This window comes from Burkholderia sp. TSV86, assembly GCF_001522865.1.
In the GTDB taxonomy this organism is placed as follows: Bacteria; Pseudomonadota; Gammaproteobacteria; order Burkholderiales; family Burkholderiaceae; genus Burkholderia.
The window spans coordinates 1-57,671 of sequence record NZ_LOWB01000075.1; the positions used below are offsets into that span (position 1 = coordinate 1).

52 protein-coding genes and 1 pseudogene (1 of these 53 running past the window's edge) are annotated in these 57,671 nt (G+C 63.8%); 32 read left to right on the forward strand and 21 right to left on the reverse strand.

What is annotated here, in order from left to right:
- A pseudogene (locus tag WS68_RS27625) lies at window positions 1–183 on the reverse strand (efflux transporter periplasmic adaptor subunit); the annotation flags it as partial.
- 60 nt (window positions 184–243) lie between these two features.
- The gene (locus WS68_RS12165) at window positions 244–1,098 is read right to left on the reverse strand and encodes an alpha/beta hydrolase (RefSeq protein WP_059571239.1); all 855 of its coding nucleotides are present in this window, start codon (window positions 1,096–1,098) and stop codon (window positions 244–246) included.
- A 181-nt stretch (window positions 1,099–1,279) separates the two neighbouring features.
- On the opposite strand from WS68_RS12165, the gene WS68_RS12170 reads away from it, so the two are divergent.
- Both WS68_RS12170 and WS68_RS12175 read left to right on the forward strand, forming a co-directional pair.
- Window positions 1,280–2,284 carry a LysR family transcriptional regulator gene (locus WS68_RS12170; RefSeq protein ID WP_059512826.1) on the forward strand — a complete coding sequence of 335 codons (1,005 nt, stop codon included), beginning with the start codon at window positions 1,280–1,282 and terminating at the stop codon, window positions 2,282–2,284.
- Between the two features lie 528 nt (window positions 2,285–2,812).
- Window positions 2,813–3,115 carry a DUF4148 domain-containing protein gene (locus WS68_RS12175; protein ID WP_059571053.1) on the forward strand — a complete coding sequence of 101 codons (303 nt, stop codon included), beginning with the start codon at window positions 2,813–2,815 and terminating at the stop codon, window positions 3,113–3,115.
- A gap of 205 nt (window positions 3,116–3,320) precedes the next feature.
- On the opposite strand, the gene WS68_RS12180 is transcribed toward WS68_RS12175, so the two are convergent.
- From WS68_RS12180 to pdxR, 3 genes are all read right to left on the reverse strand, one after another.
- A complete protein-coding gene (locus WS68_RS12180; protein WP_059571054.1) occupies window positions 3,321–4,382 on the reverse strand; it encodes a purine-nucleoside phosphorylase in 1,062 nt (353 codons plus the stop codon).
- A 235-nt stretch (window positions 4,383–4,617) separates the two neighbouring features.
- Window positions 4,618–5,685 carry a selenide, water dikinase SelD gene (gene selD, locus WS68_RS12185; protein WP_059571055.1) on the reverse strand — a complete coding sequence of 356 codons (1,068 nt, stop codon included), beginning with the start codon at window positions 5,683–5,685 and terminating at the stop codon, window positions 4,618–4,620.
- Window positions 5,686–5,826: 141 nt separating this feature from the next.
- A complete protein-coding gene (pdxR, locus tag WS68_RS12190) occupies window positions 5,827–7,365 on the reverse strand; it encodes a MocR-like pyridoxine biosynthesis transcription factor PdxR (protein ID WP_059571056.1) in 1,539 nt (512 codons plus the stop codon).
- A gap of 142 nt (window positions 7,366–7,507) precedes the next feature.
- Between pdxR and WS68_RS12195 the strand changes: the two genes are divergently transcribed.
- The 3 genes from WS68_RS12195 (at window position 7,508) to WS68_RS12205 (ending at window position 11,070) form a co-directional block, all read left to right on the forward strand.
- On the forward strand, window positions 7,508–8,791 hold the full coding sequence (locus WS68_RS12195) for a 4-aminobutyrate--2-oxoglutarate transaminase (RefSeq protein ID WP_059571057.1): 1,284 nt from the start codon (window positions 7,508–7,510) through the stop codon (window positions 8,789–8,791).
- 179 nt (window positions 8,792–8,970) lie between these two features.
- On the forward strand, window positions 8,971–10,440 hold the full coding sequence (locus WS68_RS12200) for an NAD-dependent succinate-semialdehyde dehydrogenase (RefSeq protein ID WP_059571058.1): 1,470 nt from the start codon (window positions 8,971–8,973) through the stop codon (window positions 10,438–10,440).
- 168 nt (window positions 10,441–10,608) lie between these two features.
- Window positions 10,609–11,070 carry a hypothetical protein gene (locus WS68_RS12205; RefSeq protein ID WP_156429482.1) on the forward strand — a complete coding sequence of 154 codons (462 nt, stop codon included), beginning with the start codon at window positions 10,609–10,611 and terminating at the stop codon, window positions 11,068–11,070.
- A gap of 160 nt (window positions 11,071–11,230) precedes the next feature.
- On the opposite strand, the gene WS68_RS12210 is transcribed toward WS68_RS12205, so the two are convergent.
- Together WS68_RS12210 and pcaF are read right to left on the reverse strand one after the other, a co-directional pair.
- The gene (locus tag WS68_RS12210) at window positions 11,231–12,703 is read right to left on the reverse strand and encodes a methyl-accepting chemotaxis protein (RefSeq protein ID WP_059571060.1); all 1,473 of its coding nucleotides are present in this window, start codon (window positions 12,701–12,703) and stop codon (window positions 11,231–11,233) included.
- A 363-nt stretch (window positions 12,704–13,066) separates the two neighbouring features.
- Complete coding sequence (pcaF, locus tag WS68_RS12215; protein WP_059571061.1) at window positions 13,067–14,278, reverse strand: 3-oxoadipyl-CoA thiolase; 1,212 nt, start codon at window positions 14,276–14,278, stop codon at window positions 13,067–13,069.
- A gap of 463 nt (window positions 14,279–14,741) precedes the next feature.
- On the opposite strand from pcaF, the gene WS68_RS12220 reads away from it, so the two are divergent.
- Entirely contained in the window at window positions 14,742–14,945 is a 204-nt protein-coding gene (locus WS68_RS12220) for a hypothetical protein (protein WP_059571062.1), read from the forward strand.
- Window positions 14,946–15,357: 412 nt separating this feature from the next.
- Window positions 15,358–16,143: an IclR family transcriptional regulator gene (locus tag WS68_RS12225; RefSeq protein ID WP_059571063.1), complete on the forward strand. Its 786-nt coding sequence runs from the start codon at window positions 15,358–15,360 to the stop codon at window positions 16,141–16,143.
- 24 nt (window positions 16,144–16,167) lie between these two features.
- Here the strand turns inward: WS68_RS12225 and hydA are convergent, their stop codons facing one another.
- From hydA to WS68_RS12250, 5 genes are all read right to left on the reverse strand, one after another.
- A complete protein-coding gene (gene hydA / locus WS68_RS12230; protein WP_059571064.1) occupies window positions 16,168–17,619 on the reverse strand; it encodes a dihydropyrimidinase in 1,452 nt (483 codons plus the stop codon).
- A 67-nt stretch (window positions 17,620–17,686) separates the two neighbouring features.
- On the reverse strand, window positions 17,687–19,180 hold the full coding sequence (locus tag WS68_RS12235; RefSeq protein WP_059571065.1) for an NCS1 family nucleobase:cation symporter-1: 1,494 nt from the start codon (window positions 19,178–19,180) through the stop codon (window positions 17,687–17,689).
- Window positions 19,181–19,239: 59 nt separating this feature from the next.
- On the reverse strand, window positions 19,240–20,502 hold the full coding sequence (gene preA / locus WS68_RS12240) for an NAD-dependent dihydropyrimidine dehydrogenase subunit PreA (RefSeq protein ID WP_059571240.1): 1,263 nt from the start codon (window positions 20,500–20,502) through the stop codon (window positions 19,240–19,242).
- Window positions 20,503–20,560: 58 nt separating this feature from the next.
- Window positions 20,561–21,919, reverse strand: coding sequence for an NAD(P)-dependent oxidoreductase (locus WS68_RS12245; RefSeq protein WP_059571066.1), 1,359 nt, complete (start codon window positions 21,917–21,919; stop codon window positions 20,561–20,563).
- A gap of 117 nt (window positions 21,920–22,036) precedes the next feature.
- On the reverse strand, window positions 22,037–23,302 hold the full coding sequence (locus WS68_RS12250; protein ID WP_059571067.1) for a Zn-dependent hydrolase: 1,266 nt from the start codon (window positions 23,300–23,302) through the stop codon (window positions 22,037–22,039).
- A 551-nt stretch (window positions 23,303–23,853) separates the two neighbouring features.
- Between WS68_RS12250 and WS68_RS27630 the strand changes: the two genes are divergently transcribed.
- The 5 genes from WS68_RS27630 (at window position 23,854) to WS68_RS12280 (ending at window position 30,205) form a co-directional block, all read left to right on the forward strand.
- Window positions 23,854–24,900, forward strand: a complete 1,047-nt coding sequence (locus WS68_RS27630) for a hypothetical protein (RefSeq protein ID WP_156429483.1) — start codon at window positions 23,854–23,856, stop codon at window positions 24,898–24,900.
- Between the two features lie 451 nt (window positions 24,901–25,351).
- Window positions 25,352–26,098 carry a TetR/AcrR family transcriptional regulator gene (locus WS68_RS12265; RefSeq protein WP_059571070.1) on the forward strand — a complete coding sequence of 249 codons (747 nt, stop codon included), beginning with the start codon at window positions 25,352–25,354 and terminating at the stop codon, window positions 26,096–26,098.
- Window positions 26,099–26,491: 393 nt separating this feature from the next.
- A complete protein-coding gene (locus WS68_RS12270) occupies window positions 26,492–27,259 on the forward strand; it encodes an ABC transporter substrate-binding protein (protein ID WP_059571071.1) in 768 nt (255 codons plus the stop codon).
- Window positions 27,260–27,892: 633 nt separating this feature from the next.
- Window positions 27,893–28,816, forward strand: a complete 924-nt coding sequence (locus tag WS68_RS12275; protein WP_082709989.1) for a lysine exporter LysO family protein — start codon at window positions 27,893–27,895, stop codon at window positions 28,814–28,816.
- Window positions 28,817–29,089: 273 nt separating this feature from the next.
- Entirely contained in the window at window positions 29,090–30,205 is a 1,116-nt protein-coding gene (locus WS68_RS12280; RefSeq protein ID WP_059571072.1) for a succinylglutamate desuccinylase/aspartoacylase family protein, read from the forward strand.
- A gap of 57 nt (window positions 30,206–30,262) precedes the next feature.
- Here WS68_RS12280 and WS68_RS12285 read toward each other — a convergent pair whose 3' ends face one another.
- Complete coding sequence (locus WS68_RS12285; RefSeq protein WP_059571073.1) at window positions 30,263–31,063, reverse strand: MetQ/NlpA family ABC transporter substrate-binding protein; 801 nt, start codon at window positions 31,061–31,063, stop codon at window positions 30,263–30,265.
- A 307-nt stretch (window positions 31,064–31,370) separates the two neighbouring features.
- Here WS68_RS12285 and WS68_RS12290 point away from each other — a divergent pair, with 307 nt between their 5' ends.
- The 4 genes from WS68_RS12290 to aac(6') all read left to right on the forward strand — a co-directional run bounded on the left by WS68_RS12290 (window position 31,371) and on the right by aac(6') (window position 34,041).
- Window positions 31,371–32,525, forward strand: a complete 1,155-nt coding sequence (locus tag WS68_RS12290; RefSeq protein ID WP_059571074.1) for a porin — start codon at window positions 31,371–31,373, stop codon at window positions 32,523–32,525.
- A gap of 196 nt (window positions 32,526–32,721) precedes the next feature.
- The gene (locus WS68_RS12295) at window positions 32,722–32,982 is read left to right on the forward strand and encodes a DUF2866 domain-containing protein (protein WP_059512766.1); all 261 of its coding nucleotides are present in this window, start codon (window positions 32,722–32,724) and stop codon (window positions 32,980–32,982) included.
- Between the two features lie 205 nt (window positions 32,983–33,187).
- Window positions 33,188–33,574, forward strand: coding sequence for a DUF6232 family protein (locus WS68_RS12300; RefSeq protein ID WP_059571075.1), 387 nt, complete (start codon window positions 33,188–33,190; stop codon window positions 33,572–33,574).
- A complete protein-coding gene (gene aac(6') / locus WS68_RS12305) occupies window positions 33,574–34,041 on the forward strand; it encodes an aminoglycoside 6'-N-acetyltransferase (RefSeq protein ID WP_059571076.1) in 468 nt (155 codons plus the stop codon). Before WS68_RS12300 ends, aac(6') begins: the two co-directional genes overlap by 1 nt.
- A 353-nt stretch (window positions 34,042–34,394) precedes the next feature.
- Here the strand turns inward: aac(6') and WS68_RS12310 are convergent, their stop codons facing one another.
- Window positions 34,395–35,420 (reverse strand): alpha/beta hydrolase family protein, encoded by a 1,026-nt coding sequence (locus tag WS68_RS12310; protein ID WP_059571242.1) that lies wholly within the window; start codon window positions 35,418–35,420, stop codon window positions 34,395–34,397.
- 159 nt (window positions 35,421–35,579) lie between these two features.
- Between WS68_RS12310 and WS68_RS12315 the strand changes: the two genes are divergently transcribed.
- From WS68_RS12315 to WS68_RS12330, 6 genes are all read left to right on the forward strand, one after another.
- Window positions 35,580–36,500 (forward strand): LysR substrate-binding domain-containing protein, encoded by a 921-nt coding sequence (locus tag WS68_RS12315; protein WP_059571077.1) that lies wholly within the window; start codon window positions 35,580–35,582, stop codon window positions 36,498–36,500.
- 470 nt (window positions 36,501–36,970) lie between these two features.
- Window positions 36,971–38,137 (forward strand): MFS transporter, encoded by a 1,167-nt coding sequence (locus WS68_RS12320; RefSeq protein WP_082710015.1) that lies wholly within the window; start codon window positions 36,971–36,973, stop codon window positions 38,135–38,137.
- A gap of 1,112 nt (window positions 38,138–39,249) precedes the next feature.
- A complete protein-coding gene (gene infA / locus WS68_RS26135) occupies window positions 39,250–39,516 on the forward strand; it encodes a translation initiation factor IF-1 (protein ID WP_082709991.1) in 267 nt (88 codons plus the stop codon).
- Window positions 39,517–39,829: 313 nt separating this feature from the next.
- Window positions 39,830–40,120, forward strand: a complete 291-nt coding sequence (locus WS68_RS26140) for a hypothetical protein (RefSeq protein ID WP_082709992.1) — start codon at window positions 39,830–39,832, stop codon at window positions 40,118–40,120.
- Between the two features lie 75 nt (window positions 40,121–40,195).
- A complete protein-coding gene (locus tag WS68_RS12325) occupies window positions 40,196–40,435 on the forward strand; it encodes a hypothetical protein (protein WP_059571079.1) in 240 nt (79 codons plus the stop codon).
- A 69-nt stretch (window positions 40,436–40,504) separates the two neighbouring features.
- Window positions 40,505–40,720 (forward strand): hypothetical protein, encoded by a 216-nt coding sequence (locus WS68_RS12330; RefSeq protein WP_059571080.1) that lies wholly within the window; start codon window positions 40,505–40,507, stop codon window positions 40,718–40,720.
- Between the two features lie 61 nt (window positions 40,721–40,781).
- Here WS68_RS12330 and WS68_RS28915 read toward each other — a convergent pair whose 3' ends face one another.
- Together WS68_RS28915 and WS68_RS12340 are read right to left on the reverse strand one after the other, a co-directional pair.
- Window positions 40,782–41,006 (reverse strand): hypothetical protein, encoded by a 225-nt coding sequence (locus WS68_RS28915; protein ID WP_059571081.1) that lies wholly within the window; start codon window positions 41,004–41,006, stop codon window positions 40,782–40,784.
- Between the two features lie 151 nt (window positions 41,007–41,157).
- Window positions 41,158–41,361 carry a cold-shock protein gene (locus tag WS68_RS12340; protein ID WP_059571082.1) on the reverse strand — a complete coding sequence of 68 codons (204 nt, stop codon included), beginning with the start codon at window positions 41,359–41,361 and terminating at the stop codon, window positions 41,158–41,160.
- 450 nt (window positions 41,362–41,811) lie between these two features.
- Between WS68_RS12340 and WS68_RS28345 the strand changes: the two genes are divergently transcribed.
- From WS68_RS28345 to WS68_RS12355, 3 genes are all read left to right on the forward strand, one after another.
- On the forward strand, window positions 41,812–42,126 hold the full coding sequence (locus WS68_RS28345) for a hypothetical protein (protein WP_059571083.1): 315 nt from the start codon (window positions 41,812–41,814) through the stop codon (window positions 42,124–42,126).
- On the forward strand, window positions 42,053–42,442 hold the full coding sequence (locus tag WS68_RS26145; protein ID WP_197419592.1) for a LysR substrate-binding domain-containing protein: 390 nt from the start codon (window positions 42,053–42,055) through the stop codon (window positions 42,440–42,442). The genes WS68_RS28345 and WS68_RS26145 overlap by 74 nt, the downstream gene beginning before the upstream one ends.
- A gap of 161 nt (window positions 42,443–42,603) precedes the next feature.
- Window positions 42,604–42,831 (forward strand): hypothetical protein, encoded by a 228-nt coding sequence (locus WS68_RS12355; protein ID WP_059571085.1) that lies wholly within the window; start codon window positions 42,604–42,606, stop codon window positions 42,829–42,831.
- A gap of 171 nt (window positions 42,832–43,002) precedes the next feature.
- Here the strand turns inward: WS68_RS12355 and WS68_RS12360 are convergent, their stop codons facing one another.
- Window positions 43,003–44,487, reverse strand: a complete 1,485-nt coding sequence (locus WS68_RS12360) for a M81 family metallopeptidase (RefSeq protein WP_059571086.1) — start codon at window positions 44,485–44,487, stop codon at window positions 43,003–43,005.
- On the reverse strand, window positions 44,484–45,797 hold the full coding sequence (locus WS68_RS12365; protein WP_059571087.1) for an MFS transporter: 1,314 nt from the start codon (window positions 45,795–45,797) through the stop codon (window positions 44,484–44,486). Before WS68_RS12365 ends, WS68_RS12360 begins: the two co-directional genes overlap by 4 nt.
- A gap of 961 nt (window positions 45,798–46,758) precedes the next feature.
- Between WS68_RS12365 and WS68_RS12375 the strand changes: the two genes are divergently transcribed.
- The 5 genes from WS68_RS12375 (at window position 46,759) to WS68_RS12395 (ending at window position 53,609) form a co-directional block, all read left to right on the forward strand.
- Window positions 46,759–49,128, forward strand: a complete 2,370-nt coding sequence (locus WS68_RS12375; RefSeq protein WP_059571089.1) for a TonB-dependent hemoglobin/transferrin/lactoferrin family receptor — start codon at window positions 46,759–46,761, stop codon at window positions 49,126–49,128.
- 46 nt (window positions 49,129–49,174) lie between these two features.
- On the forward strand, window positions 49,175–50,323 hold the full coding sequence (locus tag WS68_RS12380; protein WP_059571090.1) for a hemin-degrading factor: 1,149 nt from the start codon (window positions 49,175–49,177) through the stop codon (window positions 50,321–50,323).
- The gene (locus WS68_RS12385; RefSeq protein WP_059571091.1) at window positions 50,320–51,249 is read left to right on the forward strand and encodes a heme/hemin ABC transporter substrate-binding protein; all 930 of its coding nucleotides are present in this window, start codon (window positions 50,320–50,322) and stop codon (window positions 51,247–51,249) included. The genes WS68_RS12380 and WS68_RS12385 overlap by 4 nt, the downstream gene beginning before the upstream one ends.
- A gap of 394 nt (window positions 51,250–51,643) precedes the next feature.
- Complete coding sequence (locus WS68_RS12390; protein ID WP_059571092.1) at window positions 51,644–52,774, forward strand: FecCD family ABC transporter permease; 1,131 nt, start codon at window positions 51,644–51,646, stop codon at window positions 52,772–52,774.
- Between the two features lie 16 nt (window positions 52,775–52,790).
- Window positions 52,791–53,609 carry a heme ABC transporter ATP-binding protein gene (locus tag WS68_RS12395; RefSeq protein ID WP_059571093.1) on the forward strand — a complete coding sequence of 273 codons (819 nt, stop codon included), beginning with the start codon at window positions 52,791–52,793 and terminating at the stop codon, window positions 53,607–53,609.
- A 366-nt stretch (window positions 53,610–53,975) separates the two neighbouring features.
- On the opposite strand, the gene WS68_RS12400 is transcribed toward WS68_RS12395, so the two are convergent.
- Window positions 53,976–54,584 (reverse strand): trimeric intracellular cation channel family protein, encoded by a 609-nt coding sequence (locus WS68_RS12400; RefSeq protein ID WP_059571094.1) that lies wholly within the window; start codon window positions 54,582–54,584, stop codon window positions 53,976–53,978.
- Between the two features lie 12 nt (window positions 54,585–54,596).
- On the reverse strand, window positions 54,597–54,824 hold the full coding sequence (locus tag WS68_RS12405) for a hypothetical protein (protein WP_059571095.1): 228 nt from the start codon (window positions 54,822–54,824) through the stop codon (window positions 54,597–54,599).
- A gap of 235 nt (window positions 54,825–55,059) precedes the next feature.
- On the opposite strand from WS68_RS12405, the gene WS68_RS12410 reads away from it, so the two are divergent.
- Window positions 55,060–56,004 carry an HTH-type transcriptional regulator ArgP gene (locus tag WS68_RS12410; protein WP_059571096.1) on the forward strand — a complete coding sequence of 315 codons (945 nt, stop codon included), beginning with the start codon at window positions 55,060–55,062 and terminating at the stop codon, window positions 56,002–56,004.
- On the opposite strand, the gene ltaE is transcribed toward WS68_RS12410, so the two are convergent.
- Window positions 55,973–56,986, reverse strand: coding sequence for a low-specificity L-threonine aldolase (gene ltaE, locus WS68_RS12415; RefSeq protein ID WP_059571097.1), 1,014 nt, complete (start codon window positions 56,984–56,986; stop codon window positions 55,973–55,975). The genes WS68_RS12410 and ltaE overlap by 32 nt on opposite strands.
- A 452-nt stretch (window positions 56,987–57,438) precedes the next feature.
- On the opposite strand from ltaE, the gene WS68_RS12420 reads away from it, so the two are divergent.
- Window positions 57,439–57,671, forward strand: the 5' end (the start) of a protein-coding gene (locus WS68_RS12420; protein ID WP_059571098.1) for a cytochrome ubiquinol oxidase subunit I. It continues 1,177 nt past the right edge of the window; only the first 233 of its 1,410 coding nucleotides appear in the window; the start codon lies at window positions 57,439–57,441; its stop codon lies off the right edge, out of view.

Genomic DNA, 57,671 nt, shown 5'->3' on the forward strand with positions numbered 1-57,671 from the left:
GCTCTGCCAATCCGTTACCGTCTTCGACAGCACGCCGGCCACGTCCACTTCCGTCAGCGGCGCCTGCGCCTTGTCGGCACTGCTCGCGTTCACGCGGATCGCGCCGAACGCACCAAGCCCGGCCGCAACGACGACAAGCACCGCAGCGGCGATCCGCGAATGAGGAGTACGCAAAATAGCCATGAAAAAAATCTCCAAGTTGTTCGGTTGGTTGCTCGAATTCGAATGAAACGCCGGCAAACGTCAGCCCGGCACGCCTGCGCCAAAACGGCAGTGGAGAAACCGGGCCGCCTCCTGCAACGCAGGCGCGTGATCGGCGAGCGCCGCATGCGAGACGTCGCGATAGCGGATTACCTGCGTCAGCACGCCGGCCTCGATCAGACAACTCGCGTACTTCTCCGCCTCGACGTGCAACACGTCGTTTTGCGCGGTTGCAACGAGTGTTGGCGGCAGCCCGGCAAGGCGCGCCGACTCGAGCGGCGCCGCATACGGATGCATCCGCTGCGCGGGCTGCGGCAGATACGCGCGATAGCACGCCGCACATTCCCGCGCAGTAATGTCAGACGATAAGCGCGTTGCATCGGCGAGCCGCGTCATGCTTGGGTCCAGCATCGGCCCAAACAGCGCCTGCGCGGCGATGTGAATTTCGCCGCGATCGCGCGCAATGAATGACAGACAGTTCGCCAAATGGCCGCCCGCGTCGTGCCCGGCGACGGCGATCTTGCGCGGATTGCCGCCGAATGCGCGGGCACGGGCGTCGGCCCAGCGCGCCGCGCAGTACGCATCCTCCGGCGCGGCCGGAAACGGATGGCGCGGCGCAAGCGAGTAATCGACCGATACGACGAGCGCCGGCACCTGCTCGGCGAGGTAGCGCGCGGCACGATCGGCGTCGTCGAGCGAGCCGCGCACGAAACCGCCGCCATGAAAATAAAGCACTACTGGCATTAAGGACTTATCGGGACGCCGGTATAAACGCAAGCTGATGTCCTGCGCATAGCCTGCGATCACAATCTCCGATACCGCAAGTGCCGGGCGCGCGAGCGTCTTGTCGGCGCTCGCGCGGGCGGGGCTCAGGCGGCGAAAGTCGAATGCGTCCATAGTGAGCGTGCGCGGCATCGCGCATCCATTTCAAGATGGATCGCATTCTCGGTCCGGCAAACATCCGGATAAATGCCTATAATCCGGCAACACAATTCACTTCCCTTGAACAATTGTTGGCTGCGTCACTCGCATGGTGTCGCGGCCTTTGGTCGTTAGGGGGTCAATCGCGGAGGTAGTGATGGATCGGCTGCAGGCCATGCAGGTATTTACGCGCGTCGTCGATACGAACAGCTTCACCAAGGCAGCCGAGACGCTCGGGCTGCCGCGCGCGTCGGTGACAACGATCATCCAGAATCTGGAATCCTTCCTGGGCGTGCGGCTGATGCACCGCACGACGCGCCGCCTGTCGCTTACGCCCGACGGCGCCGCTTATTACGAGCGCTGCGTGCGCATTCTCGCGGATGTCGAGGAGACCGAAGCAAGTTTTCAGGTCAACAACCGTAAGCCGCACGGCAAACTGCGAGTCGATATGCCCGGCTCGATCGGACGCCTGATCGTGATCCCCGCGCTGTGCGAATTCCACACGCGCTACCCGGATATCGACCTGCAACTGGGGCTTACCGACAGGCCCGTCGATCTTCTGCAGGAGGGAGTGGATTGCGTGATCCGCGTCGGCGCGCTGCAGGATTCGTCGCTCGTCGCACGGCGCGTCGGGCTGTTCGAGGGAACGACGGTCGCGTCGCCCGAGTATCTCGAGAAGTATGGCGAGCCGCGCACCATCGACGAACTTGCCGGACACAAAGCCGTCAACTATTTTTCGAGCCGCACCGGGCGCAACATCGATTGGGCGTTCCTGATCGACGGCAAGGAAGTTGAGGTGAAGATGAACGGGCTCGTGTCGGTCAACGACGCGGACGCTTACGTGACCTGCGGCGTCGAGGGCTTCGGGCTGATTCAGCCACCGCTCTTCATGGTGCTGCCGCAGTTGCGCGACGGCACGCTGAAGGAGGTGCTGACCGGCTACCGGCCGCTGCCGATGCCGATCTCGGTCGTCTATCCTCACAGCCGTCATCTGTCACCGAAGGTGCGCGTATTCGTCGACTGGGTCGCCGAGATCTTCGATCGCTGCCCGTTGTTGAGCGGACGCAAGGGGCTCGATGCCGCTTGCAGCAAGCGCACGTTCGAGGAAGCCGAGCGCGCGCCGTCTCTCGATACGCCGGTGCTGAACGAGTGGGTGGCGTGAATCGCACAGACATAATGCGAACGTGCCGGCAGGCAGGCGTTCGAGCGCGCGGCGGGTGGCGTGTGGAGAACGGCCTGCGGTGATGACCATCATGACGACAGCACAGCATTCGGCGCGCGACGCGCGCAAAACAATCGAGTTGCGTGCGCACATGCCGGTGCATGCGCGAAGCGGGGCTGCCGTGTGCTGCCCCTTCGGCATATCCATCGGGCGCGGCCGCCGCGCAAGCGCTTGCGCGTGCCGCCGATCGAGCGGCTTGATTGAGCGGCTAACCGAGTAGCTGACTGAGCGACAGCCCCCTCGCGTGCGCCGCGAGAGCCGCGGTGACGGCTAAAACGTGACGGTCTGCACCGGCGCACGCCTCTCGCAGCCGTACCCCTACCACCGCCAACGGCATCGATTGTTCGATTCTCGCGACAAATCAATTCGCGACAATGCCATTTATCACTCACGCAACTAGTCCTAAATTACAACCTGTCGCGCACCGCACCATTTCGAACGTGCGCATCGAATCGACAGGAGTTGCACATGAAACGCAGCAGTCTGCTTGCCATCGCCGCGGTCGCGCTTGCCGCCACCGCGCCGGCCTTCGCCACCGATAACGTTACCGGCCACGCAGGCGATTACATCAATGCGTCGCGCGACGAACCAGGCCCGCGCACACGCGCCGACGTGCAAGCCGAACTCGAGCGCGCACAGCGCGACGGCACACTGGCCGCGCTACGCAAATCGATGTCATACGCGCCTCCCGGCGCGCCCGGCATCGAACTCGCGCAACGCGCATACCGGCCTGATCCGAACGCTAATCAGCTTGCCGGCGCAGGCCGGTAAACGCATGACGCCGCGCATCGAAACCGATGCGCGGCGCCATGTCCATCAGATACCGTTCACTGCATTGGCCAGCGTCAGATCACGATCATGAACGAACCGATTCCGTCGCCACTCGATCATTGGGACGACAACACGCCCATCTGGAAACCGTTCCGCTCAAGCGCACCCGCCGCTGATCAGCGCGCATCGATGCGCGCGGCAAGCGTCAACGGGCCGGCACGCCGTTCTTCCAGTCGCCCCAGTGCTTGACAATATCCTGCACGAGCGGATTGCCCGCGAGATACAAGTTCTGCGTGGCGAGCGTGAAGCCGCCCTGATCCGCGTAATTCAATAGATTGTCGACGTCTGTCTGCCCCGGATATGGGCGGTCGAAATCCGAGCCGGTGCGCAACACCGCGACGCGCGACGTGTCGACACGGCCCACGCTCTCCGCGCGCTTGAGCGCCTCGAACGACGAGTTGTCCTCCTGCGCCGTCATGCAGTACGCACCCTTGTTGTCGGTGAGGATCTTCGCCCACTGTTCGGCGCGCTCGCCGAGCCTCGTGCCGGAGAACCACGTGTTGCCGGATAGCGTGTCGCAACGCGTCACCATGGGCACCTGATTCGCAGGCGCGTAGTTAAATTTCGCGCGCGCCGCTTGCGCTTGCGCGCTGTCCGCGAGCACCGCATTGCGCGACAACGCATAAGCGGCATCCGTCAGCTTGCCGTTCAGTTGGAACACTTCGGTGCGATAGTCGAGCGGCGGCTTGTCGTTCGGGCTCTTCGTGTTGATGCCGAGATAGCCGCTGTTCCAGGTCGACGGAATATCGCGCGCATCGATTTCCCACTGCAAGCCGAAATCGACCAGATATCTCGACCATGCGGCAGTGCCGAGCGTGCCTTGCTTCGGATTCACGCCTGCAATGCCCGAGATCAGGAAGTACGTCTTGCGCAAATCGAAGCGGTTCGAGAACGTCAGTGCCATGATCGTCGACGCGGCGTTCGCGTAACCCATGCCCGTCGTGACGACGCACACGTCGTCCTTGTTGCAATGGACAGCCGGATAGTCCGGCGACAAACCGGCCACCTTGATGTCCTTCCACGGCCCAAGCTTGTCGAGCCAAGCCTGCCCTTCAGGGCCGAACATCGTGACGATCATCACCTTCACCGGATAGCCGTGCGCGCGGGCATCGGCTGACGCGTCGTCGCTATCGTGCGCGATGGACGGCGCCGTCGCGCACGCAGCGAGCGAGAAGACAGCTGCGGAAAGTATCGAGCGAGTCAACATGAACGTTCCTTGATTTGAGTAAGTTGGATAAGAACGGAGTTCGGCAACTGCGTGCGCAGTATAGGGCTTCAATATCGATGCGTGAACGGCGCAGGGCAGTGCCGGGGGCCCGGGCTCGCCACGAGGAGCCGGTACGATGGCGTCTTGCCGGTGGAATCCGGGCGCCCGCGCGCGCGGCTCACGCGCACGTGCCGGCCCGCACGTGCCAGTGCCCACGCCGGTTAGGCAAACGGCATCACTGCACGTCAACGCATGCCGGCCCGTCGATCATCTCGCCGATCACCACGGCGCGATCGAAACCGTCGTCGTGAAAACATGCGAGCACGTCGTCGACCGATTCCGGTGCACACGCAACGAGCAAGCCGCCCGAGGTCTGCGGATCGGTAAGCAGCACCTGCGCGACAGCGGGCAAGCCGGCGCCGAGCCCGACGTCGCGGCCATAGGCTGCCCAATTGCGTCCGGACGCGCCCGTGAACATACCAGCCGCCGCGAACCGTTCGACGCCCGCCAGCCACGGCAGCGCGCCGTAACGCACGCGCGCGGTCAACCCCGCGCCGCGTGCGAGTTCGAGCGCATGGCCAAGCAGGCCGAAGCCCGTCACGTCGGTCAGCGCATGCACGCCCGGCAGGGCGGCGAGCGCCGTGCCGGGGCGGTTGAGCTTCGTCGTCGCGGCGATCATCTGCGCGTAGCCGTCGGCGTCGAGCTGGTCTTTTTTCAGCGCGGCCGACAGCACGCCGACGCCCAGCGGTTTGCCGAGCACGAGCACGTCGCCCGCGCGCGCGGCCGCGTTGCGCTTCACGCGCTGCGGATGCACGATGCCGAGCGCCGCGAGCCCGTAGATCGGCTCAACCGAATCGATCGAGTGCCCGCCCGCGATCGGAATACCCGCTTGCGCGCACACCGCCTCGCCGCCCTTCAACACTTCGGCGATCGTCTCGTGCGGCAGCACGTTGATCGGCATGCCAACGAGCGCGAGCGCGAGAATCGGCTTGCCGCCCATCGCATAAACGTCGGACAGCGCATTGGTGGCGGCGATCCGGCCAAAATCGAACGGATCGTCAACGATCGGCATGAAAAAATCGGTCGTCGCAACAATTGCCTGCTCGTCGTTCAAGCGATAGACGGCCGCGTCGTCGGACGTCTCGATGCCGACGAGCAGATCGGGAAACAACGCGGGCGCGGTATTGCGCTTGAGCAATTCGGACAGCACGCCGGGCGCGATCTTGCAGCCGCAGCCGCCGCCGTGAGAAAGGCTCGTGAGGCGCGGCGCGGCGGCCGCATCGGATCGGTTGGAATCGGTCATCGCAGGATTGGGAGACGGGCGAAGCGCTCTATTATCGGCAATTTGGCGTCGGCCGTCTCGGCGCGCATTGGCACGCGATCGCGCCGGGCCGATCGCGGCGCCCCGCCCGCACGCGACAGCAAGCCGCGCGGCCCGCGACGCTCAAGCCGCCGTGCACCCACGCCCAAGCACCGTCTCGTCGATCGCATACGACAGCATATCGAACGCCCGCGCGATCTCGTCCTCCGGCACGCACGCATAGCCGAGCAACAATCCGGCAGCCGCGCGCCGCGCATTCGCGTAATAGCCTGACAGCGCGCGCACAACGATGTCGCGCTCGAGCGCCGCGCGCGCGAGCGCGCGATCGTCGGCGCCGTCGGGCAGACGCATCACGAGATGCAGCCCGGCGTCGCCGCCCACCGCGGGCAGCTCGTCGCCGTAGCGGCGCGCGAGCGCGTCGAGCAACGTTTGCCTGCGTTGCCCGTACAGCGTGCGCATCTTGCGGATATGCGAGACGAAATGGCCTTCGGCGATGAATTCGGCAAGCACCGCCTGTTGCAAAAGCTGCCCTTCGCGATACAGCTCGGCGCTCGCGGTGGCAAAACTTTCCGCGAGCGGCTCCGGCACCACCAGATAGCCCACCCGCAGCCCCGGAAACAGGGTCTTGCTGAAGCTGCCGACGTAAATCACCTGCCCCGCCGTATCGAGCCCTTGCAGCGACGCGAGCGGGCGGCTGCCATACCGGAATTCGCTGTCGTAATCGTCCTCGATGATCCATGCGCGATGCTGGCGCGCGTACTCGAGCAGCATTCGCCGCCGCGCGAGGCTCATCACCATCCCGAGCGGATACTGATGCGACGGCGTGACGAGCATCAGCTTCGGCGGCGTGGCGAAATCGTCGGCCGAGGGCGCGATGCCTTCGTCGTCGACAGGAATCGGCCGCGTGGTCAGCCCCGATACGTGCAACACGCTGCGCACGCCCCAGTAGCACGGGTCCTCGGTCCAGACCGCGTCGCCCGGATCTGTCAACAAGCGCGCCGCGAGATCGATCGACTGATGGATGCCGGTTGTCACGATGATCTGCACGGGCGTGCAGCGCACCGAGCGCGACGTGCGCAAATAGTCGGCCAGCGCCTCGCGCAGCGCCGGCAGGCCGCCGCCCGGCGCGTAGGTCAGCAACTCGGGATGCAAACGCCGCCAATACTTGTTGTGCAGCCGGGTCCAAACGCGCGCCGGGAAGCGCGAGACGTCCGGCACGCCTGGCATGAACGCGCCGCCCTGCCGCTTCGACACGCCCGCGCCGCCGACGAGCCGCGCACCGCGCGCGGACAGCGAACGGGCGAATCCCGCCCCGCCGGTCTCGGCCCCGGCGGCGGCCGCGCCGGCCATGCCGGCAACGCCGGTCAGCGGCTCGCCGACGATCTCGTCGGGCGCGCTGTCCGCGACGAACGTGCCGCGCCCCGTCGCCGACGTCACGTAGCCTTCGAGCACAAGCTGCTCGTAGACTTGCGTGACGGTGTTGCGCGCAATCCCGAGTTCGGTCGCGAGCAGCCGCGACGACGGCATGCGCGCGCCCGCCGGCAGTTCGCGGGTCAGGATTGCCTGCTGCAGCAGCCGGTGCAGTTGCCGATAAATCGGCGGCTGCGCAGTGCCGCGCACGAGACGCTGCGCGAGCCAGTCCGTCAGCACGCTCACCCGCATAATTGGCTCCTTTAAATTTATCAAAATGGCTCTAATTTGCAGAGCCAAATTTGATTATAGTCACTTCAACGCGCACGCCGGCAAGACGTGCCAGCCGTCGGCCGTCGCCGGCGGCGTATTCCAGTCACCAGGAGAGACAACCGTGAAAAATGCCGAACTGCATGCCCGCAAGAACGCCGCGACGCCGCGCGGCGTCGGCGTGATGTGCGATTTTTACGCCGCGCGCGCCGAAAACGCCGAGCTGTGGGACGTCGAGGGCCGCCGCTTCATCGATTTCGCCGCGGGCATCGCCGTGCTGAACACGGGCCACCGCCATCCGAAGATCGTGAAGGCGATCGCCGAGCAGCTCGAGCAGTTCACGCACACCGCGTACCAGATCGTCCCATACGCGTCGTATGTGGAGCTTGCCGAGAAGATCAACGCACGCGCGCCGATTGCGCAGCCGAAAAAAACAGCGTTCTTCACGACAGGCGCCGAAGCCGTCGAAAACGCCGTGAAGATCGCCCGCGCACATACCGGCCGGCCGGGCGTGATCGCGTTCGCAGGCGGCTTCCACGGCCGCACGATGATGGGCATGGCGTTGACGGGCAAGGTCGCGCCGTACAAGCTCGGCTTCGGCCCGTTCCCGGGCGACGTGTTCCACGCGCCGTACCCGAACGCGCTGCGCGGCGTGACCACCGCCGATTCGCTCGCCGCGCTCGACACGCTGTTCAAGGCCGACATCGATCCGAAACGCGTCGCTGCCATCATCTTCGAGCCGGTGCAGGGCGAAGGCGGCTTCAATCCGGCGCCCGCCGATTTCGTGCGCGCGCTGCGTAAGCTGTGCGACACGCACGGTATCCTGCTGATCGCCGACGAAGTGCAAACGGGCTTTGCGCGCACCGGCAAGCTGTTCGCGATGGAGCACTACGACGTCTCTGTCGATCTGCTGACGATCGCGAAAAGCTTGGCCGGCGGGATGCCGCTGTCGGGCGTGGTCGGCCGCGCGGACGTGATGGACGCGGCGGCGCCGGGCGGCCTCGGCGGCACCTACGCGGGCAATCCGCTCGCGATCGCGGCCGCGCATGCGGTGCTCGATGTGATCGACGGCGAAAAGCTCACCGAGCGCGCGGGCGTGCTAGGCGACAGGCTGAAGGCAAAGCTCGCCGCGCTGTCGGCCGAAGTCCCGCAGATCGCCGACGTGCGCGGCCCGGGCGCGATGGTCGCGGCGGAGTTCGCCAATCCGGATACGCGCGCTCCGGACGCCGCGTTCGCCAAGCGCGTGCAGACGCTCGCGCTCGAGCGCGGCCTGCTGCTGCTGATCTGCGGTGTCGATTCAAACGTGATACGGTTCCTGTTCCCGCTCACCATCCCGGATGCCGTGTTCGACGAAGCGCTCGGCATTCTCGAGAGCGTGCTGAAGGAAACGGTGGGCGTGCCCGCCTGAGTTTTCCGCGCCGCGCACAACGGGCGGCGCGCTGCGCGCCGCGGCAACCCGGCTGCCGATGCCGCAGCGGCGCTTTCGCGCAGACGCTGCCCTGAAACCGCCGCCTGCGCGCCGCGCCTGGCCCCGCCGCGCATGTTGCGTGCGGCGGCGCCCGTTTTTTCGAATATGGTCGACATACGATGAGCACAGATCACGAAACCCTCGCACTGAAAGATCCCGCGCTGCTGCGCGAACGCGCGTTCATCGCGGGCGAATGGCAAGCCGCCGACGGCGGCCGCAGCTTCGAAGTACGCAATCCGGCAACGGGCGGACTGCTCGGCACGGTGCCCGCGATGGGCGCGGCCGAGACGCGCCGCGCGATCGACGCGGCAAACGCTGCATGGCCAGCGTGGCGCAAGCGCACCGCGAAAGAGCGTGCGGCGATCCTGCGCCGCTGGCACGACCTGATGGTCGCGCACGCCGACGATCTCGCGCTGATCCTCACCACCGAGCAAGGCAAATCGCTCACGGAAGCGAAAGGCGAGATCGTCTATGCGGCGGCGTTTCTCGAATGGTTCGCGGAGGAAGGCAAACGCGTGTACGGCGACACGATCCCGACGCCGGCCGCCGACCGCCGGATCGTCGTGACGAAGGAGCCAATCGGCGTATGCGCGGCGATCACACCGTGGAATTTCCCGGCGGCGATGATCACGCGCAAGGTCGGGCCGGCGCTCGCGGCCGGCTGCCCGATCGTCGTGAAGCCGGCCGAGGCGACGCCGTTCACGGCGCTCGCGCTCGCCGTGTTGGCCGAGCGCGCGGGCGTGCCGCCGGGCGTGTTCAGCGTCGTCACCGGCGATCCGAAGGAGATCGGCGGCGAACTGACGTCGAACCCGGTCGTGCGCAAGCTGTCGTTCACCGGCTCGACGCCGGTCGGGCGTCTGCTGATGGCGCAATGCGCGTCCACGGTCAAGAAGGTTTCGCTCGAACTCGGCGGCAATGCGCCGTTCATCGTATTCGACGACGCGGATCTCGATGCGGCAGTCGAAGGCGCGATCGCGTCGAAGTATCGCAACAGCGGGCAGACCTGCGTGTGCACGAACCGCTTTTACGTGCACGAGAAAGTCTACGACGCGTTCGCAGAAAAACTGGCCGCGGCCGCCGCGAAACTCAAGGTCGGCCCCGGCACCGAAGCGGGCGTCATGCAGGGGCCGCTCATCAACGAGGCGGCGGTCCAGAAGGTCGAATCGCACATCGCGGACGCGCTCGCCAAAGGCGCGCGCGTCACGGCGGGCGGCAAGCGCCACGCGCTCGGCCATGGCTTTTTCGAGCCGACCGTGCTGACAGGCGTCACGTCCGACATGAAGGTCGCAAAGGAAGAGACGTTCGGGCCGCTCGCGCCGCTGTTCAAGTTCTCGACCGAAGACGAAGCGATCCGCTATGCGAACGACACCGAGTTCGGCCTTGCCGCGTACTTCTACAGCCGCGACATCGGCCGCGTATGGCGCGTCTCGGAGGCACTCGAATACGGGATGGTCGGCATCAACACCGGGCTGATCTCGAACGAAGTCGCGCCGTTCGGCGGCGTCAAGCAATCGGGGCTCGGACGCGAAGGCTCGCACTATGGAATCGACGATTACGTCGTGATCAAGTACATGTGCGTTGCGATATGACGGCGTGCCGCCGCGCTCGATGAGCCGTCGCACTGAAATCCTTGCAGACAACCCCGCCGCGCTTCGCGGCCGCGCTCGGAGCAAGGCGCGGCCGCGCTGTCGACGGCATTCGGCTGGCTCGAGGCGCAACACGAGCGCAGCGCTGCCGATGCGATGCTCGCCGCTGGATTGAACAATACCGTTTCCGCGCTGCTGGACGTCGACGGTACGACACTCGAGCGCAGCGACGCGATCCAGCATGCCATCGCGCATGGCGCGCGTTTGTGCCGCGACTTGTGGCGGCGCGCGGGAACCTGGATCGACGAAGAGCGCGCGCACTATCTGTGCGCGTTCGCCCACGCCCGCTTCGGGCAGCCTCGGGAGGCGCTGGCCGCCGCCGAACGCGGACTGAAAGTCATCGAAGCTCACGGCGACGAAGAAATCAACCGTGCATTCCTGCTGCTCGAGGCCGGCCGCGCGCGGATCTCGCTCGGCGACTCAACCGAAGGGCAACGCCAGATCGATGAGGCGGCGCGGCTCGCCGCCGGTTGGAACGGCCCGTCGCTGACGAGCGAGTCCAACGGGAAGATGCGTCCATTCGCCGCGCCGCGAGCTGACTCGTCTGAAAGCACTCGCATGCTGCCTTGGTGATCGTCAGCCCGAAACATTCGGCTCACGAATTACACCGCGGTGTCGATGCGAACCACCGCGAAACGGCAAACAATGCACGCGAGCCGCCATCACGCCATCACATTCCCTAGCCGCCTAGCCTCGACAACGTTTCCCGCCGCTTCACACCCGTTGTGCGCCTTCAACGAAACACGCTGACCGCATCGGCCAGCAGCGTCGCCTGCTGCCTGAGGCTCGCCGAGGCCGCCGCACTTTGCTCGACGAGCGCCGCGTTGTGCTGCGTGACGTCGTCCAGATGAACGACCGCGTGATCGACCTGCGCGACGATGTCGTCCATTGTCCTGCCCGCGTCGTCGACCGTTTGAGCGCCCGACGCGATCTGTTCGACGCTCGCGCCGATCAACGCCTTGATCTCCTTGGCCGCACTCGCACTGCGCTGCGCGAGCGCACGCACCTCGCCCGCGACCACCGCGAAGCCCCGCCCCCGTTCGCCCGCGCGAGCCGCCTCGACGGCCGCGTTCAATGCCAGGATGTTGGTCTGAAACGCGATGCCATCGATCACGCCGGTAATCTCCGAGATCCTCCGCGCGCTCGCCGTAATCTCCCCCATCGTGCTGACCACTTCGCGCACGGCCTGCCCGCCGCGCTGCGCCGCCTCGCTCGCCGACGCCGACAGCCAGTTCGCATGCATCGCCGTTTGCGCGTTGCTCGACACCGCCGCCGTCATCTGCGTCATCGACGCGGCCGTCTGCTGAACGTTCGTCGCCGCCTGCTCGGTGCGTGTGCTCAGATCGTCGTTGCCTTGCGCGATCTCGTTGATCGCGCGCTGTACGTTCAGCACCTGCTCGCTGATATCGTCGACGAGCCATCGAAACATCAGCCCGAGCTGATTGACCGCGCGCAGCGTCATGCCGATTTCGTCGGCCCGGTTCATCTGCACGCCGTCCCGGTTCGCGCCGGTCGCGACATCGAGCGCCTGCTGGCGCAATGCGCGCAATGGCCGGACGATCTGCGCATCGAGCCACCATGCGGCCAGCGCCACGCCGCCAAGCGTCGCGCCGGCAAGCTGCGCAAGCATCGCGCTCGGCACGCCGGCCACCCACGCAGCGCCGGCAATCGTCGGCACGAGCGCCACTACCGGCAAAAGAACCCGCACGCGCACCGACATCGTCTGCAACAGCGATGTCACGCGCAGCCACCCGCCGCGCACGATCAAGCCCTTGTAAAAACGCCGGCTGCCGGCGCGCTGGTCGCGAAAGTCGCGATAAAGCTGTTCGGCGGCGGCAATCTCGTCGCGCGACGCCCTGGTGCGCACCGACATATAGCCTTGCGTCTGCCCGTACCGTATTACCGGCACCGCATTCGCGCGCACCCAGTAGTGGTCACCGTTCTTGCGGCGATTCTTGACGAGCGCGCTCCACGGCTCGCCGCCTTGCAGCGTCGACCACATATCGGCAAACGCGTTGCTCAGCATGTCAGGATGCCTGACGACGTTGTGCGGCTGACCGATAAGCTCGTCACCCGAAAAACCGCTGACTTGGACGAACATCGCATTCGCATACGCGATACGGCCGTGCGAATCAGTTGTCGACATTAGCGTCGCATCGTGCGGAAACTCGAATTCATGTTGAGTGACAGGTTGGTTGTGACGCATGCGCGCTCCGTTGTTGGAATTCCGATCGGCCTTCTTTTGGGATTTTTTGTCAATCGCTCAACAAAGGCCGTCGAAAACGGAGCAAAGGATGCGCTGAATATCACTCGCCTCCCATATCCTCCGCCGACGCCTTTGGCCGACAATTTTTGAATATTTAATGTAAACCGACCGGATTTTTCTGATTTTTATCAAATCATTCTCAACGAATTACGTGGCGATTTTAAAAATAAAATATTCACGCACTTACAGTAATTCGCTTGATTGCGGAAAACACGTCGAAATGCCGCGGCAAGCCAAAAGGAAAACGGCCCGTGCTCTTGCGAGCACGGGCCGCTTCGATAAAAACGCGATCGCCAGTGCGAATCAGACCCGCTCGATCGCGATCGCAATGCCCTGACCGACGCCGATGCACATCGTGCACAGCGCATAACGGCCCTTCGTGCGCTGCAACTGGTACGTCGCGGTCGTCACGAGCCGCGCGCCGGATGCGCCCAGCGGGTGCCCAAGCGAAATCGCGCCGCCATTGGGATTCACGCGAGGATCGTCGTCCGCGACGCCGAGCAGCCGCAATACCGCGAGCGCCTGGGATGCAAAGGCCTCGTTCAACTCGATCACGTCGAACTGGTCGAGCGTCATGCCCAGCCGTGCGAGCAGCTTCTGTGTCGCGGGCGCGGGGCCAATGCCCATCACGCGTGGCGCAACACCCGCCGTCGCAATCCCGAGCACGCGCGCGCGCGGCACGAGCCCGTGACGCCGCGCGGCGTCCTCGCTCGCGACGAGCAGCGCGCATGCGCCGTCGTTTACGCCCGACGCGTTGCCCGCGCTCACCGTGCCGTCCGCGCGCACGACGCCTTTGAGCTTCGCGAGCGCTTCGAGCGACGTCTCGCGCGGATGCTCGTCGCGCGAAACCGTGACAGGGTCGCCCTTTTTCTGCGGGATCGTTACCGGCGTGATTTCCTGCGCGAGTGTGCCGTCCTGCTGCGCGCGCAGTGCCTTCTGATGGCTGCACAGCGCGAACGCATCCTGGTCGGTGCGGCTCACGCGGTAGTCTTCGGCAACGTTTTCGCCCGTCTGCGGCATCGAATCGACGCCGTACTGCTGCTTCATCAACGGGTTGATGAAACGCCAGCCGATGGTCGTATCGAAGATTTCAGCCTGACGCGAAAACGCACTCGTCGCCTTGCCCATCACGAACGGCGCGCGGCTCATGCTTTCGACTCCGCCCGCGATCATCAAGCCAGCCTCGCCCGCCTTGATCGCGCGTGCGGCAATGCCGATCGCGTCCATGCCGGAGCCGCAGAGGCGGTTGATCGTCGCGCCCGGCACGTCTTGCGGCAAGCCGGCGAGCAACAACGACATCCGCGCGACATTGCGGTTGTCTTCGCCCGCCTGGTTCGCGCAACCGTAAATCACATCGTCCACCGCCGCCCAATCGACATCGGGGTTGCGCTCGATGAGCGTCTTGATCGGCACCGCGCCAAGGTCGTCGGCCCTGACGGCGGACAGCGAGCCGCCGTAGCGGCCGTAGCGGCCGATCGGCGTGCGAATCGCATCGCACAGGAATGCTTCGGTCATGTTCGTCTCCGGTGAAATCCGATTGCGCGAGCCAGTGCAGCGGCAATCATCGGCGCCGCTCACACCGGCATTTGTTCTTTATACGAACTTTAGATCGTTAATCGAACGTCTTTCAAGATCATAAGGACCGCTCGGGGTTCCGTCAAGCAAGGCAGCCGCGCCGCACGGCCATCATGCTTTACAAACGTATCGATCACATCGATTGCATCGGCAGACGTAACGCACGCGGGATTAGATGAAAAATTCGACTACTGCGGGAAAAACTGATATTGCGAAATAGTCGGCCGCGCTATATTAGGACTGCGCAGCGTATTCCGTATTCAATCATGGAAACTTTTACACGCTGAGCGTTTGAAACGCATTAGGCCATGGCCGCACTGCATATACGGCACGCAGCTGAGGCCGCAAGCATCGCGGCGGGGATGCCGCGCTTTTACGTTGCAATCCACGAGGGGACTTCATAATGCAAACGTTATCGATGAAACAATGCATCCAAATCAACGGCGGGGCTAACCTGATCGACGGAACGTTCAACCTGCTCGGCGGGACGTTTTCCATCAACAGTGATTCGTTGAGCACACTGCTCGACAATACGAATACGCTGGTGGTCAACGCAAACAAGTGGCTGACCAATCCGAAAGGGCAACTGTCGGCGACGAAGGGCTAACCGGGGACCTACACCCCGGGCAATGGCGAGCCGCCCCCGAAGCCCTGCCGGGCATTCGGCGGGCGGCTCGCCGCATTTGGCCAATCGGCGAAATGACAACTCCGTGACAAACGGCAGCGCGTGCGGCCGGTGAAAGGCATTCGTCAGTCGCCCCCGGAATTACAGTAAAACCCGCACCGTGCACGCTAACTCGCTCGAATCTCGAAGCGGGCTTCGCCATTTGCCTCTTCCGGCCTGCGCTCCATCTTCGTTGCCGTTGTTGCCCGCCACGCGGGTCGCATGGCATCGTCGCCCGGCCCAGCGGCCGCCTGCCGACAAATAACCGGCCAGAATCGGCACCCACCCGGCACCAAGTTGGCGCAACCCGACCCCATGCGCTAATCTTCTTGGCTGCACACCGTATCCACCCATCATGAGTACAAATCTTCCGGCCAAACCTGGCGACTCCTACGTCCAATCGTTCGCGCGTGGTCTCGCGGTGATCCGCGCGTTCGACACGGAGCATCCCGAGCAGACGCTCACCGAGGTCGCTGCCGCGACCGGCCTAACGCGCGCGGGCGCCCGGCGCATCTTGTTGACGCTGCAAACGCTCGGCTACGTCGAGGCAGATGGCCGCCTGTTCCGGCTGACGCCGAAAATCCTCGATCTCGGGTTCGCGTATCTGACTTCGATGCCGTTCTGGAATCTCGCAGAGCCGGTGATGGAGCAGCTATCGGCGCGCATCCATGAAAGCTGCTCGGCAGCCGTGCTCGATCACACCGAGATCGTCTATGTGTTGCGCGTGCCGACGCATAAGATCATGACGATCAACCTATCGATAGGCACCAGGTTGCCTGCGTATTGCACGTCGATGGGCCGCGTGCTGCTCGCCTCGCTCGATGATGCGAAGCTCGACGAAACGCTCGCGCAAAGCACGCTGCGCGCCTACACACCGCGCACGATCACCGATCCCAATGCGCTGAAGAGCGCCATCGCGCAAGTGCGCAGCCAAGGCTGGGCGCTCGTCGACCAGGAACTCGAAGTCGGCCTGATCTCGCTGTCGGCGCCGATTCGCAATCGACGCGGCCAGACGATCGCCGCGATGAACATCAGCGGCAACGCGCAACGGCATACCGCCAAGCAGATGGTGAAGGCATTCGTCGAGCCACTGCTCGAAGCTGCGCAAACGGTGTCCGCACTCGTCGCCCGACGTGGTTGACGCGCGCGCACATTCATCGCATCGCTATTGATCGACCGGCTGCGGCTCGCGCAGTCGGTTTTGCACGCGCTGCGCATCGAAATAATGCGCATTGGCTGGCCGCTTCAAATAACGTCCCGCTCCACGCTGCGCGCGCAAATCGCCATCCGTCCACACAAGCTCGCCCTGCGACAACGTATGGGTCGCCACCCCGCGCACGGTCATTCCTTCGAATACATTGAAGTCGACGTTCTGATGATGCGTTTTCGACGAGATCGTGCGCGCCGCATTCGGATCCCAGACAACGAGATCGGCGTCCGCCCCCACGGCAACCGCACCCTTGCGCGGGTACAGATTGAAAATTTGCGCGGCGTTCGTCGACGTCACACGAACGAACTCATTCGGCGTCAGGCGCCCTGTATTGACACCCTGATCCCACAGAATCGACATTCTGTCCTCCACGCCGCCGCAACCGTTCGGAATCCTGCTGAAATCGTCCCGGCCCATCGCCTTTTGCGACGCGCAGAACACGCAATGGTCTGTTGCCGTGGTTTGCAAATTGCCCGCCTGCAAGCCGCGCCATAACGCGTCGCGATGTTCTTGCGTGCGAAACGGCGGGCTCATCACATGCGCCGCCGCGCGCATCCAGTCGGAATCGCGATACACGGACTCATCGACCACGAGATGCCCGGCGAGCACTTCGCCGAACACACGCAGACCGTCGGCACGCGCGCGGGTGATCGCATCGAGTGCGTCCTTGGCCGACACGTGAACGATATAAACCGGCACGCCCAGCACCTGCGCGATCCGGATGGCGCGATGCGTGGCCTCGCCTTCAACAGCAGGCGGCCGTGACAGCGGGTGCGCTTGTGGCCCGGTGATTCCGCGAGCAAGCAGTTGTTTCTGCAACCGGAACACCAGTTCGCCGTTCTCCGCATGAACAGTCGGCAATGCGCCTAGCTCGAACGCGCGCGAGAAGCTGTTCACGAGGATCTCGTCATCGGCCATGATCGCGTTCTTGTACGCCATGAAGTGCTTGAAGCTCGACACGCCGTGCTCGTGCACGAGCACGCCCATATCCCGATGCACGCTGTCGTCCCACCACGTCACCGCAACGTGAAAAGCGTAATCGGCGGCGGCTTTCTCCGCCCAGCCGCGCCATTTTTTGAACGCATCGATGAGCGGCTCTTTCGGATTGGGGATCACGAAATCGATGATCGTCGTCGTGCCGCCGGCCAGCCCGGCCGCAGTGCCTGTGTAGAAATCGTCGCTCGCGGTCGTGCCCATGAACGGCAACTCCATATGCGTATGCGGATCGATGCCGCCCGGCATCACCAACTGGCCGCCCGCGTCAACCACGCTCGCCCCCGCCGGCACGTCGAGGTCGGGGCCGATCTGGCGGATCACGCCGCCCTCGGCCGCGGATGCACACAGCACATCCGCGCGATAACTGCGGTCCGCATCGACGACGGTGCCGCCCCGGATCAATATCGTCATGATGTTTGTCTCCTTGTCCTGTGCATTGCAGAATACCGCCCGCGCGTCGCGAGAACGGCAGCCCCGTTCATGCGAGCACCGGCCTCGCGCGGCGCGCCAGCGTCATCCACACGCCGTACACGCACGTGGCAACCACGAGCCCGACGAACCACGCATACGTATAAAGCAGCTTGAACCACGGCGCGACGCCGGCATACGCCGCCGGAAATGCCTCGTGCAAAAAGCCCGGCAGGTTAGGCAGCACGCCGAGCACGAGCGCCGCGAGTGCCGCGATATTCCAGCCGCCAGCGTAGGCATAGTCGCCATGCTCGTCGAACAGTTGCGCGGTGTCGATCCGCGTGCGCCGGATCCAGAAATAATCGACCATCATGATTCCCGCGACCGGTCCGAGCAGCGCCGAATAGCCGATCAACCAAGTGAAGATGTAGCCATCCGTGGTTGCGAGAATCTTCCACGGCATCATCAGAATCGCAAGCGCGGCGGTAATGAGGCCGCCTGTCCGGTACGAAATCGCGCGCGGCCACAGGCTCGAAAAATCATAAGCAGGGCCGACGAGATTCGCGGCGAGATTGCAGCACATCGTATCGAGCGTCAGGATCACGAGCGCGATGCCGACGCCCACGCCTTCCATCCGGCTCGCAAGATCGATCGGATCCCAAACCGCTTTGCCGTAAATCACGACGCTCGCCGACGTGACGACCACCGAGATCACCGATAGCAGCGCCATCGGCACCGGCAAGCCGATCGCCTGGCCGACCATCTGATCGCGCTGGCTGCGCGAGAAACGGGTGAAATCCGGAATATTGAGCGCGAGCGTCGCCCAGAAACCAACCATCGCGGTCAAGCCGGGCCAAAAGGTCGCCCAGAACTGGCCCGCCTTCTTGCCGCCCGCGGCAAATTGCGACGGTTGCGACAGCATGGTGCCGACGCCACCCGCCTTCGCACACGCCCACCAGACGAGCGCCACGCACATCACGAGCTTGACCGGCGCAGACCAGCTTTCGAGCCACCGGATCGACTCCGTGCCATGCACGACAAAGTAGAGCTGCAACGCCCAGAAGCCGAGAAAGCACGCCAGTTGGCCTGCCGAGATGCCGGCAAGCGGCAACGCATCACCGTGCAGCACGTTGCCGGTCAGGATATTGAGCAGCGTGTAGATTGCACTGCCGCCGAGCCAGGTCTGAATGCCGTACCAGCCGCATGCGACAACCGCGCGCAGCAGCGCGGGCAGCTTGGCGCCCTGCGTGCCGAACGAAGCGCGCACGAGCACCGCATACGGAATCCCGTACTTCGCGCCTGCGTGGCCGATCAGCACCATCGGCACAAGCACGATCAGGTTGCCTAACAATACCGTCAACACCGCCTGCGCGGGTGACATCCCCTGATCGGTCAGCCCAGCCGCAAGCATGTACGACGCAATGTTCATCACCATCCCGACCCATAGCGCCGCAAAATGCTGCCAGCGCCACGTGCGCTGCGCGGCGCTCGTCGGCGCGAGGTCGTCGTTGATGAGCGCGCCGGCCGGCATCCGCGCGTCGCCGGGAACCGCAGGATGACTCATTGCACCGCTCTCCTTGTCGGATCGGCAGCCGGCAGGCCGGCTGCCGCAAAATGGGGCATCTACGCGGCACGCGCCGGATTGTTCGGATGCGTGGTCCAGTTCGCGTAGGTGCCCGAATCGACGCGCTCCATCGTGATGCAGCCGTCGGCCGGACACACATGCAAGCACAAATTGCACCCGACGCAGTTCTCGTCGATGACTTCGAAATGGCGGCGGCCGTCTTTCGTCGCGGTAATCGCCTGATGCGACGTGTCCTCGCACGCGATATGGCACAGCCCGCACTGAATGCAGCGATCCTGATCGATGCGCGCCTTCACGTCGTAGCGCAGGTTCAGGTACTGCCAGTCGGTCACGTTCGGCACCGCACGGCCGCGAAAATCGTCGAGCGTCGCGTAGCCCTTCGCGTCCATCCAATTCGACAGCCCGTCGATCATATCGTCGACGATCCGGAATCCGTAATGCATCGCTGCGGTGCAGACTTGAACCGACCCGGCGCCAAGCGCGATGAATTCCGCCGCGTCGCGCCAGTTCGAGATGCCGCCGATTCCGGAAATCGGCAGGTTCGGCGTGCTGGGATCGCGTGCGATCTCGGCGACCATGTTCAACGCAATCGGTTTTACCGCCGGCCCGCAATAGCCGCCGTGCGAGCCCTTGCCATCGACGCTCGGCTGCGGTGCCATCAAATCGAGATCGACTGCGACGATCGAATTGATGGTGTTGATCAGCGATACGCCGTCGGCGCCGCCCGCATGCGCCGCTCGCGAGCCAAGCCGGATATCGGCGATGTTCGGCGTGAGCTTCACGAGGCACGGCAGGCGGCTGCCCTCCTTGACCCAGCCCGTGACCATCTGAACGTACTCGGGCACCTGACCGACCGCCGCACCCATTCCACGCTCGCTCATTCCGTGAGGACATCCGAAATTCAGCTCGACGGCATCCGCGCCCGTATCCTCAACCATCGGCAGAATCGATTTCCAGTCGTGCTCGTTGCATGGCACCATCAACGAGACGATCAACGCACGGTCCGGCCAATCGCGCTTGATTTGCGCGATTTCCTTCAGATTCACGTCAAGCGGCCGGTCGGTGATCAGTTCGATGTTGTTCAGACCCGCAAGCCGCTGGCCGTTGTAATGAACCGCGCCGTATCGCGAGCTGACGTTGACGACATGCGGATCGAGCCCGAGCGTTTTCCACACGACGCCGCCCCAGCCGGCTTCGAATGCGCGATTCACGTTGTATGCCTTGTCGGTCGGCGGCGCCGACGCGAGCCAGAACGGGTTCGGCGAACGGATGCCGGCAAGCGTGCAACGAAGATCGGCCATCGTCATCTCCTTCTTGTTTCGGAAAATCGTCGGGTGCGCTACCGGAGCGCAGGCAGAATCAACCGCGCAGAAAACGATCGATTGCCCGCGCGGCGCGCTTGCCGTCCTCGACGGCCTGCACGGTCAGGTCTTCGCCCGCATGGTTCGTGCAATCGCCCCCCGCCCAGACGCCTGGCAGCGATGTCGCGCCCTGCGCGTCCACGGCAATCCGGCCGCCGTCGAGCGCGAGTGGCGCCGCCAGGCCGCCGGGCTCGAAGCGCTGGCCGATCGCCTTCAGCACGACGTCCGCGTCGATCCGGAACGTGTCGCCAGTCGGCTCAACGCCACCAGCCGGAGTCGCGCGCATCGCGTCGAATTCGACCCCGCTCACACGGCCGCCGTCGCCCACGATGCGGGCCGGCCTCGCCCATTCGATCAGTGTCACGCCATTACGCTGCGCGAACTCGCGCTCCGCGCCGGTCGCGCTCATCTGCATCGTGCCGCGGCGATACGCGATCGTCACTTGCAGCGCGCCGAGCTTGCGGCTCTGCACGGCAGCATCGACCGCCGTATTGCCGCCGCCGATCACGACGACGCGCCGGCCGACCGACACTTGCGACAGATCGTCCGCTTGCCGCAACCGCGCGATGAAATCGACCGCATCGATTACGCCGTCGAGCGCTTCGCCTTCTATGCGCAGCGCGTTCACGCCGGCGAGTCCGACACCAACGAATACCGCGCCGAATTCGGCGCGCAGCGCATCGAGCGTCAGCTCGCGCCCGAGCGTCTGATTCGCGCGCCATTCGATCCCGCCGATCGACATCAGCCATGCGGCCTCGCGTTGCGCGAACCCGTCGACCGTTTTGTAGGCGGCGATTCCGTATTCGTTGAGCCCGCCCGGCTTGCCGTGCGTATCGAAGATCACGACGTCATGACCCGCGCGCGCGAGGCCGTGCGCGCACGCAAACCCGGCCGGCCCCGCGCCGATCACCGCGACACGCTTGCCACTCGGAGCGGCGCGCTCGAACAGCGGCTTCTCGCCGGCCGCCTCGCGCGCGAGTTGCCAGTCCGTCGCATACCGTTGCAGCGCACCGATCTCAACCGGTTCGCCATCCTGATGATGCCGAACACACGCCCCTTCGCACAGAATCTCCGTGGGGCAAACGCGCGCGCACATCCCGCCGAGCGGATTCGCGGACAAGATGTCACGCGCCGCGCCCCGTAGGTTGCCGTTACCGATTTTGCGAATGAAGCCGGGAATGTCGATCCCGGTCGGGCACGCGGCAACGCAAGGCGCGTCATAGCAATAGTGGCAGCGATCCGCGGCGACCCGTGCAGCACCTGTATCCAGCGGCGGCGCGACGTCCGCAAAATTGCATGCGAGCTGCGCGGCCGGCAAGCGGCCCGCGGCGACATCGCCTATTTCCTTCCAGGACATGGGGACTCCTGTTTATGGTGAGGTGAAACGCCGGGCGCACGACGGCCCGGCATCCGCCGCCGATGCGGCGGATGCCGCCGGACATCCGTTTCTTTTCGACAAAAACGCGGCGCGCGATCAGCCAGGCTCGGATGCGCGCTCGAGCATCGCGTGCAGCAGCACGTTCGCACCCGCGGCAATCCATTCGGGCGTGGCGTCTTCGATTTCGTTATGACTGATCCCGCCGATGCACGGCACGAACACCATCGACGTTGGCGCGACCTGCGCGAGATAACACGCGTCATGCCCGGCGCCCGACACGATGTCGCGATGCGTATAGCCGAAACGTTCCGCCGCCGCGCGCACCGAGCGCACGCAGCCGGCATCGAAAGCGACGGGTGCGTAATAGAAGATCTGATCGACCTGCGCATCGAGCTTGCCGTCGGCCGCAATCCGCGCAATGCCGTCGCGCAACTGCGCATCCATTTGCGCGAGCACATCGTCTTGCGGATGACGGAAATCGACCGTGAAAAACACGCGCCCCGGAATCACGTTCCGCGAATTAGGATGTACCTGCATCATCCCGACCGTCGCGCACGCAAGCGGCGCATGATGTAAGCCGATCTCATTAACGAGCTGCACGACGCGCGACGCGCCGAGCAGCGCATCGCGGCGACGCGGCATCGGCGTCGGGCCGGCATGCGCCTCCTGGCCGCTCAGCACGACTTCATACCAGCGCTGCCCTTGTGCGTCCGTGACGACACCGATCGTCTTGTCCTCCGCCTCCAGAATCGGCCCTTGCTCGATATGCAGCTCGAAAGCCGCGTGGATTGGCCTGCCGCCGCACGGCAGATCGCCCGCATAACCGATGCGCGCCAATTCCTCGCCGATCGTCTTACCGTCGACATCCTGACGCGACAAGCCATATTCAAGCGAAAACACGCCGGCAAACACGCCCGAGGCCACCATCGCGGGCGCGAAACGCGAGCCTTCCTCATTGGTCCAGATGACGGTTTCGATCGGCCGCTCGGTCTCGATACCCAAATCATTCAGAGTCCGAATCACTTCCAGGCCGCCGAGCACGCCGTAAATGCCGTCGAAGCGGCCGCCCGTCGGCTGGGAATCGGCATGCGAGCCGGTCATGACAGGCGGCAACGCATCGTTGCGGCCCTTACGGCGCATGAACACGTTGCCCATGCGATCGATGCTCACCGAGCAGCCGGCTTCCTTCGCCCAGCCGACGATCAGATCACGGCCCGCTCGATCGAGATCGGTCAGCGCGAGCCGGCAAACGCCCCCTTTTTCCGTCGCACCGATTTTCGCGAGTGCCATCAGGCTGTTCCACAAACGCTCGCCGTCGACTTTCACCGAGGCCGATAGCGCGACTTCTGTCGTTGCAGTCATGGGTGACTCTCCATCTGGTTCGAGATTGCGCGCTCGATGCGCCGCAGCGGCAAGCATGGCCGGCGAGCGGGATCTATCGTGGGGGGCGTTTCTCAATCTTGTCCGTATGGTCAGGTTATAACCGACCATATCGCCAATTTCAAACGTGTCAAAAACATGAGGCGGATGGGCGCTAGCGAAATCGCGCTCTCGATACCGCCTCGAACACATCCGACAAAACGGCTCAACGCCGGTCAGCCCGTTGCGGCGCGTCCACTTCGAGCGTGTGCCCTGCGAAGTCAGGACGATCGCGATTCGCGATGTCACCGCGCTTCGGCTGATCGACAGCCCTATCACGGCCTCACGGCTCATGCCAACACCCCCCCGAGAATTCAGAGGCAGTTCGTTATACAGAACGTCGTTAAGCTCTATCCGCCAAATGTCCCCTATTGGCTTACGCGCTCTGCACCGGCGTTTGACCGGAGGCAAAGAGAGTTTCCGATGGTTGCCTCGCTCACGGCTGTTGCGTTGCGGACATGCAAATTTTCGTCACGCCTTGAGGAAAACTCGCTATGCACTTAAATACAAAACTTTCGGCTTTTGCCATCCTGGCAGGATTCGTCAGCACGTCAGTGCTTGCCGCACCGCTCGCAGAAAGCGTCGAGCCAGCGAGAGCAGTTCATTCCGTCGAAACACAAGCGCGCGGGCAATGGTTCAAACAGATCACGCACACAGCATCGTCTGGTTTCGGATGCTTTCGCGCGTCTTATCCGAATCTTGCGTGGGAAAAAGTAACCTGCGGACAGGGGCCGTCCTTTAAGTCCACGCTGCCTTCGCCGCTGCAAACCACGTTGAACGCCTCGGGCGCGTCACCCATGGCGGTGGACAACACGAATGGATATGCGCTGGTATCGAGCACTCCGATCAGTTCGGTAATCGGCACCTTTCCGTCCGTCACCGGAGTGACGTCGATCACGGACCCCAGCCACCCAAGCGTGGCCAATCAGTATTCGATTCAACTGCTTACGAATACGGCCGTCACATCGGCCTGCAATAATGGCGCGACCAACTGCCGGGCCTTCCAGCGGTTTGTCTATTCGACGACGCTTCCCAATTCGGCGCCAGCCGCCGCCTTTCTTTACGGCGAATCCTGGCTGATGAACTATGGAAATTTCGGACCCTGTCCCAGTAATTGGTCGGACGACGGCAAAGGGAATTGTTATATACGAGACATCTTTTACGATGCGCCGGCGGTTCCCGCCACTGGGCTTGGAAGCGCGCAAACGAATGTCATCGCCTCGTCCAGCAACGGCTTTTCGTTTTACTTTCTCTACGGCGGCTACGCTTACTTAATCACATCGCCCGATCGATTGAATATCATCCCGTTCTGGAAACAGGTGGCATTCAACGTTTTTGGCCGGGCTGACGGAAACGCATCCGGTATCGCGCAGTTCAATCCGGGGTCGTCCGTGAAGTTGCAATTGACCAAGAATAGCAGCACCACCAATCCCACTTGCGTGCGGCAATCGATCGGGCCGTTCAGCATCGCAGGCAACAACCTGAACCTGGGTAGCTGCACAACGGCCGCCAACCAGATTCAATTCTCCGAATCGAACTGAAGGCTCAATCAAGTCGGCGAATTCGAGCTTCGGCAGCGTGCATCGGGGCAGGCAACGGCTCCGATGCACGCTGCCAAAGCCGCGCCGCCCATGCAAGCCGTGCTCTGCCTGCCGCGCCGCAACGGCTCGGGCCGCCCGCTTCGGTGTTGCTGTGAAATACGATTCCGCCGCAGCCTCCGCCGGTGAAAAATGCTGTCAACCATGCTGAGGCGGCTCGACCGTCACGCCTGCGGGCAAATGCGGCAAACCTCACGCCGCCCCTACCCACCGCGCCGGACTCAACGGGCCGATGCGGCCCGTGCCACTTGTGCCGCAAACGCACATCCCATCGTTGCGTCCGTGGAGCCACGTCTGGATGCTCGTGCAATCGGAAGCCGGGCAGCCACGTCTACAATAGCCGCGAAGCGCCCGCACCCGCGGGTGCGCCCGTGCCTTATTCATCGATCGATCCATGCGAGACCCCGATCCGCCGACGCCCGCCGCTTCGCCCGCCGACGAGCCGCAGCGGCCTCGCCGCCATGCGCGGCGTGAGCATACCGCCGCGCCGCCCGTCGAGCGCCGCCGCAAAGCCGGCATTCGTGCATCGAACGAAGCCCAGATCGTCGCCTGTGCGGAAGCCGTATTCGCCGAGCGCGGCTTCGAAGGCGCGAGCACTGCGCTGATTGCCGAGCGAGCCGGCCTGCCGAAAGCGAATCTGCACTATTACTTCCCGACCAAGCTTGCACTGTACCGCCACGTGCTCGACGACATCTTCGAGGAATGGCACGCAGCCGCTTCGACGTTCGACGTCGGCGGCGACCCGGTCGACGCGCTCGGCGGCTATGTGCGCGCGAAGATGGCGCTGTCGCGCCGAAGGCCGCTCGGCTCGAAGGTTTGGGCCAACGAAATCATCAGCGGCGCGCCGCACATGCAGGACATCTTGCGCGAACGCGTAAAGCCGTGGCTCGAAACGCGCGTCGCACTGATCGAGCGCTGGATCGCGCTCGGGCTCGTCGCGCCCGTCGAACCCCGGACGCTGCTATTCATGATCTGGGCAACGACCCAGCATTACGCCGACTTCGATGCGCAGATCGAGGCGCTTGCCGGCAAACGCGCACTGTCGGCCAAGGCATTCGGCAGCACGACTGACGAAGTCGTGCATCTGATTCTGCGCGCATGCGGCGCGCGCAGGCCCGGCGCGGCGTCGGTGCACGAGTAGCCGCAGCGGCACTACAAGCGTGGGCACGGCCGGCAACGGTGCGTGGCACTTCGCAGAGCGCCTGGATTGTGCGATGCGGAAATCCGTTCGCATCGCGCGCCGGGTTCGGCCGAACGGCATCTCGATGCGCGGCGCGAAGCCGCGGCGTGTCCTTTCGTCATCCCATCGTCAGCTTTCATCTACGTCGCGAACCCAATAGACACTGCGTGCGCGGCCCGATCGCCATTCGGGCATTTACTAAGCATCCGTCGACAATTTTGTCTTGATATTCTTGACGCACCCTCCGTCCGGCACGGACGCAGGCACCGCCCGGCCGGCAACCGTGCCGGGCCAACGCGAAATGGCGGCGCAATCGCACGCAATCATCGAACTACGTATAACGAGGTACCAACAGTGAAAAAAATCTTGGCGGCTTTGACCGTGACCCTGCTGGCGGTATCGGCGGGCAGCGCCTACGCGAAGGACTGGTCGACGATTCGCTTCGGCGTCGATCCAAGCTACCAGCCTTTCGAGTCGAAAGGGCCGGACGGCAAGGTGGTCGGGTTCGATATCGATCTCGGCAACGAAATCTGCAAGCGCCTGAATGCGAAGTGCGTATGGATCGAAAACGACTTCGACGGCCTGATTCCGGCGCTGAAGGCACGCAAGTTCGATGGCGTGCTGTCGTCACTGACCATCACGCCGCAGCGTGAAGAGCAAATCGCGTTCTCCGCCAAGCTGTTCGATACGCCGACGCGCCTCGTCGCCAAGAAGGGCTCGAACCTGCAGCCGACCGCGGAATCGATGAAGGGCAAATCCGTCGGCGTCGAGCAAGGCACTATTCAGGAAACTTACGCGAAGACCAATTGGGCGCCGAATGGCGCGAAGGTCGTGCCTTATCAGAATCAGGACCAGGTTTATGCGGACCTGCAAACGGGGCGCCTGGACGCCGCCTTGCAAGACGAAGTGCAAGCCGACATCGGCTTTTTGAAGACGCCGCGCGGCGCAGGCTTCGAATTCGCGGGCAAAGAAATTCCGACGGGCTCCGCTGCAATCGGTCTGCGAAAGGAAGACACCGATCTGAAAGCGAAGATCGACGGCGCGATTGCGGCAATGGTCAAGGATGGCACGTACAAGAAGATCTCGAAGAAGTATTTCGACTTTGACGTCTACGGCAAATAAGCGCTAGCGGCATGGGCGGCGCGTCCGCGATGCCGGACGCGCGCGGCCAGGCGTTCGGGATTGCTTGGGTTCTCGCCGCATGCGCCCGGCCAACTGCAACAAAGGGATACCGGGCTTCCCAACAAACCCTGAAAATCCGGATTTCATCGGCCACGCCGCATTGAGCTTCGCGCCGGACCGACAAACGCGATGGCGGCGAAAATCCATTCGCGCTTATCCGGGCCAAAATGGCTTCACCCGGGATTCACTGTCGGTTTCATCCGAAACATGAAATCGAAATACGCTCAGCCCGGAGTTCTCGATACTCGAACCGGGCGCATTCGCGCTGGCTGGCGTTTGCCGTTTGCGGTGCGATGAAAACGGCATCGTTATCATTCTATTCATTGTTCCAATTCGGCGACCGTCGGCATCGACCATATCGAGCGGCCAGCGATTCGCAATCAATATTGGAAAACGTCGATAAAAACAACATCCCCGCCCATTCACGTTGAGCGGTTTGATCGAAAGCCTCGCGCTTGTCAATCCGGCGGTTTGCCATTATGTCGGCTCGCCGCGCAGAACCAAGGACAATAAAACCCTGGCCGACGCTGTATCATCCCAATCGATTTTCCCCAACCCCGCAAGGCTTATTGAATGCAGACGCTCGGCGCGGCAATTCTTCCGATACTCATTGCGCTTCTGGCGGGATACGTCAGCGGACGAATCATCGGTCAAACGGTCCGAACCGTCCTGGTGCGCCTCATCACGCCACTCGTTTGGCTGCTGCTGCTGTCGATCGGGCATGAATTCGGCCATGTGCTCAGCCAAGCCTCCGAGGTGGGCTATGTCGTCGTGCTGGCGCTCATGTTCGCCGCGTTGACGACCTTCATCCCGTGGCTCTTGATCGTGCTGGTCCATCGCCCCGATACGATGCGCGACGGTTCCGCGGGCCAGCGGCCCGGACCGGTCCGGGCGATTCTGAAACCGCTGAAGGAATGCGCGATCGCACTCGTGATGGTGGCGATCGGCGTGATGATCAGCGCCATGACGATGCCCGCGTGGCTGCTCATGCTTCCGCTACCGACGACCAACCAACTGCTCTACGCATTGATCTGGCTGGTAGGCGTCGATTTGATCGCAATCGACGTCACCCGTCAGGTGCTATCGCTGCGCACGCTCGCCGTGCCGATTCTCGTGGTACTGGGATCGTGGGCCGGCGGCGCGATCGCCTCAACGCTCGGCGGCATGCCGTTCGGGGTGGCTCTGGCGCTGTCGAGCGGCTTCGGATGGTTCACGCTGTCCGGCGTGCTGGTGGCGAAATACCTGGGCAGCACCTATGGCACGGTTGCGTTGCTCACCGATCTGTTCAGAGAACTGTTCGCCATCGTGTTGCTGTATAGCGCCGGAGCGCGCTTCGCTCATCCGTGCATCGGCGCGAGCGGCGCAACGGCCCTGGACTCGACGCTCCCGATCATCAAGCAGACGTGCAGGCCGATCGAGGTTCCGGTCGCGCTCGTCAGCGGCCTCATCCTGACCCTGATCGCGCCATTCCTCATTACGCTCTTTCTGATGAAATAAGGGCGGGCTGGGCGGTGCCACGACCGGCAACAGTAACGCATAGTGCCGCCAAATCGGCGGCATGTCGCGGCCCGGTGCGCGAAGCGCGCGCCGCCGCTCGGTGCGCGCCACCGGCAGCGCCGAACCGACACTCGCACGCGCCCCCGCATTGCCGACCAACGCCTGCGCCCCCCGAAACCGCGCCGCACGTTTGATGCATTCACGGCAGCCAACGTACAATCGTCATCTCACTGACATCGAACTCGCGCCGCGGCTGCGCCGCGCATTCCGATCATGCAAACGCAGACCCATCCGTTGATTTCGCCCGCCATCGGCACGGCTCGCCAGATCACCAGCTTCCACTACGGCCCGCGCAGCGGGAAGAAGGTCTATATCCAGGCGTCGTTGCACGCGGACGAGTTGCCCGGCATGCTCGTCGCGACCCTGCTGCGCCGCAAGCTCGAGAAGCTCGAAGCCGCGGGCAAATTGCATGACGAAATCGTCGTCGTGCCGGTCGCGAATCCGATCGGCCTCTCGCAGCATGTGTTCGGCGATCATCTCGGCCGCTTCGAACTCGGCTCGATGCAGAACTTCAACCGCAATTTCCACGATCTGGCGGCGCTCGCGATCCCGCGCGTCGAAGGCCGCCTGACGCGCGATGCGGCAGAGAACCTCGCCGCCGTGCGCAGCGCGATCCGTGAAGCGCTCGATGCGCAGAAGCCGCGCACCGAGCTTGAATCGCAACGGCTCACGCTGCAACGGCTATCATACGACGCCGACATCGTGCTCGACCTGCATTGCGATTCCGATGCGGTCATGCACCTGTATACGAACCCGGATCTGTGGGAAGAAGTCGAGCCGCTTGCGCGCTATCTGGGCGCGAAGGCATCGCTGCTCGCACTGAACTCGGTGGGCAATCCGTTCGACGAAATCCACAGCTTCTGCTGGTCGGAGCTGCGCAGCCGCTTCGGCGAGCGCTATCCGATTCCGAACGGTTCGATCTCGGTGACGGTCGAGCTGCGCAGCGAGCGCGACGTGTCGTATGCGCTCGCCGAGCACGATGCGCAGGCGCTCGTCGAATATCTGACGCTGCGCGGCGCCATCGAAGGCACGCCCGCGCCGCAGCCGCAGCTCGAATTCGCGGCAACGCCGCTTGCAGGCACCGAACCGCTCGTCGCGCCAGTCTCGGGCATCATCGTGTTCCACACACCGGTAGGCGTGTGGATCGACGCGGGCCAGGCGGTCGCCGATATCGTCGATCCGCTGACCGAGCGCGTCATTACGTTGAAGAGCAGCGTATCCGGCGTGCTGTACGCGCGCCAGATCGCGCGTTTCGCGACAGCCGGCATGGAAATCGCGCGGATCGCCGGGGCGACGCCGTTCCGGACCGGTTCGCTGTTATCGGCTTGAGCGGGCGGGGCTGCACGGCGGCGCTTGCCGAAAAGATGCACGCGCCGCCCATGCCCGTCAAAACGCCGGAACGATCGCGCCGTTGAACTTCGTTTCGATGAACTTGCGCACTTCGTCCGATTCATACGCGGCGACGAGCTTCTTCACCCAAGGCTTGTCCTTGTCCTGCGCGCGCACGGCGATCAGGTTCGCGTATGGCCCCTTCAGATCCTCGATTGCTATCGCATCCTTCACCGGTGTCAGCCTGGCCTTCACCGCGTAGTCGGTGTTGATCGATGCCGCGTCCAGATCCGGCAGCGCGCGCGGCAGTTGCGCGGCATCAAGCTCGATGAGCTTGAGCTTTTTCGGATTCTCCGCGACATCGAGCGGCGTCGCGTTCGCGCCGGTCCCCGCCTTCAGCTTGATCAGCCCGTACTTCTGCAACAGCCTCAGCGCGCGATTGCCGTTCGACGGATCGTTCTGAATCCCGACCTTCGCACCGGCCGGCAGATCCTTCAGCGATTTGTATTTCTTCGAGTAAAAGGCCATCGGCATCACATAGGTCAACCCGACGCCGACGATCTTATAGCCGCGCTTGGCGATCTCGCTGTCGAGAAACGGCTGATGCTGAAAACCGTTTGCGTCGAGATCGCCTGCGGCGAGTGCCGCATTCGGTTGCACGTAATCGTTGAATTCGATCACTTTGAGCGCGAGCCCGTCGCGCGCGGCGACTTTTGTCACCACCGACCAGATGTCCGCGTCCGGGCCGCTCATCGTGCCGACCTTCAGCGCCGTGTCATCCGCATATGCGAACGTTGCCGCCAACGCCATCGCCGCGCCGCCCGCCAGCCGGCGGAAGATCGAAGTCAATCTCTGCATGGTGTTCCCTTCCGATCCTGATTGATTGTCCGTTTAAAGCGCGCATCGTCGCATGCCGCATCGGAGTGGCCAACCAAGCGATTTTCATACAGATATTCCGGCACGCGGGCGTGCCGCACGATTCACGGCAGCGCCGCACCGCCGCGCGCATGCTGGCGGACCAGTGTGGCGCGGGCGCGACATCCAAACATTGTGACAGCCGTTGTCATATTCATTAAGTGCGCCATCGATACAGTTCGCTTCCGTTCCTTCCAGGTGCCTTAAAGAGCGTCGCGGAACCCACCTTTTCTATTCGTCGGAGATTTCCTTGAACAAGAAACTATTGACCACCGCTATCCTCGCAGCAACGGCGGGCGCGGCGCATGCGCAAAGCAGCGTCACCCTGTACGGCATCATCGATGCCGGTATCAGCTATGTGAATCACAGCAAGAACGCGAGCGGCGGCTCGAGCAAGCTCTTCAAGTACGACGACGGCGTCGCTCAAGGCAGCCGCTGGGGCCTGCGCGGCACCGAAGATCTGGGCGGCGGTCTGCGCGCGATCTTCGTGCTCGAAAACGGCTTCAACAGCGGCAACGGCACGATCGGCCAGGGCGGCGCGATCTTCGGCCGTCAAGCTTACGTGGGTCTGTCGCAACAAGCCTACGGCACGCTGACGTTCGGCCGCCAATACTCGTTCTCGACCGACATCCTCGGCTCGAACTACTCGACGGGCGGCAACACGGTCGCGGGCAACTACGCGTTCCACGTCAACGATATCGACCAGCTTACGGCGAGCCGCATCAACAACGCGGTGAAGTTCCAGAGCGCGAACTACGCCGGCTTCACGTTCGGCGCATTGTACGGCTTCTCGAACTCGACGAACTTCGCCGGCGCGCCGGCGACGACGACGGGCACGACAACCACGCCCGGCTCGTCGCGCGCGTACAGCTTCGGCCTGAACTATGCGAACGGTCCGATCGGCATCGGCGCGGCATACACCGACATCCGCTATCCGAGCCAAGCCACGCCGGCATTCTCGACGACGATCGCGAACATCGGCCTCGGCACGGTGCGCGATCTGCGCAGCTACGGCGTGGGCGCACGCTATATCTGGGGTCCGGCGTCGCTCTGGGCGCTGTGGACGCGCACGCAATTCGACGCGGTGGGCGCGGCCGGCGCGGCATACAACGCCTACGAAGGCGGCGTGAAGTATGCGTTCACGCCGGCGCTGTCGGCTGCGGTTGGTTACACGTATTCGAACCTGACCCGCGCGGGCCAGTCGTATCACTGGAACCAGGTCAACACCGCGCTCGACTACGCGCTGAGCAAACGCACGGACGTGTACGGCCTCGTCGTCTACCAGCAGGGCTCGGGCAATGGCGTGCAGGCGCAGATCGGCTCGTCGACGAGCTACTTCAACACGTCCGGCACGGGTTCGAAGAACCAGATCGCCGCGCGCGTCGGTATCCGTCACAAGTTCTGAGCCAGCGCTCGGCAGTTCGCGGCAAAACGCCCCGCACTTCGTGCGGGGCGTTTTTTTGCGCCTTTTAAGTTTCGCTTAATTCTGAATTGAGAGGATACTCACACCCCCCCTGTTGGCCGCCTGAGCATCGGCGGCATTTTTTTATCCGGATCGAGGCGGCACGCGCCGTCCATGCAGGACAGGATCGGAGGAAACGATGATTGAGGATACCGTTTTCAGCGGTCTGCATACGTTGCTCACGCACGAACATGCATTCCCGGTGCAGAGCTGCCGCGTTTCGGTCACCATGCAGCGGCCATGGGGACGCCCCTATCGGCTTGTCGAATGGACAATGCATCTGGACGCGCCCGCGCGCCGCCGGATCGTGCCGGCCGAGAGCACCGAAGCCGAAATCGCCGAGGCCGTCGCGTCTCACGTGCCGGGGCGGCTGTACGAAGGCGGCACCGCGCTATATTGACGCGCATTGCGGTGCGCACCGGCGCGGCCGCTGCATGACGCTGTCTCGATAGCGGCCCTGACGATCATCGTCCCGGCCGGCTGGCTGGCCTGGTCACCGTTTTTTCCGCTCGCGGCCTTCCATTGCCGCGTGCTGCGGCATCGGGTCTCGCTATCCCCGCAGGTAAATCTGTTACCCTGCGCGTTTTCCGTTTTGCAATACCTCGATGGAAAACGCCTTCAACGAACGCGGCGTGACGATCACGCGCAACGGCCTGTCCGCCGGCGGACAACTCTTCGCGTTGCGCGAGATTCGTGATGTCGAAGTCCTGACTATCCGAAAAAATAAGATCGTGCCGTGGTCGATCTCGCTGATCGGGCTCGCCGCTGCGGTCTACGGCGGCCTGAGCGGCACGAGCGCGCTGCTCGTCGCGGGCGTGATGCTCATCGTCGTCGGTTATCTGGCTTGGATCACGCAGGATGTCACTCATCGGCTCATCGTCGTCATGCCAGACGGCAAGCACGAAGCGCTGACGAGCGTCGAGCGCGATTTCGTCGAGCGGGCCGCGCGTGCGGTGCGCGCAGCGCAAACCGCAAACGCTGCCGCGTCTTGATGCAGCCCGACGTGGCCTTCGCCGTGCGCATTGCCAGCGCGGCCGACGCGCCCGCATGGCGCCGACTGCGGCACGCACTGTGGCCGCACGCGTCCAACGCCGAGCATGCGCGCGACATTGCCGCGCAGCTCGACGCGCCGCACCGCTACGCTTGCTTCGTCGCCGTCGCGCCGGCTGAGCAGCCGCTCGGCTTTGCCGAGATCGCGGTGCGCAATGACGCGGTAAACGGCTGCCATACCTCTCCCGTGCTATTCCTCGAAGGCGTATACGTCGATCCAAGCTTACGCCGTCGCGGCATCGCCCGTTCGCTGATCGCAGCTGCGGCGGCGTGGGGCGCAACGCGCGGGTGCAGTGAATTCGCGTCGGATGCACCGATCGACAACGCCGCATCGTATGCGCTGCATCGCGCGCTCGGCTTCGACGAAACCGAGCGTGTCGTATTTTTCCGCCGGACGTTGCCGCGCTGACCAGCCAGCATCCATGCGCTCAACCGGGGCGCGCCGTTCAAACTCGCGATGCTACGTAGAAAGCCAAGCACGCCAATGCGCGCCGGCAACACGGTGAGCCACAGTTTCATCGATATCAACGGCTGACGGCGAAGCCGCGCCGTCCAGCCGCTTGACTGGCTTGACTGGCGCGAAGAACGCGGCGGCGCGGCGGCCATCTTACCCGCCATCGCAGTTCCACCCGCCTTTGCATCGCGGGCACCCGTGCAGCAATCGCCCCGCCGTCAACAAACGCCGTACTGACGTGCAACGCCTCGCCGCCCGCGTCAACGGCCTTGCGGTTCGTCCGTTCGCGCCGTCGCAACCGACCCGATTCACGCGGCATCGGCGCAATCGCGCCACGCATCGCGCTGCGACACGATCCTGCCGGGCGTAACCGGCGCCATCCGGCCATTCTTCAGCCAATCGAGCGAAATCGGCCACAGGCTCGTCTCGAAGCGGCTGTGAAAGAACGCAAAATGCCCGATGCGATCCACACCGATCGCATCGGGAGAAATCCGCAGATGCACGACGCGGCTGCGCGTGAAATACCGGAGCAGCCGCTCGATCGCCGAAACCGTGCCGAATTCGTCGTCGGTGACGCTCGTCGCAAGCACCGGTGCGCGCAGCGCCGCAAAGCGGCGCACCAACGCACGGCGCTGCACGTCATCGCGCAAAATCGGCGCGCGGCGATAGGTATCCTCGAAATTCGGCCGGCTACGGCTCCACGACAGCGCAACGCCCTTCGGCGTATCCTCCATCCAGCCGAAGCGCTTGGCCGGAACATAGCCGCAGAGCGCCGCAAACACCGGCATCAGCAAATGCCATTTCCACAGCATCGAAAGCTTGTGCCGTGCCGCGTAGTCACGCCAGTACGCATACTGCGCGCCCATCATGAATACGCGGCGAATCCGCGCGTTCGACGGCGCGAGTCCGACCACGAAGCCGCCGATGCTGTGCGCGGCCACATCGACCGGCTGCCCCGCAAACGCATCGAGCACATGGCTCAGCACCGCTTCGAAATCGAGTTCGCCCCAATCGAGCCAAGTCGCGTCGAGATGCGCAAGCCGCTCGGGCCGCGATTCGCCGATGCCGCGATAGTCGTAGACGATCGCATCGTAACCGTGCCGATGCAGATACGCGGCGAAGCGAAAGTAGTAGCGGCAGCGCACCGACGTCGCCGCGTTGACGATCACCACCGGCCTCGGCTCGCCGCCGACGGGCACCGCGCGGTGGCGCCAAACGAAACCCTTGATCGAATAGCCGTCGGCCGCCGTCACGGTGATCGGCTCCGGCTCGGCTACGCCCGTGTCATTATCGCCTGTCCCGCTCGCTGCGCCGATTTCGCCCGTCCCGGTCATTTCGCTCATCCCATCATCCCCGACATGCACACCCGTCATGCGTACCGCTGCCGGCACGCCGCATCGCTATTCGTGCGGATTGCACCGCAATGCCTATTGCACTTGACCTTCGCGATTCGCTCAATCAATCTTCCCGCATCTCTCGCATGAGGAGTGCGCATGACAGTCCCTCTGGTCAAGCTCCCGTCGCTCGATCTGGTCCGAGGCTTTGTGGCGGTCGGCCGGCGCATGAGCATCACCGTCGCCGCGCAGGATCTGTGCGTCACACAGTCCGCCGTCAGCCGGCAGGTCAACGCGCTCGAAACAGCTCTCGGCGTGCGCCTGCTCAACCGCGGCTACCGGTCCATCTCGCTCACCGCCGACGGCGAGCGGCTGTTTCGCGCGGCAGACGGCGCGATCCAGCAATTGCAGGAAGTCGTCGACACGCTCACGCATCCGACGACGCGCCAGCCGGTGACGATCACCGCAAGCATCGGCGTCGCCGCGTTGTGGCTGCTGCCGAGGCTCGGCAACCTGCAGCGCCGTCATCCCGATATCGATCTGCGCGTCGCTGCAACCGACAAGATACTCGACGCGCGCGCCGAGGGCATCGATCTAGCCATCCGCTATTCCCCGGCGAGCAGCGCGCCGCCCGCGTCGATCCGCTTGTTCGACGAATCGATCATGCCCGTCGCCCACCCGTCGCTCGGGGTCCGCACGCTCGACGCCGCCGCGCTCGCACGCCACGTGCTGCTCGAATTCGACGGTCCGCGCCGGCCGCTGCTGCGATGGTCCGATCATCTGAGCGCGCTCGGCCTCGACGATGCGCCCACACGCGGCATCCTACGCTTCAACCAGTACGACCAGGTGATCCAGGCAGCGCTCGCGGGCAGCGGAATCGCGCTCGGGCGGCGTGCGCTCGTCGAGCCGCTGCTTGCGGACGGCCGGCTCGTTGCGATTGGCGAGCCCGGCGCTGGCCGCGCATCCGGGCACGCGTATTGGCTTCATCAGACCGAAGCGGCGGCGCGCGATGATGTGCGCGCGGTGGTCGCATGGATCATGGACGAAGCCTCCGCGATGACAGATGCCGATCCGGCTTGACGATGGCGCTGACGCCGCCGGAAGACGCGACATGTTTCGCCGCGCCGCCGCAGCGCGCAATGCACGCTGAAATCAAACCGCACATAACACGCGAAGCCGGCGTCGCACCGGTCAATACCGCCAACCCACTATGAGACCCGATGCAGCGGCGCTCTCCTCGCCGTCGCCCTGCTCGCATGCGTGCCACGCATGCGAATTCAGCCTAAGAGTCACTTGAGCAGCCGCACCTGCCAGCGCTTTAATGGCCAAACGACGGCTGCCGAACGCGCACCCCATCGAAGTCGAATCCACACGGCACGCGCAGAGCTTCCAGCCGCGCGACGACAGTCGCTGGTTTGTCAACCAGCCGGCGACCATTTAGCGACGGCCCAAGCTTGGCCGAATCGAACACATGACGGAGACATACGGTGATCAAACCCGCAGACGCGTGGCAACGCCGCTGGCTACTCGTAGTGGCAGGCGGACTTCTGATGGGCGCGGCGCTCGGCGTGCGCAACGTGCAGGGGCTGTTCCTGCTGCCCGTCACCATTGAGCGCGGCTGGCCACGCGAGACATTCGGCTTCGCGCTGGCGCTGCAAAACCTGCTGTGGGGCGTCGCGCAACCGTTCACCGGCATGATCGCGGACCGCTTCGGTTCGGCCCGCGTGATCACCACGAGCGCGATGCTCTATGCATTCGGCCTCATCGTGATGGCGCACGCGGCGTCGGCCGGTGTCTATACGCTGGGAACCGGTGTGCTGATTGGGATCGCGCTATCCGGCACCGCGTTCGGCGCGGTGTACGGCGCGCTGTCGCGGCTGTTCCCACCCGAGCAGCGCGCTTGGGCGCTCGGCGTCGCCGGAACGATCGGCGGCCTCGGCCAGTTCTGCATGGTGCCGCTTACGCAGCAGATGATCGCCGGGCTCGGCTGGGTGCCGGCGATCGTCGTGCTCGCCGCCGTGATGTTCGCTACCGCTCCGCTCGCCGCTTGGCTGCGCGAACGCCGTGCCGAGTCCGGCGCGCCAAGCGATGACGGACAGACGATGCGCGCGGCGATTCGCGAAGCGCTATCCCACCGTGGCTTCTGGCTGCTGAATCTCGGTTTTCTTGCCTGTGGATTCCAGCTTGCATTCATCACCGCGCACCTGCCCGCGTATCTGCTCGACAAGGGCATGAGCGTGCGCCAGGCGGGCATCGCGCTTGCGAGCATCGCGCTTGCCAATACAATCGGCACGTTCCTGTGCGGTTATGCGGGCGGCTTTCTGCGTCGCAAGTATCTGCTGTCGGGCATCTACCTCGTGCGCGCGGCCGCGATGCTCCTGTTCGTGACGCTGCCGCTCACGCCCGCGAGCCTCTATGCATTCTCGTTCGTGATGGGACTCGTCTGGCTCGGCACGGCGCCGCTGACGAACGGATTGGTGTCGCAGGTGTTCGGCGTGCGCTACATCACGACGCTGTTCGGCTTCGTATTCTTCGGCCATCAGCTCGGCAGCTTTTTCGGCGTATGGCTCGGCGGCGCCGTGTTCGACGCGACCCGCTCATACGATCTGCTGTGGTATGGCTCGGCCGCGCTCGGCGTGATCGCCGCCGTGCTGCATCTGCCAATCGACGATCAGCAAGTCACGCGGCTTGCCACGCCGAGCGCCACGCTGACATGATGCGTGCGAGGCGTTCTTGTCGAAAAGCGGCTTGGCCGCATAGCGGATGCGGCAAGTGCATCCGCTACGCCCTGCAAATGTGCCGCCTCCAGTGCATACAATGCTGGCAGTTGCGATGACGCCCACCAAGCTCACCAGTCGAATAGCGTTCGTAGTCCTCGCCATTCTCGCGACGAGCAGCCTTGCGGTGCTCGTTTCATGGTCTTTCACGGGGTATCTAACGTCATCGGTACTGACGTCGCTGCTGTCCGGCTTTTCCTTCTGCGAATAGCAGCGCATCGCAACTGCCGCCGCACACGCCGACGATCAATCACCTCACGCGTGCTCGACGTCGACGCGCGCATCGCCGCATTTGCCTAGGGCGAAGAGGCCGCACAGGATTGGCTGCTCGGTCATGAGGAGGCGCGCCGGCGCTGACGCTTGCACGGATAGGTCGTTGCGTTGCCCGCTTGCATCGGCGCGATAGCCGAAAGCGGCGAATTTAGCAGTAGTAACCTACACCGTCTTCCCTCAATCCTGATTCCGATCCCCATTGCGTCACGTTCTTCCAATACGGCTTTGCCGTCACGGACATGACAGGCCACTGCTTGGCAAGACGTAAGCGACAAAGACGGTGCGAGTCACGATGCGTGAACACGCGCATTCGGTACGGGTTGGCGCATCAACTGGTATCCGATGCGCAGCGCCCCATAGGCGTGACAGCAGCCCGCACTCTTCGCAACGTAAGACGTGGCGCTACCGGGCAGCGCGTTCAGTTATAATGCAGCACCAACTTCTTTGGAAAACTAACTGTACACTGCACGATAAAACGTGCATTGGCTCGTTGTGAGTCCTTGTTCGACGGATCGCCCGGCAAAGCTAACGATCGCGGCATCCTCTGGCGCCCCCAATCCCGATCGGACCGGTATTGCAGCCCCTCGCGCCTGACCCACCCCCTCGCCTGTACGACGCGCATCGCCCCGGCAACGCGAACCATGGCGTCTACAACAGGAGGGGCAGCCCATCCCCGCACTTCTCATCATCGCCCGAGCGTATGTCATTCAACGCTCGCAACCTCTTGCCTGACGAAGCACTGCATTGCCGGTGCCGCACCAATTAACCAGGAACCTTGAATGGCTAAAGAAGAACTGCTGGAACTCGACGGCATCGTAGACGAAGTACTGCCGGACAGTCACTACCGCGTCACGCTCGACAATGGCGTCGTGGTGGGCGCTTACGCATCTGGCCGTATCCGGAAGAATCACATCCGCATCCTTGCAGGGGATCGAGTCACACTAGAACTTTCAGTGTACGATCTGACAAAAGGAAGGATAAATTTTCGACACAAGGACGAACGCAGCGGCAGCTCAACGCGCAGGACAGCCTTTCGCCGCCGTTGACACCTAGCACGGAAGCCTCGGGGTTTCGGCATGGCGGGGCCATGATGCTACCCCGAAACCAACCTCCTGCCGCCTTGCCAACGAAGCACGGATAAGTAAATTTCCGCTGTACAAGTCCGGCAATGGGCGTAGCATGAAGCGAATCACTGCCCAGGCCCGTTCCCGTATATCCGCAGATTTCTTTTCGATGAAGCAGGGCTGCCCGCTTTCATCGCAAGCCGAACGACGCGGCAGATCGTGTGAAGACTGAATTCAGCCGCTCACACTGCTACTCTCTTGCGCCGCATGGTGATGCGGCCTCAAAGGTACCCCGATGGCAACTAGCTTCCGTCTCTACCGCGGGCTGGAAATTTACCCGCTCGTCTATCCATGTCATACCACCGAGCCCGGATACGGGCATAACTACGACGAGGGCTTCAACGCCGCCGTGCGCATCCAGGAGCCGGGAAACCCTGAAGGATCATCGCGCAGCCGAGTATTTCAGCTCCCGGTGGCCAAACCTTTCCTAAACGCAGGTGATGCGCGGCGAGCATCAACTGCATATGCGGAGCACCTCATCGACACCTGCTCGCAAGACACGAACGTCCTCGACCTTGAGTTGTGATTCGTCGCGCCCCCTGTTAAGCGCTCGCCAGCGCGCCCCTGCGCCGGGGTACGCGGGCAAAAATTGAGGTTTTACATGGACAGAACCGACCTATTGAAGCGGATTCAACGTGACGGCTCCAGCATTGTTGACCAATTTTTGCCGTTTGGAGCTCGTGCCGAGTTGGACGGAGTCATCCGCGACGGTCATCACGAGATCGATGCAAGTGCGTGGCTAATGTTCGTGTCCATTCGAGCAATCTTGCGTAATAACGGCATGGGGAGTTGCGAGTCAGACCATGAGGCAAGCCAAATCATGGCCCTTCTGAATGCGTAACGGCGATTTACCCGTCACGCCACGTTCCGCAACGGTCATGGCCACGCGGCAACCGTGCAAGGAAAGAGAATGCGCTGCAATTCAACCCGCTTCGTCATCGACCTGACGCCGCGCAGGGCAAACGGCGAATACATGGCCCATGCTCACATCAGCGCCAACCATGCGGACGGCAACAAGTATATCGTTCACCCAAGTGGTGATCTGGCGGGCTTTGACTTACGCGAAGACTCCATTACCTATGCAAGGAACTGGGCGCAGGCGTGGCTCGATGCACGCTTCGGCTGAAAGGCTGGGCAAACCGGAAACTGAAGAGGCGCGGTCATGCTTCAAGACCGACGACGTACCGTCAACCTCGCGTATCGATCCAGTCCCGCGCCCATTGATCGGAATAACCGCGCGCGTCGTCCTCACTGACGAAATACCCGAGTGAATAAAACTCGTAGTACATAGGCCCAGACCGAACATCGGAGCGGGCGAGTGTCACATTTGACGAGAAACAACCATCAGGCAGGCAGTGAGCTGACGGGGATACCGTATATCCGCGATATTGGATAGGAGTAGAAATTTTCATTGTTGTTATTGGTGAAATAAGGCCCAGTGTAGAACGGCGTCTCCCACAGGGAATTGATCTGTCTGGATCAATGGGCAAGGCCTGACGGGCCGAAACTATGTCAATGCGGTGGGAGGCGTCTACTATCTGGCACAGTGGACGCCTAAAAAAATTACAACGGCTTGATATTCGATGCCTGAAGCCCCTTAGGGCCGCGCTTCGTCTCGAAGCTGACTTTTTGATTTTCAGTCAAGGTTTTGAACCCGTCACCCGAGATTTCCGAAAAGTGCGCAAACAGATCTGCGCCACCTGCGTCCGGGGTGATGAAGCCAAAGCCTTTGCTCTCATTGAACCATTTTACGATACCGGTATCCATGTTGAATCCCTCAAAAAAATAAGTTGACTGTTCCCGTTGCACAGGCGACGGGGAAGCACCAAGAGGGAACAAGAGGACAACGGACTCCGCGCAAACAGCGGACAAGAGATGAGAACCAATCGAACTTCCTGAATACTTCAGCTACACACGGTACGCGAATCACCAGCCGAGGTCAACCGATTTCGCGATACCAAACGTAACGGCTCAAAATATGAGGTATTGATCGTAGATCGCGTCCTAAATGTCATGCTGTACCAAAACGGTGCACGGATAGCAGCTTTCTAATCGGTTCGCATCGAATTCTTGCCGGCATCATGACTTCGGCCGCTTGCTCAGATTTGCCGTGGCTTTCGTTTCGTGCCATCGGCCTGCGCACGCCTCCTTCGTTCGTTCTCTTCCAACCTATTTTTCCGTTTACATTGAAAATCATTTTCAGATCCTCGACGATGCATGCTGCGCGTGCCGGCGACGTCCGATTTCGGCCGCAAGATGCTGCGGCACTGGCTCGACGCCTTTATTGAGCGCCATCCGAACGTCAGCGTATCGCTCCTGCTGATCGACAATCTCTCCCATTTCTGGGCGACGACATCAATCTCGCGATCCGCTTTGGCGTGCCACCGGACAATTCAATGGCTGCAAAGTAAATGGCGGACAGTCGCCGCGCACGGTGAGCCGGCACATCCAGACGTGCTTGCCGATCAAGATTTCATTCCTGTTGATTTCGGCTGGGCCATCAAGCAAATGGCGCTTCTCGCGCGACGGTAAAACGGTGAATATTCTTGCGCCGACACATCGCGCACACGCGACCGACGGCGGTGCAGTTGCGCGCGAGTGGACACTCGAAGGGCACGGCATCGTGATGGAATCGATCTTGGGATGTAGCAGCGATCTGAAGGCCGATAGATTGCGCCAGCTGTTGCCCGAACCGCACAGCCCTGACGCGCCGGCCCATGTGCTGTTCCAGCGCAGCCAGTACCTCGCACTGCGTATTCGCGCACTGCCCGATTTTCTATCCGAACAACTTGCCGGCGCCACGGCAGCACTCAAATCGTCCCTCGATAAACGCCGAATCTTCAGCTAGAAACTGGCGCGCGCTGATACTGCATGCTGGCGTAGGGCTTGCATACAGCACTCTCATCCTCCCGTGGCTCGCATCGCCTCCACGGGTCCGCCACAATGCATTACGATCGACAACAGGCGCACCGCCCCACCGCGCCGTCCGTTTCCTCGACGGAGGCCAGCATGAACGCCCATACCCTGTCCGGCATGCTTCACGCACAGGAATTGCTACTCGTGTCGCTGATTCGCACCCTTCCGCCGGAAACCAAACGCGCGCTCGGCGACGAGTTTGTTCGTCAAATCGAGCTTGCCGAAACATCGCATCTCGACGTGCCCGCCGAACACGACGCGCATCACGCGTATCTCGCCCACGTTCGCAGGCTGCTCATCCGGCTCGAATCGCTGTCATAGCGCAGATAGCACGAATGGTATGAATGATGCGCTCCTCTGCTGCTGGCCGAATGAACGCTCGGATCGAATGACCGCGCGGCTTCGCCGCGCCTGACAGCGCGCGGCAGGGATAGACCGTTAGTTGCGCTAAAGAGGCCAAACGAACGTTGCCGTGCAACGTCCGCCGCCCATTCAAACCCCGGGCGCGCGTTCAATGTTGTCCCCGGGCGACAACCGCATCGCCGGGTCCAGCTTCTTCCACGAGAGCCGGGCCGGATCAGTCACGATCCCGGCCTGTGTACGCGCGATCAGAATTTCCTCGGCAATTGGCTCGAATGCTGCACGAAAATGCACCGAACTCTTGTTGACGAGAACCGCCATTCGCTCTGGCTCGATTCCGACCATCCGGTACAGGTTGCGATCCAGCAGCTGCGTCTTCACGCTGGTCACGACGACGCGCACGTCATCGACGCGCAGGCACGCGCATAGCCCAAGACGCAGCTCCGTGCCGCGCATCATCGGGCCTTCGAGCTTGCAACGGCCGTCCGCCAGCGCTTCGACAAAACACCGTGCGGGCAGCGGCCGAGCCGTGTGCGCGGCGAGCGTCAGATCGACATTCGCGCCGATGCCCGCCGCATGCGCCGCGGCCGCGGCCGCGGGATCGTAAAGCAAGCCGAACGCGGCGCGCGGCACGCGATGGCGCAGCAACGCTTCGAGTATTTCGGTGGTATCCGAGCCCGCGCCCGCGCCGGGGTTATCGTGCGTATCGGCGATGACGACCGGGCCGGCCGCAGAGCGCGCAATCTCCTTGGCGCGCAACACTGCTTCGTCAGCCGACAGATAAGCCGCTTGCCAATTCGCCTCGTCGGCGCAGAACACTTGCTCGAGCCGCGCAATCGCGTCATCCAGCTCGGCACGGTTCGTCCCGTCGCCCCAGATCGCCGGGCCGCACTCGCAAATATCGGCGGACGGAAAGCCGAGCGTGACCGACAGATCGACTTCGTATTCGCGCTCCAAACGCGCAACGAGCGCATACAGATGCGACGCGGGCGCCTGCGACGTCGCCATCGCCTCGATTGGGATCAGGAACGGCATCCGGCGGAACACGCGGTGCTCGCGCCGTCCACCGGAGCCGATCCGCAGCAGCACGCGCGCCGCGCGCGCGCCGGTTTCGGCCATGTCGACATGCGGATAGGTCCGGAACGGCACGAGCGCGTCCGCATGACGGAACATCTGCTCGGTTACGTTCGCATGCAGATCGAGCGATGCGACGATGATCGCGCGGGAGCCCACGACCGCGCGCAAACGTTTGAGCAGTTCGCCTTCGCCATCGTCGAACCGTTCGGTAACCATCGCGCCGTGCAGGTCCAGATAGATCGCATCGGCTCGCGCGCGCCGCGCACGCTCGACGATCTCATTCGCGATGCGTTCATACGCGTCGTCGGTCACGAATCCGGACGGCGTCGCATGCGCCCAAATGCCCGGCACCACTTGATTCGATGTCCTGCAAATCACGTCGATGAACCCCGCGATCGGCAGGTTTTGCGCACGCATCGAAAAAATCGCGTCGCCGACGAAAATCGGCCCATACGCGCCGCCGTCGAAATCGTCGTATCGTGCGCGCGACGCGACGAATGTGTTGGTTTCATGGCCAAACCCGGCAACAAAGATTTTCATGGACTCACCGCATCGATACGAGGCAAAGGACGCGCGACCAACAGAATCGCGCTGAGCAACAACAACGCGGCGATCGCGAGAAAGCCCGCTTCGCCGCTGCCGCTCGCCGACTTGATCCAGCCGATCAGCGTCGGGCTGACGAAGCCGCCGAACAGGCCCAGCGTGTTGATGAATGCGATACCGACGGCCGCGTGCGACGCATCGAGGTAACCGGTCGGAATGGTCCAGAAAACCGCATACGACGCATACATCGCGGCGGTCGCAATCGTGATCGCCGCCAACGCGATCGCGAACCGGTCGAAGCAGTGCGCGGCCACGGCCAGCGCAAGCGCGCCGACAGCCGCCATCAACGCCGCGTGCGTGCGCCGCTCGCCAAGGCGGTCCGAGTGCCGGCCGACGGCGAACATCGCCGCGACGGTGACGAGATACGGAATCGCACAATAAAGGCCGATCTCGACGTAGCCGCGCAGGCCCGCCGCCTTGAGAAGCGTCGGCAGCCAGAAACTCACCGCATACAAACCGCTGATCAAACCAAAGTAGACCGCGGCCAGCCGATAGATCTGCAGATCGCCAAGCACGCGCGGCAGCACGTAACGCCACCCGGCGCTATCGCGCCGTGGCCGATGCCGTTCGATGTCTTCCGACACGGCGATTTTCTCCGCGTGCGTCAACCATCGGGCCTGCGCCGGCGATTCGCAAAGAACCGCGAACGTGACGACGCCGAGCAGCAGCGCGGGCATGCCTTCGAGAATGAACATCCATTGCCAGCCCGCCAGCCCGGCCACACCGGAAAGATTCGCGATGATCCAGCCAGACAGGGGCCCGCCGACGATCGAGCCGACCGGCCCCGCGCACAGCAGCAGCGCCATCGCGCGCCCCATCCTCTGCGGCGGATACCAGCGGGTCAGAAAGTAGATCATGCCGGGCGCAAAGCCCGCTTCGAATACACCGAGCAGGAAGCGCAGCAGGTAAAACGTTTTGATATCGGCGACGAAGCCGGTCGCGATCGACGCCGCGGCCCACAGCACCATGATCCGGCTCAATGTCCGGCGCGCGCCGATCCTGACCAGCAACATATTGCTCGGCACTTCGAACAACATATAGCCGAGAAAGAAGATGCCCGCGCCAAGGCCATACGCCGCTTCGCTGAAGCCAATGTCGTGCTGCATCTGCAGCTTCGCGAAACCGATGTTGACGCGATCGATAAACGCGATGCAATAGCACGCCGCCAGAAACGCGAGCACACGCAGATTGATCTTCCGGTAAGCGGTCGATAGCGGATCGTCGATCGTTCCGGCTTGGGGGACCATGATTTCCTCGTATATCGAATTATTGAAATTGTTGCGCTGCCAAATTGGAACACAATATAACGGCAACTCTCGTCATTTTGGCCGGCAACACGTACAACACGGCATTGCCGACGATTCAACATCCATCGACCGATTCGACGGAGCGCATACCGGGCTCGATCTTGCGGCAGTGAAGCGTTGCCGGTAACGCGCCGGCTCGATGAAAGCGGTGGTTTCCGCTGGCTCGGCCTCATGCATCTGGAATCCGCTGCCTTAAAGCAGCGCCGCACAGTATGGAGTATTCAAAAGTCAAATCAATGCGAGGAAAACGCTTTAACCAGGCACGGCCGCCGCCGTTTCATTTGACGAATCACTGATTGCGCGTCATTTCGAAAAGATAATGTGCGATACAAGCCGACAATTTCCTGATACTCGCGTATTGCTGAATTAGCGCTCAATCGCCGGGATGCACGTCGGCGTTTTCGTTAGTGTTTGCAATCGCGCCGCATTCATCGACATAGCGTAGAAGCCGCCTTCGTTTTCCATCCACCGGTTGCGTACCGGCGCTGACTACGAAAAAGGCATCATGACTATCGTCCGTTATCCTATGCATTGTGATGAGTGCGGTCGCTCGACCCGCCACCGCGATGTGCGTCCTCGGCACCGTAAGCGTCGAACACGCGCGCCAGCCAAAGCTCCAGAGCGATGTGCCGCCTTCCAGGCTCAAGCAGACGCTTCAGACGCCACACGCCGGAACCGAGCCCATGTGCCTGCCCGGCGGCCCCGCAGGCTCCCGTGACTTCGCTTTTTGATTGAAATGGTAATAATTCTCAATTACACTTTACATTCTACCTAACGGATTTTTCCTTTCACCCCGCCTGCGGCCTGACCGCCACGCAGGCGGCCAGCCAGGTGCATGCGTCACCCAGCCAGCCTTCGGGCTCATTCGACACTGGGAGACCAAACCGTGCATCAACCTTTGTTGGCGTGCCGGCCGCTTCGCGCCGCACTAACCGGCGCTTTCGGCCTCTGCGCAGCAGCCGCGTCCGCCGCCGACCCCGCATCCGCCTTCGCGCCGCCCGCCGCTTCCGCACCGCTTGCCGCGAACGCCATGCCGCAACCCGCCGCACTCGGCGCCACCGCACCGCGCGCGGCCGCAACAACGCATCCGACACGCGCCAAGTCCATTTCCGGCGCACCCAAACCCGGCGCACTCGCCGCACACGGCGATGGACGCACGCTCGATCCGATCACTGTCACCGCCACGCGCACCGCATCCGCCGCGAGCCGCATCGCGGCAAGCGTATCGACGCTGACCAACACCGATCTTGAAGAACAACAGGCCGCGTCCATCAAGGACGCGCTACGTTACGAACCTGGCGTCACCGTGCGCCGCCCGCCGTATCGCCCGGCGGGCGCGGCATCGGCGGGCGGCCGCGGCGGCGATTCGAGCATCAACATCCGCGGCCTCGAGGGCAATCGCGTGCTGCTGATGGAGGACGGCATTCGCCTGCCGAACGCGTTTTCGTTCGGCCCGCTCGAAGCCGGCCGCGGGGACTACGCTGATCTCGACACGCTCAAGCGCATCGAGATTCTACGCGGCCCTGCGTCGGCGCTGTACGGCAGCGACGGCCTGACAGGGGCCGTCAACTTCATCACGAAAGACCCGTCCGACCTGCTATCGGTCTATCGAAAGAAAACCTACTTCTCGTTGCGCCCCAGCTATGACTCGGTGGATCGCAGTTTCGGCGCGACAGTCTCGGCCGCCGCCGGCAACGACCGCATACAGGCGATGTTGATCGCATCCGGCCGCCGCGGCCACGAACTCGACACGCACGGCCACGACAATTCGGCAAGCGCCGCGCGCACGAGTGCGAATCCTCAGGAGGTCTACACAGAATCGCTGCTCGGCAAGCTGACGTTGACGCCTACCTCTCACGACACATTCAAGCTCACCGCCGAAACGGTGCGACGCCGCATCGATACGAACGTGCTATCGGCGATCAATCCGCCGGCAACGCTCGGCCTCACCGCGAACGACAAACTCGAACGCAACCGCTTCAGCATCGATTACGACTTCCATGACGATGCCGCCCGCTGGTTCCAGACCGCGCACGTGCAGCTCCACTATCAGGAAGCCACGCAGGATCAGTACTCGTTCGAAACGCGCGGCGCGAACTTTCGCTCGCGCTCGCGCGCGAACCGCTATAGCGAGCGCGCGCTCGGCGGCTCGGCGTTCGCCGAGAGCGCATTCACGACCGGGCCGTTCGCGCATAAGCTGCTGTACGGCGTGGACGGCAGCGTCGATCGGATCAAGAGCCTGCGCGACGGCACCGTCGCGAGCCCCGGCGAGTCGTTCCCGAACAAGGCGTTTCCCGATACCGACTACACGCTCGTCGGCGCGTTCGTTCAGGACCAAATCAGCCACGCCCGGCTGCTCGTCACGCCGGGGCTACGCTTGGATGCCTATCGCTTAAGCCCGGCCGCGAGCGATCCGCTGTATCCCGGGCAGGCGGTCAACACGAGCGATCACGCGCTGTCACCGCGTTTGGCGGTGCTGTACCAAGTGTCGCCCGCGTTGACTCCATACGCGCAATACGCGCACGGCTTCCGCACGCCGACGCCCGATCAGGTCAACAACAGCTTCTCGAATCCGATCTACGGCTACACGTCGATCGGCAATCCTAATCTGAAGCCGGAAACCAGCGACACGATCGAGGCGGGGCTGCGCGGCACGCTCGGCACGGGTCATGGACCGCTGCACTATAGCGTCGCGGCATTCGCGGGCCGTTATCGCAACTTCATCTCGCAGCGCACGATCGGCGGCACCGGCCGGCCAAGCGATCCGCTCGTGTTCCAGTATGTGAATTTCGCGAATGCGCGGATCCACGGCTTCGAAGGACGCGCGCAATGGGTGATGCCGAGCGGTTTCACGCTGAAAACGGCGATGGCCTTCGCGAAAGGCTCGACGCAGGACAACGGCGCGGCAAGCCAGCCGCTCGACACGATCAATCCGTTCTCCGCAGTGTTCGGCGTGCGCTACGAGCCCAGCGAGCGTTGGTTCGCGCAGGCCGACCTGCTATTGCAGGCAGGCAAACGCCATCGCGACGTCCCACCGGATACCTGCGCGCAAAAAACCTGCTTCACGCCGCCGTCGTCGTTCGTCGTCGATCTGCGCGGCGGCTATCGCTTCAACAAGCATGTCAGCACCTATCTGGGCATTCATAACCTGTTCGACCGTAAATACTGGAACTGGTCGGACGTGCGCGGCATCGCCGCCGATTCGAAAGTGCTCGACGCCTATACCGCGCCCGGCCGCAGCGTAGCGGTCAGCATGAAAGTGGATTTTTAATGCGCTTCGCCCCCCTTCCGCCATCCGGCCTTCGAGGAATACCGACATGATGAACATTGCCGCTTCCGCTCCCGCATCCGCTGCCGTGCCCATCGCCGGCCGCACGCTCGCGCCCGACGAACTGCGCGACGCGTTCCTGCGCCTGAAGGAAACCCGCAAGTTGCGCAACCGCGACGCCGCGCAATTACTTGGCGTCAGCGAGGGCGAGGCGCTCGCGGCGTTCGCGGGCGAACGCGTCGTGCGGCTTGAGCCAAGCTTCATCGAGCTGTTCGAGGAAATGCCGCGGCTACGCGGCATCATGGCGCTGACGCGCAATGCGGCCGCCATCCACGAGAAAGACGGCGCATTCGAGCAGATGAGCCACGACGGCCCGGTGGGCCTCGCGCTCGGCGCGATCGATCTGCGGATCTTCTATCGCCACTGGGCATCGGGCTTTGCCGTTCACGAGCCGACCGCGCACGGTACGATGAAAAGCCTGCAATTCTTCGATACGCATGGCCATGCGGTACACAAGGTCTATCTGCGCAAGCACAGTGATCACGCCGCATTCGATGCGTTCGTGTCGCGCTGGCGCACACCGGCGCAAAACACGCGGCTCGCCGTCGAGCCCGAACCGGGCGCGCTCGCCGAGAGGCCCGACGAAGCAATCGACGTTGCCGGCCTGCGCGCCGCATGGGATGCGATGACCGATACGCATGCATTCCACAGCATTCTCGGCCGCTTCGGCGTCACGCGCACGCAGGCGTTGCGGCTCGCCGGCGCGCAACGCGCGCGGCGCGTCGCGCCCGATGCCACGCGCCGTGTGCTCGAGCGCACAGCGCTGAGCCGGCTGCCGATCATGGTTTTCGTCGGCAATCGCGGGATGATCCAGATTCACACCGGGCCCGTCGAGAACATCCGCCGCACCGGGCCGTGGATCAACGTGCTCGACGAAGGCTTCAACTTGCATTTGCGCGGCGATCTTATCGCGTCGGCATGGGTCGTGAACAAACCGACGAGCGACGGCCCCGTCACGTCGCTCGAGCTGTTCGACACCGCCGGCGATTCGATCGCGATGCTGTTCGGCGCACGCAAGCCGGGGCAACCGGAATTGTCGGGCTGGCGGGAACTCGTCGGCGCGCTGCAAACGGCAGGCGACACGAACGCCAATGCACGCGCCAATGCGCATGTCGACGAAGCCGGAGCGAAGCGATGAGCGGTGCGCGCATCGATACGCGCCGCCGCAAGTGGCTCACCAGCGCAGGCGTGCTGGCGCTGGCCGCCGTCAGCCCACGCACGCTTGCGCACACGCCGCCGCAGACGAGCCTGCATCCGCAGCGCGTCATTGCGATCGGCGGCTCGATCGCCGAGACGATCTATGCATTGGACGGCGCACGCAGCGCGCACCACGAACTCGTCGGCGCCGACACGACATGCACATATCCGGACGCCGCGCGCCGCTTGCCGAAAGTCGGCTACCAGCGCGCGCTATCGGCGGAAGGATTGTTGTCGCTGCGGCCCGATCTCGTACTCGCCTCGTCGCAAGCCGGGCCGCCCGATGCGCTCGCGCAACTCGGGCGCGCCGGCGTGACGGTCAAGACGTTCGACGACACACATGATGTCGAATCGGTGCGCCGCAAAATTCGCGGTATCGCCCAGGCGCTTTCGCTCACGCAAGCGGGCGATGCGCTGCTCGCGCGCTTCGAGCGCGATTGGCGGGCGAGCGTCGCGCGCGTCGAGGCCGCGCCGCCTCGTACAACGCAACGCGCCCCCGCGCGCGTGCTGTTCGTGCTCAACCACACCGGCAATCAAGCGCTCGTCGCCGGCCAGCAAACCGCCGCCGATGCAATGATCCGCTATGCGGGCGCGCGCAACGCGATGGTCGGCTTCGATCACTACAAACCGCTGAACGCCGAGGCGCTGGTCAGCGCCGCGCCGGACGTGGTGCTGATCACGGACGAAGGGTTGCAGGCGCTCGGCGGCAGCGACGCGCTATGGGCCGCGCCCGGCTTCGCGGCGACGCCGGCCGCACGCGCACGGCGCGTCGTTGCGCTCGACGCATTGTTTCTGCTCGGCTTCGGGCCGCGCCTGCCGCAAGCGGTCGCTGAATTGCAGCGCCGGCTGAACACCGCGCTCGCATGAGCCCGCGCGCTTACATCATCGCGGTTATGCCGGATTCGATTGATCATTCGGATTCCGGTGTATTTTCGTCGATGACGCGCTGGCCGCCCTGTTCGGTGCACTCAATGCATTCGATAGATTCGACGCAATCGCGAACAATGTGCTTGGTGAATCCTGCGCGTCTAATGCGCGCCGCCAGGCGCGTCTTGCCTGCGGTGCACAGGTGCTGCCGCCGCGCCCGCTCACCCGCTCACCTCATTACGCATCCAATTCGCGCATCCTCGCCTCATCGAGCGAACCCGCGCGGCCGGTCCGTTTTGTGTCATGCATGACAAAACAAACGCCCCTCTGCCGCGCGGTGCATCGCGCTGGCCGATCGTCTTCCACCACTGCGCCATCGCCGCGCCCCGTTGAGATGAGACTCGCCACCCGCTCCCCGTCGGCCGATTCGGCGCGCCCCTTGCCGCTTATCGAATCCGCACCCGCCAACGCCGCCACCAACGCGCATCGCAGGCGACGCGCCGTGCGCACGCTCATCGTGCTCGCACTGGCACTCGCGCTCGCCGTGCTCGCCGCGCTTTGCATCGGCGCTTATCCGCTCACGCCCGCGCAATTGCTCGACGCGCTCACAGCCTCCGATACGCTGCTGCCGAGCGACCCCATGCGGCGGCAAGCGCGAGCGGTGCTGCTGGAAATCCGTGCGCCGCGTGTCGCGCTCGCATTGCTGGTCGGTGCCGGTTTCGGCATGGCCGGGGCAGCCACGCAAGCGCTGTTTCGCAATCCGCTTGCCGATCCGGCCTTGATCGGCGTATCGAGCGGCGCGGCGCTCGGGGCATCGGCGTTGATCGTGCTCGGGCCGGGCGTCGTCGCCGGGCCGGTCGCGCTTGGCTATCTGCCGATTGCCGCATTCGCGGGCGCACTCGGCGTCGCGGCACTCATCCACCGGTTCGCGGCAACGCGGGGCCAGCTCGCGCTGCCGCTACTGCTGCTTGCCGGCATCGCCATCAATGCGCTCTGCGGCTCGATAATCGGACTGCTGACTTATTTCGCCAACGACACGCAGTTGCGCTCACTGACGTTTTGGAGCCTCGGCAGCGTGGGAGGCGCGCATTGGCGCACGATCATCGCGGTCACACCGTTCGCGCTCGCCGGCTGCGCGCTGCTCGCACGCGAGCGGCACGCGCTGAATGCGCTGCAGCTCGGCGAAACGCAGGCGCAGCATCTCGGCGTGCCGGTGCTGCGCGTAAAGCGCCGCGTAATCGTCGGCACCGCGTTATGCATAGGCTCGCTCGTCTCGTGTACCGGAATGATCGGTTTCATCGGGATGATCGCGCCGCATTGGGTGCGGCTCGCGGTCGGCCCCGACCAGCGGATCGCGATGCCGGGCGCGGCGCTGCTCGGCGCGCTCGTCGCGCTCTGCGCCGATCTTGCGGCGCGAACGCTCGCCGCGCCGGCCGAAATTCCGCTCGGCATCCTCACCGCGCTGCTCGGCGCACCGTTTTTCCTCGCGCTGCTGTGGAAACAGCGCGCCGCGCTGGGCGCTTGACACTGCGAATCGAATCATGCTGATCGCCGATCATCTTCACGTTACCCGTGGTAACAACGCCATCCTTCGCAATCTGTCGATCCGGATCGTCCCCGGCCGCGTCACCGCCTTGCTCGGGCGCAACGGCGCGGGCAAAAGCACGCTGCTCGAAGTACTGGCGGGCGACTTGAAAGCCTCGGGCATGGCGCGCAACGCGACGCTCAGCGGTACGGTGACGCTCAACGGCGAACCGCTCAGCAAGATCCCCACGCCGCGTCTCGCACGGCTGCGCGCGGTGCTGCCGCAAGCGTCGTTGCCTGCGTTCCCGTTCAGCGTATTGGAAATCGTGCGGCTCGGCCGCTATCCCCACGCGCGGCGCACTGGCGTGCTCACGCACGAAGACAACGATATCGCCTCGCAAGCGCTCGCACTCGCCGGCGCGGCCGCGCTCGGCGCCCGCGACGTCACGACGCTTTCGGGCGGAGAGCTGGCGCGTGTGCAGTTCGCGCGCGCCGTCGCGCAACTCTGGCCGAGCGGAGAATCCGCGAATTCAGCGCGCTATTTGCTACTGGACGAGCCCACCGCCGCACTCGATCTCGCACATCAGCACCAAGTGCTCGCTCTGTCGCAACGCCTCGCTCGCGAATGGAACATCGGCGTACTGACGATCATGCATGACCCGAATCTCGCCGCTCGCCATGCGGACCGGCTCGCGTTGCTCGCAAACGGCGCGATCATCGCCGATGACGTGCCCGCTGAGGTGATGCGCGCCGATCTGTTCGAGCGTTGTTACGGGTTTCGTGTGAAGCTCGTCGATGCGGGAGACGGTGCGGCGCCGGTCGTCGTGCCTGCATGAGCGCGCCGACGGTGGGTCCGGGCGGCACTTGCCGCCGCTGATTCCTCCGTTGGCGCGACACGCGCCGAGCGGTTCGAGCGTCACGATGCATTCCACGCGGACCGATCGCTGCGAAAGACGGCGCAACGTCCGTCATCAAGCTCCCGTATGCGACAGATCGCACTCGATAACCACGCTCACGAACCCCGCTCGCCGCCCGCCATGCCTCCATCAACTCGATACGCGCCGAGCCGTGCGCACACCGCCATGCATTCCACGGCAGACGTCGACGATGAAAACGATGAACGCACTCGTGCGGATTCGATCTACGCCACCATCACGGCAGCTATATGCAGGCTCTATCGGCACGTGCAAGTAAGCGTCCCATCAGCCTGCATCGAGCGGACCAAACGCCTTCATCCGCCAGCCTCGCCGCACGGCCAACATGCGCAACGCGAATCCGCTCAGCAGCGCCGCAATGGTTACGATGCCGTGCGGCACGCCAAGCGCCTGCAATCCGACATACAGCGCGCCCGTCAGCAGCGCGACGCTCGCATATAGCTCCTTGCGCAGCACGAGCGGCACCTCGTTACACAGCAAATCGCGCAGCATCCCGCCGCAAACGCCCGTGATCGCGCCCGCCAGCACGATCACGACCGGGCTGGAAACGACGCTCGCCGCAATGTCGCAGCCGATGATCGAAAACGCGGCGAGCCCGAGTGCGTCGACAGCGATGAACCACGACTTCAAGCGTGCCACGTGCGCGGCAGTCATTGACGCGAACGTCGCCGCCGCCAGCGTCAGCAGCAAGTATTCCGGATGCGCGATCCAGGTCAACGGATAGCGGCCGAGCAGCACGTCGCGCACAGTACCGCCGCCCAACGCGGTCACCGCACCGACGAAGGCCAAACCGAAGCGGTCCATGCCGCGCTGCATCGCCATCAGCGCCCCCGACATCGCCTCCGCGACGATCGCAATCAGATAGAGCGTATGCATTCGATCCGCCGCTCAGCCGACGGTACGAAACCATTCGGGCACGCTTGCGGGTTCGGCCTCGTCGATCTCGGGCGCTGTCTTCGCGATGGCGGTGGCGCGTGTGTTTGAGCCTGCGTTTGCGCCGGCATCGGCCACGCCATGCGCCGGCATGCACCTCAAGCACGGCTTGCGCACGGGTTCGCGCGGCGGCACTGCATTGCGCGTCGCTTTTAGCATCGCATTCGGCGTGCGGTCGATCATGTCGTGATCCTTCTATTCTTCGTATCGGTAGGGCAGTGCGAAATGGGTTGAACAGCTCGCCGTACAACCCGCCGATGCCGCCCCGGCACTAAAAATCGGCAAGATTATCCGGCCGCGGGCGTGCGCACGGATTGTCGAGCAGCGATGCCGTATTCGCTACAATATTTAGCCAAAGTTAAATACGCTAAATTTTTCTTAGAATTCCACACGGCCTGAGCCGTTCTATTCGCAACCCATGACGATCGATCCCAAACAGGCGGCAGCACTGCTCGCCGTCGCAGACACTGGCAGTTTCGAGCAGGCGGCGGCGCGGCTGCACGTCACGGCGTCGGCGGTCACCCAGCGGGTGCGGGCACTGGAGACGAGCATCGGCGCGCCGCTTTTGCTCCGCACACGGCCATGCCGGCCGACGGCCGCCGGCCAACGCGTACTGCAGCATCTGCGCCGCATCGCGCTGCTGCACGCGGATCTGCAAGCCGATCTCACCGCAGAGCACGGCTCGACCATCGCGGTGACCATCGCGCTCAATTCGGACAGCCTCGGAGCGTGGTTTCTGCCCGCGCTGACCTCGGTGCTCGCCGGAGAGCGGATGCTGTTCGAGCTGATCGTCGAGGATCAGGACCACACCTATGCGCTGCTCGAAAGCGGCATGGCGATCGGCTGCGTGACCACCGAAAGCAAGCCGATGCGCGGCTGCACGGCGACGCCGCTCGGCTCGATGCGCTACCGGCTGATCGCCGCGACCGAGTTCGCCGCACGCTGGTTTCCCGACGGCCTGACGCGCGCAAGCGCGCGCCAAGCGCCGATCGTCGCGCACAGCCGGCGCGACGCGCTGCAATTCTCGTTTTTAAAGGAACGGCTCGGCCTGCCCGAAGGCGCGTTTTCGTGCCACTACGTGCCCGGCACGCACGCGCACTTCGCCGCCGTGCGGCACGGCCTCGGCTACGCGATGGTGCCCGAGCTGCTGCTCGATTCGCGGCCGCTCGCAAAGCTGGGCCTCGTCGATCTCGCGCCGGGACGTGTGACGGACGTATCGTTGTATTGGCACGCGTGGACCGTGCAGTCGCCCACGATGGAATCGCTGTCTGCGCGCGTCGTCGATGCGGCACGGCGTCTGCTCGCGCCGCCGCTTGCCGCCGGCGCGGGTATCACGCGCGCGAACGCGCGAAGTAAGCGCTGATTGCGCCGACGACCGTATCGATATCGTCGCGCGACACGTCGAGATGCGTGACGAAGCGCGCCGAATAGAGCATTTGCGTGAGTATCCCGCGCGCCTTCAGCCACGTTTCCAGCGGCGCGCAATCGGCTTCGGGAATCTGCGCGAACACCATGTTCGTCGCCTGCGACAGCACCTTGATCTCGTCGATCCGCGCAAGCCCCTGCGCGAGATGCTCAGCGTTCGCATGATCGTCGGCAAGGCGCTCGACATTGTGCTCGAGCGCATACAGGCAGGCTGCGGCGAGCAGGCCGGACTGCCGCATGCCGCCACCAAGCATCTTGCGCCAGCGGCGCGCCTGCGCGATCAGCTCGCGGCTGCCGACGAGCACCGAGCCGACCGGCGCGCCGAGCCCCTTCGAGAAGCAGATCGAGACCGTATCGAACGGCGCACAATGCTCGGCAAGCGAGCGCCCCGACGCCACTGCCGCGTTGCACAAGCGCGCGCCGTCCAGATGCGTCGCCAGGCCGTGGCGGCGCGCGAGCGCGGCCGCTTCTTCGACGTAGCCGGCGGGCAATACCTTGCCGCCGATCGTGTTCTCGAGCGCGAGAACGCGCGTGCGCGCGAAATGATCGTCGAGCGGCTTGATCGCGGCGGCGATCTTGTCGAGCGGCAGCGTGCCGTCGGCCGCGTTCTCGATCGGCTGCGGCTGGATGCTGCCGAGCACCGCCGCGCCGCCGCCTTCGTATCGATACGTATGCGCCGCCTGCCCGACGATGTATTCGTCGCCACGGCCGCAATGCGCCATCAGCGCCACGAGATTGCTCTGCGTGCCGCTCGGGCAGAAGAGCCCCGCCTCCTTGCCCGCGCGCTCGGCAACGGCGGCCTGCAAACGCTGCACGGTGGGATCGTCGCCCCATACGTCGTCGCCCACGTCGGCGGCCGCCATTGCGGCCAGCATCGGCGCGCCCGGGCGCGTTACGGTATCGCTGCGTAAATCGATCATCTGGTTACCTGTCGGAGTCTCGTCGAAAAAGGCGCCCGCGCGCGGTGAGGCGAGATGTCGAGTGTACGCAATTCGCGCGGATGCCGCCGGGCCGGGCATGGCGGCAATACCCGCGCCGCCGGCCGCGCACGCGCGCCGGCGCCGTCGGCAGCCCGACGGCCTGCCCAAGTGCCCAGTCATTCGCTTCGCTGCGGCGCGGTGTATTGCCGCACGTGCGTCATCCCGCCGCGGCGCGCGCCATGCGTGCTAAACACATCGAATTTGATATCAATCAACGATTTAGATCGACAAACCTCGATTATTCGCTGGACATCTGCGACGAGTTGGCGCATTTCGCACCGCAACACAGCGCTCCATACTTCGGACCAACCCTTGCGCCGCCACGCCGTGCGCCCGGCGCGGGGTCCGCCGGCAGCCCCGCCGGCGGGTATCGTCCCCTACGGTCTACTCGCATGGAAACCGCTCTTTCGGCCCTCGATCTGGCCCGCGTGCAGTTCGCATTCACTGTCTCCTTCCATATCGTTTTTCCGGCGCTGAGCATCGGGCTCGCGAGTTTCATCGCAGTGCTCGAATACCGGTGGCTCAAAACCGGCAAAGCGTATTACAAGCATCTCTGTCTGTTCTGGTCGAAGATTTTCGCCGTCGCGTTCGGCATGGGCGTTGTGTCGGGCGTCGTGATGAGCTA

Bases quoted from the DNA above. Each gene is read 5' to 3' on its own strand.
- WS68_RS12165 (WP_059571239.1), bottom strand. From the start codon at position 1,098: ATGGACGCATTCGACTTTCGCCGCCTGAGCCCCGCCCGCGCGAGCGCC.
- WS68_RS12170 (WP_059512826.1), top strand. From the start codon at position 1,280: ATGGATCGGCTGCAGGCCATGCAGGTATTTACGCGCGTCGTCGATACG.
- WS68_RS12175 (WP_059571053.1), top strand. From the start codon at position 2,813: ATGAAACGCAGCAGTCTGCTTGCCATCGCCGCGGTCGCGCTTGCCGCC.
- WS68_RS12180 (WP_059571054.1), bottom strand. From the start codon at position 4,382: ATGTTGACTCGCTCGATACTTTCCGCAGCTGTCTTCTCGCTCGCTGCG.
- selD (WP_059571055.1), bottom strand. From the start codon at position 5,685: ATGACCGATTCCAACCGATCCGATGCGGCCGCCGCGCCGCGCCTCACG.
- pdxR (WP_059571056.1), bottom strand. From the start codon at position 7,365: ATGCGGGTGAGCGTGCTGACGGACTGGCTCGCGCAGCGTCTCGTGCGC.
- WS68_RS12200 (WP_059571058.1), top strand. From the start codon at position 8,971: ATGAGCACAGATCACGAAACCCTCGCACTGAAAGATCCCGCGCTGCTG.
- WS68_RS12210 (WP_059571060.1), bottom strand. From the start codon at position 12,703: ATGCGTCACAACCAACCTGTCACTCAACATGAATTCGAGTTTCCGCAC.
- pcaF (WP_059571061.1), bottom strand. From the start codon at position 14,278: ATGACCGAAGCATTCCTGTGCGATGCGATTCGCACGCCGATCGGCCGC.
- WS68_RS12220 (WP_059571062.1), top strand. From the start codon at position 14,742: ATGCAAACGTTATCGATGAAACAATGCATCCAAATCAACGGCGGGGCT.
- WS68_RS12225 (WP_059571063.1), top strand. From the start codon at position 15,358: ATGAGTACAAATCTTCCGGCCAAACCTGGCGACTCCTACGTCCAATCG.
- hydA (WP_059571064.1), bottom strand. From the start codon at position 17,619: ATGACGATATTGATCCGGGGCGGCACCGTCGTCGATGCGGACCGCAGT.
- WS68_RS12235 (WP_059571065.1), bottom strand. From the start codon at position 19,180: ATGAGTCATCCTGCGGTTCCCGGCGACGCGCGGATGCCGGCCGGCGCG.
- preA (WP_059571240.1), bottom strand. From the start codon at position 20,502: ATGGCCGATCTTCGTTGCACGCTTGCCGGCATCCGTTCGCCGAACCCG.
- WS68_RS12245 (WP_059571066.1), bottom strand. From the start codon at position 21,919: ATGTCCTGGAAGGAAATAGGCGATGTCGCCGCGGGCCGCTTGCCGGCC.
- WS68_RS12250 (WP_059571067.1), bottom strand. From the start codon at position 23,302: ATGACTGCAACGACAGAAGTCGCGCTATCGGCCTCGGTGAAAGTCGAC.
- WS68_RS27630 (WP_156429483.1), top strand. From the start codon at position 23,854: ATGCACTTAAATACAAAACTTTCGGCTTTTGCCATCCTGGCAGGATTC.
- WS68_RS12265 (WP_059571070.1), top strand. From the start codon at position 25,352: ATGCGAGACCCCGATCCGCCGACGCCCGCCGCTTCGCCCGCCGACGAG.
- WS68_RS12275 (WP_082709989.1), top strand. From the start codon at position 27,893: ATGCAGACGCTCGGCGCGGCAATTCTTCCGATACTCATTGCGCTTCTG.
- WS68_RS12280 (WP_059571072.1), top strand. From the start codon at position 29,090: ATGCAAACGCAGACCCATCCGTTGATTTCGCCCGCCATCGGCACGGCT.
- WS68_RS12285 (WP_059571073.1), bottom strand. From the start codon at position 31,063: ATGCAGAGATTGACTTCGATCTTCCGCCGGCTGGCGGGCGGCGCGGCG.
- WS68_RS12295 (WP_059512766.1), top strand. From the start codon at position 32,722: ATGATTGAGGATACCGTTTTCAGCGGTCTGCATACGTTGCTCACGCAC.
- WS68_RS12300 (WP_059571075.1), top strand. From the start codon at position 33,188: ATGGAAAACGCCTTCAACGAACGCGGCGTGACGATCACGCGCAACGGC.
- WS68_RS12310 (WP_059571242.1), bottom strand. From the start codon at position 35,420: ATGACCGGGACGGGCGAAATCGGCGCAGCGAGCGGGACAGGCGATAAT.
- WS68_RS12315 (WP_059571077.1), top strand. From the start codon at position 35,580: ATGACAGTCCCTCTGGTCAAGCTCCCGTCGCTCGATCTGGTCCGAGGC.
- WS68_RS12320 (WP_082710015.1), top strand. From the start codon at position 36,971: ATGGGCGCGGCGCTCGGCGTGCGCAACGTGCAGGGGCTGTTCCTGCTG.
- infA (WP_082709991.1), top strand. From the start codon at position 39,250: ATGGCTAAAGAAGAACTGCTGGAACTCGACGGCATCGTAGACGAAGTA.
- WS68_RS26140 (WP_082709992.1), top strand. From the start codon at position 39,830: ATGGCAACTAGCTTCCGTCTCTACCGCGGGCTGGAAATTTACCCGCTC.
- WS68_RS12325 (WP_059571079.1), top strand. From the start codon at position 40,196: ATGGACAGAACCGACCTATTGAAGCGGATTCAACGTGACGGCTCCAGC.
- WS68_RS12330 (WP_059571080.1), top strand. From the start codon at position 40,505: ATGCGCTGCAATTCAACCCGCTTCGTCATCGACCTGACGCCGCGCAGG.
- WS68_RS28915 (WP_059571081.1), bottom strand. From the start codon at position 41,006: ATGAAAATTTCTACTCCTATCCAATATCGCGGATATACGGTATCCCCG.
- WS68_RS12340 (WP_059571082.1), bottom strand. From the start codon at position 41,361: ATGGATACCGGTATCGTAAAATGGTTCAATGAGAGCAAAGGCTTTGGC.
- WS68_RS28345 (WP_059571083.1), top strand. From the start codon at position 41,812: ATGCTGCGCGTGCCGGCGACGTCCGATTTCGGCCGCAAGATGCTGCGG.
- WS68_RS12355 (WP_059571085.1), top strand. From the start codon at position 42,604: ATGAACGCCCATACCCTGTCCGGCATGCTTCACGCACAGGAATTGCTA.
- WS68_RS12360 (WP_059571086.1), bottom strand. From the start codon at position 44,487: ATGAAAATCTTTGTTGCCGGGTTTGGCCATGAAACCAACACATTCGTC.
- WS68_RS12365 (WP_059571087.1), bottom strand. From the start codon at position 45,797: ATGGTCCCCCAAGCCGGAACGATCGACGATCCGCTATCGACCGCTTAC.
- WS68_RS12380 (WP_059571090.1), top strand. From the start codon at position 49,175: ATGATGAACATTGCCGCTTCCGCTCCCGCATCCGCTGCCGTGCCCATC.
- WS68_RS12385 (WP_059571091.1), top strand. From the start codon at position 50,320: ATGAGCGGTGCGCGCATCGATACGCGCCGCCGCAAGTGGCTCACCAGC.
- WS68_RS12390 (WP_059571092.1), top strand. From the start codon at position 51,644: ATGAGACTCGCCACCCGCTCCCCGTCGGCCGATTCGGCGCGCCCCTTG.
- WS68_RS12395 (WP_059571093.1), top strand. From the start codon at position 52,791: ATGCTGATCGCCGATCATCTTCACGTTACCCGTGGTAACAACGCCATC.
- WS68_RS12400 (WP_059571094.1), bottom strand. From the start codon at position 54,584: ATGCATACGCTCTATCTGATTGCGATCGTCGCGGAGGCGATGTCGGGG.
- WS68_RS12405 (WP_059571095.1), bottom strand. From the start codon at position 54,824: ATGATCGACCGCACGCCGAATGCGATGCTAAAAGCGACGCGCAATGCA.
- WS68_RS12410 (WP_059571096.1), top strand. From the start codon at position 55,060: ATGACGATCGATCCCAAACAGGCGGCAGCACTGCTCGCCGTCGCAGAC.
- ltaE (WP_059571097.1), bottom strand. From the start codon at position 56,986: ATGATCGATTTACGCAGCGATACCGTAACGCGCCCGGGCGCGCCGATG.